The following is a 57,671-nucleotide window of genomic DNA, read 5'->3' as shown; positions in this document are numbered from 1 at the left end:
ACTGGCCGATGAGTGGTCGGCTCAAAAAGTAAAAAACATCTGGGGGCACGTACCCGAAGTCATCGAAATGCAAAGTGAGGGTGGCGCAGCAGGTGCCGTACACGGTGCTTTACAAACGGGAGCGTTGACTACCACCTTTACCGCTTCGCAGGGTTTGATGCTCATGTTGCCCAACATGTACAAAATTGCCGGGGAGTTGACCAGTGCGGTATTTCATGTTGCCGCCCGGTCTTTGGCCGCGCAGGCTTTGTCCATTTTTGGTGACCACAGCGACGTGATGGCGGCCCGGAGCACGGGTTTTTCTATGCTTTGTTCGGCTTCCGTACAGGAGGCGCACGACCTAGCTTTGATCGCGCAAGCAGCTACCTTAAAAGCCCGCTTGCCTTTCATCCATTTTTTTGATGGCTTTAGAACTTCCCACGAAGTCAATAAAATCAGCCTGATTGCCGATGAGGTCATTTTAAAAATGATTGATGAAAAAGACATCATCGCCCACCGCCAGCGTGGCCTGAGCCCAGAACGTCCAATGGTGCGGGGTACTGCTCAAAACCCCGATGTCTATTTCCAGGGACGTGAAACGGTCAACCCCTTTTATGCCCGCACGCCCGAAATTGTCCAAAACGCGATGGACCACTTCGCCGCTTTAACGGGTCGTCAGTATCGACTTTTTGAATATTTCGGGGCTGAAGATGCGGAGCGAGTGATCATCCTGATGGGTTCTGGCGCTCAAACCGCCATCGAAACGTGCAAACACTTGCAATCCGCTGGTGAAAAAATCGGGGTCGTTCAAATCCGTTTGTTCCGACCCTTTTCCATGCAACACTTGCTGGCCGCTTTACCCACATCGGTGAAAAAAATTGCGGTATTGGATCGTTGCAAAGAACCTGGCGCAGCGGGCGAACCCCTGTACCAAGACGTGATTACAGCGCTGGTAGAAGGGCAATCACAAGGGCTTTGGGCTCAGTTGCCCCTGGTTGTTGGGGGACGTTATGGCTTGTCCAGCAAAGAATTCACCCCAGGGATGGTCAAAGGGATTTTTGATGAATTGAAAAAAAGCCAGCCCAAAAACCACTTTACCATCGGGATCAACGATGACGTTTCGGGCAGCAGTTTGACCTACGAGGCATTGGACCTGGAGGATCAGGATTTGACCCAGGCCCTGTTTTTTGCCCTCGGTGCGGATGGCACGGTGGGTGCCAATAAAAACAGCATCAAAATCATTGGGGAAAATACCCAGCTACATGCTCAAGGGTATTTTGTGTACGATTCCAAAAAATCCGGTTCACAGACGGTTTCCCACCTGCGTTTTGGCAAAAATCCCATTCGGGCGCCTTACCTGATTCGGGAGGCTGATTTTATCGCCTGCCACAAGTTCAATTTTGTGCAAAAAGTGGACATGTTGCAGTACGCCAAACCCGGTGGCACCTTTTTGCTCAACAGTCCCTATGGACCAGACGAGATTTGGGAACAATTGCCTCATCCCGTGCAAGCGGCCATTTTGGACAAAAAACTTCGCTTTTATGTGATTGACGCCTCCAAAGTTGCTGAAGAAGTAGACATGGGCAACCGCATCAACACCATCATGCAGGTTTGTTTCTTCGCCTTGTCGGGGGTACTGCCGAGGGAAGACGCCATTGCCGAGATCAAACACGCGATCAAAAAGACTTATAGTAAAAAAGGTGAGGCGGTCGTTTATCAAAACTTCAAAGCAGTGGATTCAACCTTGCTCCATTTGTACGAAGTGACCGAGATGCCAGAAGCGGGTAGCCAAAGTGAATTTCCGGAAATTGTTTCGGCAGCGGCACCGCAATTTGTAAGGGAAGTTACGGCCATGATGATGGACGGTCGGGGAGACGAATTGCCCGTAAGCGCCATGCCGATCGATGGCACTTATCCCAGCGGCACTACCAAATGGGAAAAACGCAACATTTCCGACCTGATCCCGATCTGGGAGCCTGACCTGTGCATTCAGTGTGGCAACTGTAGTTTTGTTTGCCCCCACAGCGTCATTCGATCCAAGTTTTACCACGAACAAAACTTGCAAAAAGCGCCGGAAGGATTTGCATCTGCCCCCATCAACGCCCGCGGTTTCCCCGAAACACGCTACACCTTGCAGGTTTACCTGGAGGACTGCACCGGCTGTAATCTTTGCGTGGAGGCTTGCCCAGTAGTGGATACCCAGTCTCCCGAGCGCAAAGCCATCAACATGGCTCCCAAAGCTCCGGTTTTGGAGAAAGAACGTGAAAATATCCGCTTTTTTGAAACCATGCCTTACAACGATCGGGGCAAAATTGACTATTCGCTGGTGCGGGGTGTACAATTTTTGGAACCTTTGTTTGAGTTCTCGGGTGCTTGTGCGGGTTGTGGGGAAACGCCTTATTTGCGTACTGTTTCCCAATTGTTTGGCGACCGCCTGATTGTGGCCAATGCCACGGGCTGCTCTTCCATTTTTGGCGGGAACTTGCCTACGACACCCTGGACGAAAAATGCCGAGGGTCGTGGACCCGCCTGGTCGAACTCGCTCTTTGAAGACAATGCCGAATTTGGTCTGGGTATGCGTATTTCGGTGGATAAACATGTCGAAATGGCTAAGGACTTGCTCCAACGGATGCGGGGACAAATCGACCCAAGCCTGATTGAGGACATCCTGCAAGCCAGCCAAAAAACGGAATCCGAAATTGCGTTACAGCGCCATCGGGTAGATCATTTGAATGCCCTTTTGGCCAACTTGCAGCACCCGGATGCGGAGCATCTCCGCTCCATCAGCGAGTACTTTGTGCGCCGCAGTGTATGGCTGGTGGGTGGCGACGGTTGGGCTTACGACATTGGTTCCTCAGGCCTGGATCATGCCATGGCCAGTGGCAAAGACATCAACGTTCTGGTCATGGATACCGAAGTGTACTCCAATACCGGTGGCCAAATGTCCAAAGCGACTCCAACGGCGGCTACCGCAAAATTTGCCGCAGCCGGAAAACGGGTGGGTAAAAAGGATTTAGCCATGCAAGCCATTTCGTACGGCAACGTCTACGTGGCGCAAATTGCCATGGGCGCCAATCCGCAACAAACCTTACTGGCACTGCGCGAAGCCGAAGCCTACCCCGGCCCTTCCTTGATTCTGGCCTACAGCCACTGCATCGCGCATGGAATCGACATGGAAAAAGGAATGGACCAACAAAACCTGGCGGTAGCCTCCGGGTATTGGCCGCTGATTCGTTACAACCCGATGTTGCGCAAGGCGAAGAAAAATCCCTTTGTGCTGGATTCCCCCCGGCCAGTCATTCCATTGACCGAATATGCTTATCGGGAATTGCGTTACAAGGATTTGCTGCGTACGAACCCAGGCGAGGCGGAATATTTGATGCAATTGGCGCAGGAAATTGTGGACTTGCGTTGGCAAAATTATGAGAACATGGCCGGGTGGAAGGCGGAGGCGTTTCAGCCGATGGCGTAGGTGTGAGTATTCGGGTATAGATTAACACAGGGGCTTGAAAACCAAAGCGACATAGTAGCACAAAGGACACCAAGGTGGCACAAAGGGCACAAAGTTAGACGTTGACGACGCTTTGCTTTGTGCCTTTTGTGCATTACCGCTGGTCCAGGTCTCCAGACCTGTACCATTATATGCACGTCTTCAGACGTGCGTAATTAAAGGAAAATGAGTTTTTAACCGCTTAGGAATAAATGCGCTCCAACAAAAAGATCGTTACTTTCGTTAAACATCGTGCATACTTATGCGTCTGGAGACGCGCGAATATTGGTTCAAGTCTGGAGACTTGAACCAGCGGCCAGGAGACCATGCACCAGCGTTATGCCTTAGAAGTGAATGGGACAACAAAGACATCCAATGAAAACAACCTTTGATTTTCACCCATATTCAAACCTTGGTCCTATCCGTTTCGGGATGACCAAAGATGAAATCCTTCTGCTTTTTCCGGATGAAGACTATGAAGAATTTTATAGAGGAGATGAAGATTCTACCCCTACTGGTTCGATTGAAAGCCTGGGGATATTCATTTGTTATGATGAAGCCATGACTTGCGAAGCGTTGGAGTTTACACAGTCTGCTGAATTTATATTCGAAGGTGTGAGTCTATTTGAACAGACATATGCGAATATAAAAAACATAATAGATCGCTACGATGCTGAACTGGAAGAAGATGAATCTGGTTTCACATCATACAAACTAGGATTTGGTTGTTTTATTATTGATGAAACGGATCAAAACTTACCACCGGAAGGAATAATTGCATTTAGAAGGGGGTACTATGATCGTTAAAATTGAAGTGCAAAATATGGCACCAGCGTTGTGCGTTGAAAATTAATGAGTAACACTTGGCCAGCGGGGTAGAAATAAGCTCCCACCACATGAGTACTCAGTAGCATCTGAGTACATTGATGCGCAATATGAACCTGTTTACACAAAAAAGGAGCTTCAGCAAGAAATCTCAAAATCGGTTTGGTTTACTACGGGAAAGTATGACCGCGATGACCCATTCTATGAGTACTGTATACCAACGAAAAAATATCGAACTATCCTAAGTGTAGTATGGCCAGATTAAGAAAAAACTCAAGCTACTGGACATTTTTGTAGAAAAGCCTTTATCCAAAGCTTTCCCCCCCAAATTGCAACCTAAAACTTTTTCCGTATCTTTGTATAAATCCGAGCAACAATGAACGACAACTTAATCATCATGGGAGTCAACGCACCGCGTATCCATCAGGCAATCATTGCCAAGTTGATTTATGGCTTGACGGATTTATACCTCAATGCTCAAACCCAACTCTTTCCGTATCCCGAAACAATGATTGATGAAAGCCAAACCAGTCCTGCTCCCGATGTAATGCTGGTGCATACCCAAACGGATTTGACCAAAGCGATCATTGAAATTACCCACACCCAAGGGGTTAAAAAGGATGCCCAAAAACTTCAGGAATTGATGCAAGTATACGATATCCCCGAAGGTTTCATTTACGATTATAAGCTGGGGATTTGGTACAAATACGACCTTCACAAAGGAGAGCAAAAAGAAAACTCCTCCTGGTGCAATGCGGTTGAAGTTGATTTGGCTAAGCTGTTGTTTTAAGTTTTCATCAACCCGAGCATGCCCTTCAGCTAATAAAAACTATCGAACTGGTTATCAATCAAACAGAAAAACGCCATAAACTCATTCACCAGCGAAAAGCAGCCTCCATCAAATTTTGTTCCTGTTTAGCAATCCCGATTTGAGTGGCTACTTTTCGCCAGTTGCTGACCACACTTTTCACTTGTTCCAGAATAACTTTCATTTCAGGTAGCGTCAATTGGAAATATTGCCCAACACTGATTGCCAGTTCAAAATCCAGTGCATTGTTGTCCATATCAATGTTCAAGGCCAGTCCATCCTTGTCGGTGGAGGGGTTGAGGTCGTATGCTGGGCTAAGGCTCCAACCGTTTGAGGACAATAAAAACCCGTGATTCCGCAAGTGGTCATCGGCATTTGAAACAGCAATATGAAAAACAATGCGTCGCCACAACTGGTGCAGATCAGCAGTGATGTTTGCTCCAGAAAAACGGATGAACTCTGCCAAATCCAGGTAACTTGGGGTGTATGTTTTGAGTGTTTCTTCATTGTTTCCAGTCATGGTCATTGCTGAAGCAAAGTGGACGCGTTCACCTTGCATCCGGTCAAAACGTTTGGTCAAAAAAGTATTATGCTTGCCATTTACTTTCATCATTTTGGATTCTGCCATGACTATTCCCGCCCCCAAAGCGAGTTTGTAGAGCAGAAACTCCCAGGCTCCCTTATCAACCTCGTCGTGTTGTGAAGGAAATTTTGCAATCCAGGCGTGCCCTTGTTCATCGCGTACATTGGCCTTGGGACGGGCACCTCCCAAGGATGACCCCGGGGCAACCAGAATGGCCAGCCACTTTTTGATTTCTTTGTTTTCTGTATCCGACTCGATGATCTGGGCTGCCTGCTGCAATTCCCGGATTGAAGAAATGGGGGGAATGGGATATTGAGCCGCATCGCTCAAAAACGGACCATCAGGATCAGTTTTGAAGCGCAAGGCTCCCATGCGGCTTTCGTCCTGAACACCAAGTAAAAAATCAATGTCATAAAGCGTTGGGGCGGGTTTCCCAGCTTCTTTGGCCAATTGTGCAGCCCTGCGTTTCATCAGGGTACGCCCCCAACGGTCGGGCATCGAGTCGAGAAAAACGCCAAAGTTTTCTTTACCGTTGGGGAATTGTGGCCCGCTAAACCAGCCGATGTCGGGATCCAGCAGCAACTGTTCCTTTGATTGTACCCAGTCTCGGGCGTATTCGAAGCTAAATGCTTTCTTGCCTTTCGCCTGATGTGCCGAAAGAATACCTACCATTTTGGGTGTATTCATCCCCAACCAGTGGGCGTAAACCCAAATATCCGTCTTGTTTGTGCTCATTTCTCTTTGCCTAAAAGTTCCAAATCCTGGAGTTTCCTGCCCAATTCATCGTCTGCAGCCAATTTTAAAAAATCATCCTGTAGTCCCAGAACGCGCAGTACATTGAAATAAGCACCCATTGACACCCCTGGGTTCCCTTTTTCTATTTGATAAAGTGTGGCTCGGTTGATATCCGCTCTTTCGGCAACTTGTATAGTAGTCAGTTTACGTCTTTTCCGGGCTAATTTGATGTTTTGGCCCACTTGCTCGAAGATTTTTAAATGCTTCGGGAAGAGCATTTGTTTTTTGCTTTTCATAAGGTGTTGTTTATTATTAGCAAATTTATCATTTTTGCATAAAATAAACAACAGAATATTCAACCCTTAGTGATTGTTGATGCATAAATAAAGGATGAATTTTGAATCTAAGCCATCTAGGACGGCTACTTCCCAAATTCCTTAGTAAATAAACGTCTAAAACCTTGTATAACTCCTGAAATCATATTACATTTGCCGCGCTCAGGACCTACCGCTTGTTCGCCAAGGTAAGTAGGTCATGGTTTAACCTTGTAATTGTTAACCAACAATGGCTGTTAGAATTAGATTGCAGCGCATGGGCCGCAAAAAACGCCCATTCTACCAAATTGTGGTAGCCGATTCTCGCTCTCCTCGTGATGGACGTTTCATCGACAACCTGGGATCTTACAACCCAATGACCAAGCCTGCCACTATCGAAATCGATCGTGACCGCGCTTATGATTGGGTGAGCAAAGGTGCTCAGCCTACCGATACCGTTCGTGCGATCTTGCGCTTCAAAGGAGTCTATTACCGCAAGCACCTCATGCGTGGGGTTGCCAAAGGTTCAATGACCATTGAAGAAGCAACTGAGAAGTTCCAAGCTTGGGTTGATGCCAAGGAGTCGAAAACCGCTGCTCGTGTACAAAAAACTGCTGATGAGAAAGAAGCTTTCCGTTTGGCAGTATCTGGTGTAGCGAAGGCTAAACCCGTACCCGTAGTAGAAGAGCCAGTAGCTGAAGTAGAAGCAGAAGAAGAAGTGACTGAGGCCGTAGCTGAAGAAACTCCTGCTGAAGAAACCAGCGAAGCACCTGCTGAATAAGCAGCTCCATTCAGGGTTCGGATCCTAAGTTCGAACCCTGAATAAAACTTAAACAAACTCTTGAATCTTTCATTTGGAGATTCGCCCCAAAGGATTTATCTTTGTCCTAATACCGGACAAATTTTGTCCAACCCAACAAGGCTATACTTTAATCATTAATATATCGCGGACCTGGTAGTGCTTTAAGTTGCACTATCAGGTTTGCCTTTAAAAAGAGCAGGCATATGTACGAACTCGATCAGCAATACTTGGAAGAACTGGAAACCATCGCCTCCGAAATTCAAGAATCTGACGAACTGGCCCGGTACCTGGATAGCGAAGAGGAAGAAGACTTCACGCGCCTGAAAGAGTTATACGAACCACGCATCGCCCTTATTTACGAAGCGGTTGCCAAAGACAATCCATTGCAACTCATTTCCTTTGAGTTGGTCTTACTCGACCCGATCTTTGAGGGCTTGTTTTTACCCAAAATTCTGGGGTATTCCGTGTTACGGGGCGAGGTCAATGAGCAGGTCAAGTACGTGCGCCCACAGGAGCACTTCAAGGACATCCTGCTGGCCATTTGTGGCTCTACCAATTTTGAAATCATAAAAAAGCGGATTGGCCAAACCATCCAAATTGGTTTTGCGCTGAGTAGCGATATCTGGATCACCAACCTGATCAACAGCATCACCAACAAACGCATCCGCTATTACCTGCAAGGGCAAAAACTGGATCGTTACCGTCGGGACAGCGATCGTAAGGTGGGCCTGGATCGTTACCATAACCAATTTCGCAACGATCATTTCCATACCGCAGAATTTCCCAACACTGCCGCAGACCTTCCCGTGCTTTTCAACCCACTGAAGAACTTTTTGATTCACCGGGCTTCGGTCAAGGTGAACAATGCCAGTTTGTTGGAACCATTGGACAAGTTTGTGCTCAACGAATCATTGCAAGGCACTACCGAGCACATGCAGGTGATGGCCATTTACGCGATGTTCTACGAACTGAGCGATGCCAGCCGCAAACAACTGAGTAACATTTTTAATAAAGTTCGGGAAAAATCGACTGGATTCAGCGAGCGCTTCTTGCATTTTTTGATGGAATTGCACCATCACCCAGTACTTAAAATTTTGCCCGAGGCAGACAAAAAAATGTCAGCCCTCGTCGATAAAACCTACAACGACAAGTTGAGCGAATACTACCAAGTGCTCGACATCATTCACGATAAAGGCTACATCAACGAAGAAGCACACGAAGCGGTAAAAGTGTTTTACAACAAACATGAAGGCATGTCGACCATCAACGAATGTGTGCGGCAAACCGTTTTCCAATACTTCAATCGTTTCATCAGCAACCTGGAAGAGCGCAATTATCCCGATTTGTTCGACATTTCGAAACAATTCTCGATCTACATGCGCATTTTTGTAAACGAACAGTTCAACCAGGGTTTGAAAGACTTGTCGATGAACTTCGTTACCCGCTCACTGACTCGATTTGTCGACAAGCGGGGTAAGGACTACCAAGACATCAAGAAATTTGTCGCTTCTGTTTTCGTCGATTTCGGCTTCCTCAAGGAAAAAGAAGTAGTCGAAATGTTCAAAACACGGCGGAAGAAAAAGGCAGAATAGGCTATTAAATGGTTAAAGGAAAATATAGGCGGGCCGGATCTTAGGTTCGCCTTTTTCATTTTGGATTTCGAGATTTCGGATTTCGGTCACTGCTTATTTTCGGGAATTTTGATTAATCCCGATTTGGTTTTTAGTTTTGAAAACTAAGTAATGAATGAGTTATAAATGCTAAACGCAAAGCTCCAGCCGAGATCCGAAATCCCGAAATCCGAAAACCTCAATCAATGGGCCGCATCGTCATCATCTCCAACCGACTTCCCCTCACCATTCAGCAAAATGGCGCGGGCTTGAGTTATTCATCTAGCGCGGGAGGCCTGGCTACTGGACTCAACTCTTTGGATGACTCCCTTGAGCGGGTTTGGGTAGGCTGGCCAGGGGAAGAAATCGTCGATCTGGCAACCCAGAATCAGGTGCGCGAAGACCTGCTCAAAACCGGATTGGTGCCCGTTTTTTTGAGTAAAAAAGAAATTGAACTCTACTACGAGGGATTTAGCAACAAAACCATCTGGCCGCATTTTCACTATTTTACCCAGTACACCACCTATCAGGATGAGTATTGGGAGGCTTACAGTTTGGTCAATCAAAAATTTGCGGAAGCCCTCAAACCCATCATCCAACCCGAAGACCTCATTTGGGTTCACGACTATCAGTTGATGTTGCTACCCGCGATGATCCGTGAGTTTGCGCCCCAGAACTCGATTGGTTTTTTTCTCCACATCCCTTTTCCTTCTTACGAGATTTTCCGGGTGCTGCCCTGGCGCGAAGCTTTGTTGAAAGGCCTTTTGGGCGCCGATCAAATCGGTTTCCACACCTTTGGCTACATGCGCCACTTCCTCAGTGCCGCCTATCGTTTGGGCGGGCATGAGCACCTGTACGGCAAACTACGCGTAGGCAATCGCCTGATCAATGTGGACGTTTTTCCCATGGGGATTGATTATGAAAAATACGCTCACCCCGGCATTGATTTGTTTGCCAACGACGATTCGTTTAAAATCAAACAACTGGCCAGGAATCGGCGCATCATCATTTCCATCGACCGACTGGATTATACGAAGGGTATTCCGCAGCGCATCAAGGCTTTTGAACAGTTCATCGAGCGTTACCCAGAATACATTGGTAAGGTTTCGCTGGTGCTGATTGCAGTGCCTTCCCGTTCCAACGTGGACAATTACCGCAAGCTCAAGCAGAGCATCGATACCCTGGTCGGCAAACTCAACAGTGCTTACGGTACTTTTGACTGGATGCCGATCCAATACCTGTACCGCTCCTTGAATTTTAATGAGTTGAGCACCTTGTATCAGGTAGCGGACATCGCGATGATCACACCCCTGCGGGATGGCATGAACCTGGTTGCCAAAGAATACATCGCTGCCAAGGATGAACACAAACATGGAGTGCTCATCCTCAGCGAAATGGCCGGGGCTGCCAACGAATTGAGCTCGGCATTGCTGGTCAACCCCCACGACATCAACAAGATGGCGGAGGTGATCAAACAGGCCTTGGAAATGAACGAAAATGAGCAGGTGTGGCGCATGGAAACCATGCAACAACACATCAAACGCTACAATGTCAAACACTGGGCGAATACTTTTGTGCAGGAACAAAAACGACTCATGGAACAACAACAAGCTTTCAACAATATGGTACTCTTGCATGGCCCCCATCGCAATATCCTGCTGGAAAAATACCGTACTGCCCAGAATCGCCTGATCATCCTGGATTACGATGGCACCCTGATGTCCTTTCATCCTGACCCTCAGGCGGTTGCTCCCGATGCGGATTTGATGCGTTTGTTGAGTCAGTTGAGTAGCATTGTGGGCAACAAATTGATCATCAATAGTGGCCGTGACCACCAAACCCTCCAAACCTGGCTCGGGCCACTCGGCATCGATATGGCTGGCGAACACGGCGTGTGGATCAAACGCAACGGGCAGTGGAAAATCAACCCGGGCTTGTCCAATACCTGGAAAACGGACATCCGCCCCGTACTGGAGCACCTGGTGGAACGTACCCCCGGCTCATTTGTAGAAGAAAAAGATTATTCCCTGGCCTGGCATTACCGCCGCATCGACCGCGACCTGGGTGAAAAACGCGTACGCGAAATCCGCGATGGACTCTTGTACATCACCGCCAACCTCGACCTACAAGTACTGGAAGGCAACAAAGTAGTGGAAGTCAAACACGCCAGTGTGAGCAAAGGCAAAGCGACCCTAAGCTGGCTCAATGAACAGGACTGGGATTTTGTGCTAGCCATCGGCGATGACCGCACGGACGAGGATGTGTTTCGGGTATTGCCGGAAGATCATTCTTTCACGGTGAAAGTAGGGCTGGAGCAGAGTGCAGCCCGGTATACGCTGGCGAATGTGGAAGAGGTAAGGGGATTGTTGGCGGAGCTGGTGACGGCTGGGTTTTAGGTTTTCCGTTTGATTTTCAGCTTTATTGAATCAATTTTTTATATTTGGAAAAATAATCGCCCGGCTGTGCTTATGCTCCCCCTTGTCACCTTAAATCCTAATCATATGAGCGCAGCAGCAAAAACCATTTTTTATTTCTCTATTTATCTGGTAGGCCTGGGACTTACCCTCCTGATTGTCCCGAATATGCTCTTGAACCTATTCCAACTGCCTTCAACCAACGAAGTATGGATTCGGGTCATTGGCATGTTGGTACTTACTCTGGCTTATTATTATTGGGAGGCCGCCAAGTCTGATTTGGTCACTTTTTTCCGCATGACCGTTACTTCTCGTTTGACTGTGATTTTGTTTTTTGGAGCGTTTGTGCTCTTAAAAATGGCAGGGCCAACTTTGATTCTTTTTGGGGTTGTGGATTTGCTGGGCGCGTTGTGGACCCGTCAGGCTTTGCCCAAAAGGAAGTAGCCATTACTTGAATGAAGCTGTTGGTCATGCCGGATAATCAGGACATCACTAAAGCGGCATTTTTTTAGCACAAAGGATAAAAAAGAGGACACAAAGGACACAAAGCGAAGCGCCGTCAACGTCTAACTTTGTGTCCTTTGTGCTACCTCGATGGGTTCTTTGTGTTAATTTTATTTGTGTTGATTTTATATTGAAAATTCGGGATGACTCCTCTTTCACAAACGTTCAATTGTATTTCATTTTCCCCCCATACGCCTTCAAAACGACCCAATACCCATCTTTCCCCAATTTTCTGCATTTCAAAATGTATATTTGCCCGTGACCTCATTTGATTTTTTTGTTCGGCTGCAAATAGCCCATTTTCACCCTAATTTCGTTCCGAAAATGCTCATTTAGTGCTACTAAACTCCGCTTTTCGTGCCTCATTAGGGTAAAAATGGACTTATTTTCGCCAGCTCACAAAAAAATCAAATAAGGTCTCTCGATTTACCGCAACAAAACCGAATCACCTATGCAGCGTTGGCGTATACTCTTTTTGCTTTTGGTATTGACCCTTCCATTTACTTCCATCCGTGCCCAGGCACCCAAACGTTACACCTCCGGGGAAATTTACGAAGCCGTCAAGAAGCTGAATTTTTTAGGTTCAGCCTTGTACATTGCTGCGCACCCCGACGATGAAAATACCCTGTTTATCTCTTATCTTGCCAGTGAGCGCAAGGCCAACGTGGCTTATCTTTCGCTCACGCGTGGTGATGGCGGACAGAACCTGATTGGTCCCGAAATTCGGGAATTGTTGGGTTTGCTGCGTACCCAGGAACTGCTGGCGGCCCGGCGTATTGACGGAGGCAAGCAGATGTTCACTCGCGCCAATGATTTTGGGTTTTCCAAAAATCCTGCCGAAACTTTCCAAACCTGGGATCGCAACGATGTTTTGGGCGACGTCGTATGGGCCATCCGGCAATGGCAACCCGACGTGATCATCAATCGTTTTGACCACCGCACGGCAGGGACTACCCACGGCCACCACACGGCTTCTGCAGTCCTTTCGGTGGAAGCATTTGATTTGGCCAACAACCCTCAGGCTTATCCTGAGCAATTGGCTTACGTCAAGCCCTGGCAACCCCGTCGTACCTTTTTCAACATCTCCTGGTTTTTCTTTGGCAGTCGTGCCGCTTTTGATAAAGCTGATAAATCCAAATTGTTCAGTGTAGAAGCCGGAGGATATTTCCCCAATCTGGGCAAATCCAATACCGAAATTGCTGCCGAAAGCCGTAGTTCGCACCGTTGCCAGGGCTTTGGCTCCATGGGTACCCGGGGTACCAGTCAGGAGTACTTCGAATTCATCAAAGGCGACGAACCCAAAAGTAAAACCGACCTCTTTGAAGGCATCAATACCACCTGGACCCGCGTACCCGGTGGGGCACCCATCGGGGTCATCCTGGCGGCAGTGAAAGCCAAATTTCGCTTCGACAATCCAGTGGCGAGTGTACCCGAACTAGTCAAAGCGTATCAATTGATCGAAAAACTGCCCGACGGCTATTGGAAAAGGGTGAAATTGGTGGAAATCAAAGACGTGATCAAAGCCTGTTTGGGCCTTTACCACGAAACGGCGACTGCCGATTTTTCTGCCGCTCCTGGAGATGAAATGACCATCCGTACCGAGGTCATCAACCGCAGTCCAGCCATCGTGGTATTGGACAAAGTGAGCATCGATCCGATTGGGCTGGATACCGTATTCAACAAGCCACTGGCCAACAATCAGGGACTGATCTGGCCGCGTAAAGTGCGCCTGAACAAAGACATGGCCTATACCAGTGCCTATTGGCTGACTGAGCCCGGTACAACGGGTATGTACGCCGTGAAAGATCAACAAATGCGGGGCAAACCTGAAACGCAACGCGCTTTCAAGGCCCGTTACCACTATAAAATCGCAGGGGTTCCCATCGTCTACGAAACGGACATTGTGTACAAGGATGCAGATCCGGCCAAAGGAGAAATTTACCGGCCTTTCGAAATTATCCCCCCTGTGTTTACTAAAGTGAGTGAAAAAGTATTGGTATTTGCCGACAACGACGCCAAATCGGTAAGCGTGCAAGTAAAAGCAGGGAAAGGAAACATCAGCGGAACCCTCAAATTGGGTGTACCTGCTGGCTGGAAAGTGGAACCCGCTGAGGCCAGTTTCAGCATAGCCAAAAAAGGAGATGAAAAGAGCATCAAATTTATGGTCACACCTCCATCAAGCGCCAGCGAAGGCAAAATTTTCCCGGTAGCGACCATTGATGGGCAGAATTACAGCAAGGAAATGCTCGAAATCAAGTACGACCATATTCCGGCTCAAACCGTGTTGCTCAATGCCGAAGCCAAAGTAGCCCACATCGAGTTGAAAAAAGCGGGGCAATTATTGGGGTACGTAGCTGGGGCAGGAGACGACATTCCCGCCAGCTTGCAGCAGATCGGCTACAAAGTAGACATGCTGAGCGAAAAAGACCTCACTCCCGAAAACCTGGCCAAATACGACGCGGTCATCATGGGGATTCGTGCTTACAATACCATCGACGCTTTAGCCTATCGGCAAACCAATTTGATGGAGTACACCCGCAAAGGAGGTACATTGATTGTGCAATACAATACCAACTTTGAGTACAAAGTCGAAGCCAGTGAATTGGCGCCCTATAAATTGAGTGTGTCCCGTGATCGGGTAACCGATGAAAATGCCGAGGTTCGTTTCCTCAAACCTGAGCACAAAATCTTGAATCAACCCAACAAGATCACAGCCCAGGACTTCAGTGGCTGGGTACAAGAACGCGGCCTGTATTTCCCCAACGATTGGGACAAAACGAATTTTGACGCCATCCTCTCTTCCAATGACCCCGGAGAACCCGCCCGCGATGGCGGCTTGTTGGTGGCCAAATACGGATCGGGGTATTACATCTACACGGGTTATTCCTGGTTTCGGCAATTGCCTGCGGGCGTGCCTGGGGCGTTCCGGCTTTTTGCAAACATGATTTCAATTGGGAAATAAAGGAATGAAGCATGGTTAAATCCGATCCGGTCACTGAGCGGAGCCGAAGTGCCGGATCGGATTTAACCATGCTTCATTCCTTTAAACCTTGTAAATATGCTCGATAGACCACCCTTTTTTAAGTCCTGGAATCAAGTTTATTTCCTGGTCTTTCTGTTCAATGCAATACTGATTGCGCTGTTTTATTTGCTTACTCGATTATTTGCCTGACACCTATGAATTGGATCGATTGGCTGGTGATGCTGGCCACCCTCATTGGAATCGCAGCTTATGGAATCTGGAGAACCCGCCACATCCGTTCTTCGGAAACCCACATGCGCGGCAGCGATGACCTGAATTGGATGGTCATTGGCTTCAACATCATGGCAACCCAAGCCAGTGCGGTCACCTTCCTCTCCTTGCCCGGCCAGGCTTACGAAGATGGCATGCGCTTTGTGCAGTTTTATTTTGGTCTGCCCTTGGCCATGATTTTTTTGAGCATTTTTGTCATTCCGTACTACTATAAGCTCAAGATATACACCGCTTATGAATACCTGGAAAAACGTTTTGGCGTGAATACCCGGGTGTTTACGGCGCTTTTGTTTTTGATACAGCGAGGTTTTTCCACCGGCTTGTCCTTTTTTGCTCCTTCGATCGTGATGTCGCAATTGTTGGGCTGGTCGCTGAATTTTACCATCTTGTTTATTGCTGGGCTGATTTTAGCCTACACCTACGTGGGTGGCTACAAAGCGGTAAGTTACACCCAAACCCTCCAGTTTTCGGTGATTTGGCTGGGCCTGTTTATGGCGGCGGGGATCGTTTTTTTTCAGTTGCCTTCCGACGTACATTTCAGTGATGCGTTTAGCATTGCGGGTAAAATGGGCAAAGTCAACCTGGTAGATTTTGAGTTTGATTTATCCAATCGATATAATTTTTGGTCGGGGATCATCGGGGGGGCCTTTTTGGCCATTTCCTATTTTGGTACCGACCAGTCGCAGGTTGCGCGTTATTTGGGGGGTAAGTCCCTGTCCGAGGGGCGTTTGGGGTTGATGCTGAATGCGATGATCAAAGTGCCCATGCAATTCCTAATTCTGGGGGTTGGGGTATTGGTTTTTGTGTTCTACCTATTCAATCAAGCTCCATTGCACTTCAACGCCAACAACGTGAGCCGCTTGAGTGGCAGTGCGGCGGAGCAGTACCAGGTGTTGGAAACCCAGCAAAAAGTGGTTTTTGAACAACGCCGTACCGCCGTTGATCAAATGATGCAGGCCATGCGCAGTGGGGATGATCAGGGCACTGCTTTGGCGCAGGCGGAGGTCGAAACCTTACACCGCACCGAATTGCAACTGCGGGAAGACGCCAAGGCCCTGATTAAAGACCATGTGCCCAATGCGGCTACCAAAGATACCGACTACGTTTTTATCTCCTATGTTTTGAAATACATGCCCATCGGGGTGATTGGTTTGCTGTTGGCCATGATTTTGGCTGCCGCTTGTTCTTCGGGTGCTTCGGCGATCAATGCCCTGGCCACCACTACGGTGATCGACATTTACCAGCGCTTGTACAAACCCGAAGCCAGCGATCGGCATTATTTGCGGATGTCCAAATTTTTCGTAGCAGCCTGGTGTTTGATTTCCCTGGCTTTTGCCTTTTCCGCCCAATTGTTCGACAATTTGATCCAGGCGGTTAATATCATCGGTTCTATCTTTTACGGCGTCATCCTTGGAGTATTCCTGGCAGCTTTTTTCCAGCCTAAGGTAAAAGGCCAGGCGGTTTTCATTGCCGCTATTTTGACCCAAATCATCGTCATTGTGGTATATGTGCTCAGTGAGTACAAAATCGACTTGAACCTGTTCGGCTGGGTTATTCCTGTACGGGTGGCGTACTTGTGGTTGAATTTGATTGGCTGTTTGTTGGTGATGGGGATTGCGGGGTTGTTGCAGGGGATATTTCCCGAAAAAGACAAAGTCATTGTCGAATAAGGGGCGATAAAAAAATAAGTGTTCATTTTGCCAAAGGGTTAGATTAGTAAACGGTTCATTTTAAGTGCCTTATCTAACCCTTTGGCTCAAGAAAAATGAACATTTATTTTTGCCCCACTACTAAGCCATAGTGGAGGTAGAGGAATTTTACTTCTACCTCCGCATCACTTCCCGAATCATCCCCAAATTCAAGGGCTTCCCCAAAAAAATATCCGCTCCTGCCACAATCGCCTCACGGTGCAAATCCATGGCACTGAACAAAATAACGTACATCTCCGGATTGATGGATTTGAATTTTTCGACAAAATCCAGCCCTAAGCCATCCGGCAAATTATTGTCCAGCAAAAGGATGTCTGGTCGCAGGCGTTCAGCTACCTGCACGGCCTCTTCAAGTAAATTGGCACATTCCACGGTTTTAAATTCCCGCCGAAAACTGCGTTTCAAAAGCAGACATACATCTTCTTCGTCATCAACAATAAGTAAACTTCTATGGTCTTCCATGGGTATTTGTATCTAATAGACCTTGTGTGTTCTAGCAGTCTAATCACCTTACTAAGCAAAAGTCATTCCCGCGTTGATTTGATGAAAATACAACAAAACAGCCAAAATCTAGCCAATTTTTGTTCTTAATCTTCTCATTGTGGTTGATTTTCCACAGTTTTCTACATAACGCCCTAACATCGCCACACTTTACATCTGGCATGATATTCTTGGTAGATTAGTCGTAAGCAAGATAAAAAAGCAGGTCATTGCTAATGGCCTTGTCACCATCCTTGCACTTATCGTTCACATAAAATATCCATGTCATGTCTAACAAGAATCTGTTAACGTCCTTTATCACCGGTGCTGCAACTGGTGCAATTTTGGGAATTCTTTTTGCACCAGCTTCTGGTAAAGAAACCCGTAAAAAGATTGTGAAAGCAAAACAACAATCGGCAGAATACCTGGACGAGCTAGTTGAAGAAGGTAAAAAAAGTTGGTACAACACCAAAGGTAAGCTGGAATCGGGTGCTGGAGTTGCCGCCGATGAACTGAACGACTTCATCAGCCACATTCTGAGAACAGGAGAAAGCTGGTGGACAAAAACCAAAGATAAAACCTCAAACCTAGTAGACAAAGCCGAAAATACCCTGGAGGACATCGCTCAGGACGGCAAAAAGAGTGTAAAACAAGTGGTCAAAGAAGGCCGTTCCAGCACCAATGACGTACATCCCCATTTTTCTAAATAAAGTCTATTAGATAAGCGAGGATATTTCATCTTTTTGAGTGCGTTGTTGCCAGGGGCTTAGCCCCCGGCAATTTTTTTTAGTCCATAAAGCAGTCAACTAACCTTACAGCTAGCCAAACTGACGATCAGCGCATTGCCGATTCAGTGGGCGAAGCACCCAGCCGTGGCTACAGGGATTCGTTTGGCCATGCCCTGGTTGCTGGAGAAAATGAGCGATTTAAAGGATTCATTAGGGCAGGTCATTTCCTGGGATGGGGTCCAAGAAACGCTGGAGGATACGCTAGCGGGTGTACAGCGCGCCTTTAAACAAACGTAACGACGTCGAACCAGTATTTCCCCAAAATTTTGGTGACTTCTACCAAATTGCTGAAAGAAGAAGGTTTAGAAATAAAGGAACTGGCCCCCAAACTATAGGATTTGCGCACGTGTTCTGGCGATTTTGAAGTCGTCAGAATCACCACGGGAATGTGTTTAAACAGCGGGGATTGTTTAAGCTCATTCAACACTTGCCAACCATTTTTTTTAGGCATATTCAAATCCAATAAAATCAGATCGGGCAATTGCTCAGTGCTGGTTTCGGGCTGAATTTGTTTATCCAGGTAGCTGAAGATTTCATCGCCATCGGAAACGTAATTTAAGCGGCAGGGAGTTTCACTTTCCTCAAATGCCGTTTGTAGGAGATAACGATCGTCTGGATCGTCGTCGACGAGCAGGATGCAGAAGGTTTTTTTGGGCATGTGATTTGGTTTTTTGGGTTACAGCGGGAAAAAAAGAGAAAAAGTACTGCCGCGGTTTAGTTCACTTTTTACAGCAATATAGCCATTGTGGTTCAACATGATTTTTTTACAAATGGCCAAGCCAATTCCGGTTCCAGGTAGCTCTTTGTCCTTATTTAAACGATGGAAAAGCTCAAAGATTACGTGCATATGTTTTTTGTCGATGCCAATGCCATTGTCACTAAAATTGACCTTATAAAAAGTGTAATCGTGATCGGTATCATCCACCCCCGGGATTTCAAAACCTGCCACAATGGATGAACTAAGTTGGATGTGTAAAGGTACATCCGCTCGTGAAAACTTGAGGCTATTGCTCATCAGGTGGGTAAACAACAAATGCAACTGAATCGGATTTCCTTCAACGTTGGGAAGGTCGTCGGCTAGTTGAATTTGAGCAGATCGCTGGGCAATTTCTTCAGAATGTTCCTCATGTACTTTTTGGAGGATGTTAGGGATAGAAATTTCGCTAAAGGATTGTTGTTCTTCTGCTTTGCCAAGCGTTGTATAGGTCGTTAAATCCTGAATCAAGTCACTGATCTCAACAGCAGCAGCGCTGAGTTTTTGCACCAAAAACTGCACTTCAATTGGCAAATCGCCCTGGTGTTTTTGTTGAAGCCGATCGCTGAAAATAGTGAGCTTGCGCAGCGGTTCCTGAAGATGATGGACACTGACAAAATTAAAATCATCGAGTTGGGCATGGCTACGTTGCAACTCACTGAGGTTGCGCAAGAGTAGTTTTTCCGTTTTGAGCCGTCGAAATAATTCCTGCACCATTTTGAAAAAAGTACCTGCAAATAAAGCCAGGCTCAACCCAAAAGAAAGCACTAGTGCGATGGTGGACCGGAGCGCGAACTTGACTTTGTACAAATTCAAACTGGGCATTTCAGCCAATTCCTGGTTTTTCATATTGCCGATCAGAATCCGGACTGTATCCATCGTGGCCTTACCCCGGCGCATGTAAATGGTTTTTAAGTGAGGGTCAATATGGGGCGGAGCCAGAGCGGCATTGAGGGATTTGCGGGAATAATAAATGCGTTTTTGTACCAACACATGCAACTTATTTGCCCATTGCTGCTGAGCTTTGGTGTCTGGGAGCAAAGAGTCCAGGCGATGCAATTCCAGCGGCAAGGCCACCACCGCATGGTCGAAAGGAGCTAAAAACGATGAATCCCGGGTGATGATGTACCCTCTTTGGCCCACTTCAATGTCTTTGAGCAAAGAGAGCACGTTTTCGGTACTTTGTAAAATTTCATAATTGTGCTCTTGTACCCGGGTTGCCTTATTCCAGTTTTGAAAGGTACGATACCAATAAGCCCCAACTCCTGCGAGGAGCAAGATGGAAGCAAAAAATCCGACAAAAAGGTAAACCAGCGAAGGCTTCATTCAAATTAGGGAATAAGAGCAGCGAGCCATAACTTGTACATCGCCTCTAAAACTACGACAGGACGTGGAGAAATATTGGAAATGGTCCACTTTCTTTCTGAAAAAAGAAAATAGGTGTATATAAAAAACAGCGTTGAGCCGATGTTCAGGGACTGAGTAGTTTTATTTTTTTAAAAATCCCCAAAGTGTAGAATTAATGCCACAAAAAACCTCAACTTGGGGTGTACTTTAACCTTGGCATGCTTTTTTTTGTTAACCAAGTATGCTACGTCAAAACCAACACTTCAGCCAAAAGCAGTTGCTCAAACTGTCGCCGCAGCAAATCCAGTTGCTAAATTTTATCCAATTCAATGCTCTTGAATTGGAACAGAAAATTTATGATGAGTTGGAAGAAAATCCAGTGTTGGAAAGCAATACAACCAATTCAAGCCTCGATATGGATACGGAGCGCTCCGCAGAAATGGATACCCGGATCGATGACGAGCGTGGCGGATTCCTGGAAGGTTACCAGCAAGAGGACTTTATTCCCGATTACCGGACCCGAACCGAGGAAAAATCGAATGCTGAATTCCCTTTTTTGGGCAATTTGGTAGAACAAAGTGATTTCCGCGATGCACTGCGCCAACAATTGACGATGCTCTCCCTGTCCGAACGAGCACTACTCCTGACCCATTACCTGATCGACAATCTGGATGATGACGGCTACCTGCGGATTTCCCTGGAAGACATTATGGACAATCTGGCTTTTGCCCAACAGCTTTACGCAACGGAAGACGAATTGCTAGAGCAATTGGAAACGCTGCAATCGCTCGAACCCGTCGGGGTAGGAGCTCGGAATCTGCGTGAATGCATCTTGCTACAGATTGAAAACAAACCCAATCAAACCCCCTACATTCAAAGCGCCTGGAAAATTATCAATACCCATCTGGAAGATTTGGGCGCACACCACTACGATCAGATCAAAACGGCTTTACACATCAGCAGCGATGAACTGAAACACGCGATAGAACTGATCACCAAATTGAACCCTAAACCCGTTGGCGACAACGGCGCAATGTTGTATAAAAACCAAAACATCATTCCCGAATTTCTGGTGGAACAAAATGAAGCAGGACTTTTTAACGTCTCTTTGATGAAGGGCAGTCCTGAACTGCGCTTGAGCAGTGCAATGATGGACAAGTTGGAGCAATTGCGCAAGGCCAAACGCCAGGGTGCTGAAAAAGACAACCATGGTTACCTGAAATCAAAAATGGATGCGGCAGTATGGTTCATTGAAATGATTCGGATGCGGGAAAACTCCATGCTCCTATCCATGCAAGGCATCGTACAATTACAGCCTAAATATTTTCAAAGTGGAGACCCCAAACAGTTGCGGCCAATGGGCTTGAAAGACATCGCGGCCATAACTAGTTTTGATGTATCGACCATATCTCGTGTGACCAGCACCAAATATGCTCAAACCGATTTTGGCATTGTCCACCTCAAATCCCTGTTCAACCAGGGCATCGCCAACACCGACGGAGACCTGGTGACCAACAAAGAAATCATGGACGCCCTCTCCTCCATCGTTGCCGAAGAAGACAAAAACAACCCCATTTCTGATCAGGACATTGTAGCAAAACTGGCCGAAAAGGGATATGTTTTGGCCCGACGAACCGTGGCCAAATACCGCGAAATTTTACATTTACCCGCTGCAAAAATGCGCAAGGGGCAATAATAAAATAAGTGTTCATTTTGCTGTGGGATTAGATGAGTAAACGGTTTAACTTAAGTGTCTTATCTAATCCTATGGCTCAGAAAAAATGAGCATTTGTTTTTGCCCCACAACCCAGAAGAGTATGAGCCAAGCAAAAATTTTGACCATCGACGACGATTTGGATTTGTGTCTGCTTTTGCAGCGCTTCCTGACGCGCAAAGGTTACGAAGTAGCCACGGCCCACAGTGGAGCTGCGGGTATGGCGGCAGCCAAAGCCCAGGTATTCGATTTGGTAATTACCGATTTTCGCTTGGGTGATATGGAAGGCAGCCAAGTGCTGGCCCATTTTCGCGAACATCATCCTGATCTCCCCGTACTCGTGATGACGGGGTATTCCGATATCCGCACCGCCGTCAATGTGATGAAGCAAGGTGCGCTGGATTACATCACCAAACCCATTGTACCGGATGAAATTCTGCTGAGCATTGAACGGGCTTTGGCTTCGCCAAAAACTCCGGTGCAGCCTGAATCTAATGCCAACTCAGAGGCCAATATCGGAGTTAAAATATCTAAAAGCCGTGCCAACAGCAGCCCCGCCCCGCAGGGATACATCGTTGGGCAAAGCCCAATGGCACAAGCTCTGTACAAACAAATTGACCTGGTTGCCCCCACCAATTACAGTGTGATCATATATGGTGAAAGTGGCTCGGGCAAAGAATCGGCTGCCCGCATGATTCACGATCGCAGCCCACGCAAAAACCAACCCTTTGTTGCCATGGATTGTGGCGCCATTTCCAGGGATTTGGCCAACAGCGAATTGTTTGGGCATGAAAAAGGAGCCTTCACTGGTGCCGTACAAACCAAAATTGGGCATTTTGAAATGGCCAATGGCGGTACCTTGTTTTTGGACGAAGTAGCCAACCTGCCTTACGATGTGCAGGTTTCCCTCTTGCGGGTAGTGCAAGAACGGAAAGTGAAACGCATCGGCGGCGGCAAGGAAATCAGCCTGGACGTGCGCATCATCGTAGCCAGCAACGAGCGTTTGTTTGAAGCAAGTAAAAAAGGAAAATTTCGGGAGGATCTTTTCCATCGCTTCAATGAGTTCAGCATCGAGATGCCTTCTTTGCGCGAACGGCGGGAAGATGTCATTGTGTTTGCCCAACAGTTCTTGCAACAAACCTCCGCAGAACTCCAGCGCAACATCAGCGGATTCACCCCCGAAGTGGAACAACTTTTTTTGAACTACCCCTGGTATGGCAACATTCGAGAACTCAAAAATGTGATCAAACGCGCCACCTTGTTGACCGACGGCCCTTTGGTGGAATCCAAATGCCTGCCTTTTGAAATTACGCATTACGCCCGCCTGGGAATGGAGGATAAAATTGAAACAAACCCTTCAGCCCCAGAACAACAAACTGGATACCGTACAGATGAGGCACTTCCGGTCGAAACCCCGAATTTGAGTTCCTTACCCCTACCTGAAGCAACGCCGATTCCTGCCCATACCGACCTAAAATCCATTGCCCAGGGCGCTGAATACCAGATGATCATGCAGGTGCTGTACCAAACCCGCTTCAATAAAAGTAAAGCAGCTCAATTGTTGGGGGTTGATCGAAAGACCCTGTACAACAAGCTGAAAATGTACAACATCAAATAGTACAACATGAAAAATTCTACCCAGCCTGAAACAACAGTAGACGAGAGCGCAAGGATGCTCAAATTGTATCAACTTTTAGCCACTTCGTTGGCCGATAATGAAATTTTCCTCTTTGATCAAGATTTCAAAATCATCATGACCGAGGGAAGTCCACGTTTTGTACGCCTGCAAGCCGAGGAAAATTTTGTGGGCAAAAACCTTCACGAACTCATTGAAAGTGGCAAGTTTTCTTTTTTAAAAGATCCAGTCACTACCCTTTTTCAAAACAATAGTCGGTACGATTCCGAGCACGAAATTGAGGGGAGTTTTTACACGACGGCTATTTATGCTGCAGAACATGAACCAGCCGAGGATAAAAAATTTATAGGGGTTTTGCTCATCAAAGACATCACCGCCCTGACCCGCAAACAGCGCGAGCTCGAACTACTCAACAAACGCATCGACCGCTCGAACCAGGAGCTGGAAAACTTTGCCTACGTCGCTTCCCATGACCTGCACGCCCCCTTGCGCAAAATTCAATCCTTTGGCAAATTGTTGTCGGACCGTTACGCCGAAGCCCTCACTGGACAGGGCCAAGTGTACCTGGAGCGCATCCTGGACTCGACCAAACGGATGGAGCGCTTGCTTGATGATTTGTTGTCGTTTTCACGGTCTACCCGTAGCGATGGTGGGATGGTGCCCACGGATTTAGGGCAGGTTTTGCAGGATGTCTTAACGGACAATAACCTCCTTGATCAGCCCGAAATTACTTTGAATATTCCCACGGAACTTCCCGTGATCCGGGCGGTACCTTCCCAAATGCAGCAACTTTTTCAAAACCTGTTGGACAACGCCTGTAAGTTTAAACACCCGGATGTCCCCACCGTGATTGACGTTCGTTACCGCCGGGCCACTACTGCCGAACTGCCCGAGCTTGAGTTGTGGACGGAGGCCGAGTATTGCGTGCTGGAATTTGCCGACAATGGGATTGGTTTTGATCAGGAAAATGCAGAAAGGATTTTCAACATTTTTCAACGATTGCACGGTGTTTCTGAATACCAGGGATCCGGAATTGGCCTGGCCATTTGCAAAAAGGTAGTGGACAACCATCGAGGTGTCATCAAAGCTACTGGAGTACCAGGCGCAGGAGCAATATTTACCATCGTTTTACCTTTTGAATAAAAAAACTCAACATGGCTCAAACATTGGCGGTACTCATTGTAGATGACGATGAAGATGATTTTTTTCTTACCTCTGAATATTTGAATCGCATCACCGGACAGGATTTTACCATTTCTTGGGCTCCTTCCTACGACCAGGCTTTGCAGTTGTTTTCCACCCAACATTTCGACCTCTGTTTTTTTGATTACCTCCTGGGTTTTCGTACTGGCTTGGATCTGGTTGCGGTGGCCAGGGAATTGGACCTGCGGGCACCCATTATTTTGTTGACCGGAAAAGGGGATACCCAGGTTGATGTGCAAGCCATCCGTTCAGGAGTAGCTGATTATCTGGAAAAACACGAGCTGGATTCCAAAAAACTGGAGCGAAGCATTCGTTACACCCTCGAGCGCAGCAAAGCAGCAGAAGAGTTGATGCGGGCAGAAAAACTGGCCGCAACCGGGCGATTTATGCGCACCCTTGGCCACGAGATTCGCAATCCCTTGACCAATATCGACCTGGCTGTTGGCCAATTGTTACTGGAAAACAAAGACCCCGAATTGGCAGATTACCTGGAAATCATTGAGCGCAACAGCAAACGCATCGGTCTATTGGTTACTGAGTTGTTACAAACCAGCAACCCTGGCCAGCTCACTTTACAAGCTGTTACCATACACGAGGTGCTGGAGCAAACCCTTGAAATGGCTGCGGACCGCATTGCTTTAAAAAACATCAAATTAGTCAGAGCTTATCAACCGGAGCAGGAAATTATCCAGGTTGACCTTGAAAAATTGAAAATAGCACTACTCAACATCATCATCAACGGGGTTGAAATCATGGAAGCAGGCCAGGGTGAATTGACCATTCGAGTCCTGAATTTTCCCCAACAGGTTGGAATCGTGATCCGGGACAATGGCCCCGGAATTCCTCGGGAAGTTCAAAATCGCATTTTTGAACCCTATTTTTCCAACAAAGTCAATGGGGTAGGGCTGGGCCTGGCTGGTGCCCTCAGCATTGTACAATTGCACGGCGGCAACATCGAAGTACAATCCAGCGAAGGCCAGGGTGCCACCTTCACCGTTTGGTTGAAACGGTAATCGGCCTATCAATGCCCCGAAATTCCACACAATTCCCCACTTTGTCGCTGCTTTTCACCAATCAATTCGTGGTATAGCTTTTTTACCAGAGAAGGTATTAAACCACCTTCAAAATTGAAATGCCATGATACGTTGGTCAATCACCTTTCTCATCATCGCCATTATTGCAGCAGTGTTTGGATTTGGCGGTATTGCCGCTGGCGCGGCTACTTTTGCCAAAATCCTCTTCTTTATAGCCATTGCAGTGTTCATCATTACGCTGATCGCTGGGCGTGGACGAACGAATGTGTAAAACCACGGCCCCCTTTGAACACTGTTTAATCATCCATTCCTGAAATTGTTTACTATGAAAAAGAGAGCCATTATTTTTGTGTTGTTAATTGCCTTAGGCACCATGTGGGTATTTTCAAGTACCACCTCCTGCCAAAATCAGAATAAATCCGCTGAAGCTGCTCAGGAAGACCTGGACCGTGCTGGCGAAAACCTCAAAGACGCCGCTGAGGATGTTGGTCAGGCCATGCGCACTGAGCGCGACGAATTGGCTGAAAACATGCGCCAACAAGGCCGTGAACTAGACCAGGCTATTGCCGAACTGGATCAAAAAATCGAACAAGCCTCGGAAAAGGAAAAGGTGCGGTGGATAGAACGCCGCAATGCCCTGGAACAAGATCGTCAGGAATTGAATAAAGACCTGAATCGGATCGGTGACAACATCGGAGAAGGTTGGGCTGATTTCAAAAATAGCGTCGCCTACCGTATGGAGCGCATCGCCGACAATCTCAAAACCAAGGATTAATGGGTTTTAGGTTTACTAAACTTCAAAAGTTTAGTAAACCTAAAAAGAAATTTTAGTCAGCAGCACACAGTACAGTTTGAGAGGCCGCCTCGGAGCTGGGCGGCTTTTTTTTCTTAACTTTAAAGCACTCCTCATGATTGGATCGTCTGCCGAAACCTCGCCATTTTATCTGCGTGTGACTTGCTTTTTGCTTTCCATAGCTTTGTTGTTGTGCGGATTGTACTGGGCACAATCGATCCTGATCCCCTTGTTGTCGGCTACACTCCTGTCCTTTTTGGTTTTGCCGATTGTGTGGAAATTAGAACGTTGGCGGCTCCCTACCTGGTTTGCTGGGCTGGTGGGCGTATTGGCAGTGCTTGCAATGGGAACAGCTATGTTTGGCTTTTTATCCTGGCAAATTTTGTCGTTTACCAGCGATATGCCCATGATGCAAAGCGCCCTGGAAGAAAAAGGATCCTATATCTCAACATACATTGAACAGCATTTTAACGTGAGCCGCGAAACGCAGTCCAACTGGCTGCGCAAAAAAACGGACAGCATCATTGATGAAGGCGCAAATAGTGCCATGAACATATTTACAGCAACGGGTGCGGCGGTAGCCGGGCTGGCGCTAATCCCGTTTTTTATGTTTTTTATGTTGCTGTACCGAGAAAAATTCAAAAAGTCAATTGAGTTCCTTGCCCCCGAAAGCCATCAAAAAGTACTGGAAATTATTCGTAAAGTTTCGCATGTATCCCAACAGTATCTTCAAGGGATGTTGCTGATGATATTGATCCTCAGTGTATTGGGCTCGATTGGCTTTTTGCTCCTGGGCTTGAAATTCGCCATCTTGCTGGCCTTTATTGCAGCAGTGCTCAACGTTATTCCTTATGTGGGCGTCATGATTGGCAGCCTGATTCCCGTAGCCGTTGCCCTGGTGACCAAAGAATCGCCCATGTACGCGGTGGGTGCTTTCGGGGTGTGTATCCTTGTGCAATTTTTGGACAATAATTTCATTACCCCCAAAATTGTCGGCTCCAGCGTCAACCTTAATCCACTTAGTTCTTTGCTGGCCTTACTCATGGGCGGCTTGATTTGGGGGCTTCCAGGCATGGTTTTTGCCATTCCCACCGCAGGTATCTTTAAGGTCATTTGTGACAACGTGGAGCAATTGCGCTTGTACGGTTTTTTACTGGGAGAGGAAGCACCTGCGCAGATTCGGAAGTTGAAGTATGCGCGGGGGATGTTTGGGAATAAGGTGAAGGTATAAGCTAGCCGTAATCATAAAAAAATCCGCAGCCAAGCTTCAAAGCCCAACTGCGGATTTTTTTTATTCTTAAAAAACGAAATATCAGAGGTGATCGTTCACCACAATCTCCGCCGTCTTAATCCCCTTCTTCTTCGGCGTAGTCCCAAACACATAATCCCACAACGGTGAAGAAACACCAAACATGGCATCTTCCGGGCTGTAGTGGTGAATGGAGTGGTTGACCCACAAAGCTTTCAGGAAATTATTGGGCGCGCGGAAAATGTGCACCGAATAATGCACCAGCAAGTACATGGCATAACCCACCAGGAATCCCGCCAGGAATGAAAAGGAGTACTTGTCCAGGATCAATTCAAAGATCAACAGCAGGATGGTGGCAATGGTGATGCTCAAAAATGGAGGCATCGCCAAACGTTGTTTGTCCTTTGGATAATCGTGGTGTACCCCGTGCATTTTGTATTGCGCCTCTTTTTTGGCAGGAGTGTCCCCTTCCATGTGGTACACATAGCGGTGAACCAGGTATTCCACATGGGTAAAAACCAACAAACCTGCAAAGAACAAACCCGTTACAACCGGCCAACTCAGGTCCGTTTTTACGATAGTGTAATACAGTAAACAGGCTGAGTACACAAAAAATACCAATACAGGAATGGCGATATGTGTACGGGTAAAACGATCGACCCACTTGTTTTTGAACAGTGGAACCGAAACATCTTCATTCGACAAATACGCTTGTTTTTTCTCAGTCTTCATATGTTAGGTCGGAAATTTGTAAATCCGACGCAAAAATAAGCGCCGGAAATGGAATTGTCAAGGTAATAAAAGTCACCGCTCTAAAGGTTCCAGGGTTCCAAAGTTCCAGAGTTGGAACCCGAACCCTAGAACTTTGGAACCTGGAACCTTGGAACATTTTTACAGTCCCAATGTTTGCCGCGTCAAGCGAATGTATTTTTTGTACTTCAAACGATACGTCCGATAGTATTTGATGTAGCGGTCGCGCATGGCTTCGTAGCTGTAAAAATAAGAGCTGGAGCTGCTGGTTCCTTCCGTAGGTTCCGGATGTTCGTGGTGGATCAGCGGTGGCGTACTGCCCACTGAGCCTGCTGCTTCGGAAGGTACACATTCCATCCAGCCTTGTTCAACCATCCAGTCATCGTTGAATACCTTGCCCAAGTAACGCGAGCCGTGATCTGAGAACAGCGTCACCACCACATCGTTTTCGGTAAGGGTATCCGCAATTTCAAACACTGCCTGCATCGCCGAACCGCTGGAATATCCCACCATCAATCCTTCGTATTTAGCCAAATCCCGCACCTGGAATGCACTGTCTTTGTCAGTCACTTTGATAAAATCATCTATCAACTCAAAGTTCATGTTGTGGGGAATGATGTTTTTCCCCAAACCTTCTACCTTATAAGGTTTGATTTCGTTGGGGTCATATTCGTGGGTTTCCCAGAATTTTTTCAGAACGGAGCCATAAGCATCCACCCCAATGATTTTGATCTTGGGATTTTTTTCTTTCAAAAACTTAGCTGTTCCCGAAAGGGTACCACCGGTGCCCGCACAGCAGACGTAATGGGTGATTTTGCCCTGGGTTTGTGCCCAAATTTCTGGCCCAGTGGAGCGGTAATGCGCTTCAGCGTTGTCCAGGTTGAAGTTTTGAGCCAGATAAAAAGCGTTTGGCGTTTCGTGCGCGATGCGCTCGGCGACTGAATAATAGGAACGAGGGTCCGCAGGCTCTACATCTACCGGGCAGATGACGACATCCGCACCCATTGATTTGAGGAGGGAAATTTTTTCCTGCGAGGCTTTGCTCGTCAGGGTAAGGATGCAGCGGTAACCTTTGATGGCGCTTACCATTGCGATACTGAAACCCGTGTTGCCAGAAGTTGCTTCTATAATCGTACCACCCGGTTTGAGCTTGCCGCTGCGCTCCGCTTCTTCAATCATGAATAGGGCGATGCGATCTTTGGCACTTTGCCCCGGGTTGTAGGATTCAACTTTTGCGAATACCTTGGCTGTAATTCCCTGCGCAATACGATTCATGCGAATCAGTGGGGTATTGCCTATGGTCGCCAGAACGTTTTCGTAATGCATAAGCGCTCTTTTGTTTAAATAAATAGTTAAGGTTAAGGCACATTATCAGGCAAGTTCACGGGAAATCAAGAACAAAAATAGTAAAAAATATTTAGTTGAATATCATCCCAATGTTTTAGTGAGGTGATTCCACAAGTGTTGCTATATTTGGCCCTAGTGTAGACGCTGATTTTTGTCAGGGGTACATCACTCATTCAAACCCGGTATCGAATGGACATAGGAAACATCAATGTAAAGGCGCGCTTGATCCTCTACCACAAAGGTCAAATTTTGCTCTTGAAGCAAACCAAACCCAATGGAGGGAACTACACACTTGTCGGGGGAAATGTAGAACTGCGTGAATCGGCCCGACAATCGGTCATTCGCGAAAGCTTTGAAGAGGCCGGAATTTTACTCAAACCCGAAGACCTTCATTTGGTTCACGTATTGCATAAAATCAAGAAACAGCAGCAGCGCATCGTCATGTATTTCAAGGCCTATTACTGGGAAGGGGACCTCAAAGCCAAAGAAACCCACAAGTTCAAAGAAGCCGAATGGTTTTACCTCGATAAACTTCCCAACAACCTCACCCAAACCGTTCGACATGTACTGGACGAGTACCGCGAAGGAAATTTTTACTCGGAGGTCTTGACAAAATAAACAATCTTACCCAGGGTTCCCTATATTTGGTCAGGCTCTACACAACTGACCAAAAACATGCAAAAACTGTACCACTTCTCACTGCTGGGTTTACTCTTACTCAGCGTCAACCTTTGGGGGCAAAAAAAGAAAAATACGCCCCCAGTCACTGCTCCTGCACCAGTCATCACGAATACTTTTGATGCCAAAAACTTCGCTGGCCTGCGCTGGCGCAACATTGGCCCATTCCGGGGTGGTCGCTCCAACGCGGTAGCTGGGGTAATTGGCAACGACAACCTCTATTACTGTGGTTATACCGGTGGTGGCATCTGGAAAACCGAAGATGCTGGCCTGAACTGGTCCAATATTTCGGATGGCCAGTTCAAATCTAGCACCGTGGGCGACATCGCCGTAGCGGAATCAGACCCCAACGTGATTTACGCGGGCATGGGCGAGCACGCCGTTCGTGGCGTGATGACCACCTACGGCGATGGGGTATACAAATCCGTTGATGCAGGCAAAACCTGGAAAAACATGGGTTTGGAAAAAACCCGCCACATCTCGGATGTCATCATCCACCCCCAAAACCCCGATGTGGTGTACGTGGCTGCCCAAGGCGCCTTGCACGGCCCCAACGAAGAGCGGGGCATTTATAAATCCACAGATGGGGGCAAAACCTGGAAAAAAGTCCTCTACATCGATGAAAACTCCGGTGCCTCCAGCCTGAGTATGGATCATACCAACCCCCGCATTTTGTACGCAGCCACCTGGCAGCACCGCCGCACGCCCTGGAAAGTGGAAAGTGGTGGCCCGGGATCTGGCCTCTGGAAATCAACCGATGGGGGCGAAACCTGGAAAAAAATCAACGAGGGTTTGCCCAAAGACTTGGGTAAAATTGGGGTTTCCGTGTCACCCGTCAACCCCAACCGGGTTTTCGCCATTGTGGAAGCGGAAAAAACCAAGTCAGGGCTGTACCGCTCCGACAATGCTGGGGAATCCTGGACCTTGCTGAGCTCCGATCAAAACATCAACTCTCGTTCCTGGTATTATATGGAAGTGTTCGCTGATCCAGTCAATGCCGACGTCGTGTACGTGCTCAATGCACCCATGACCCGCTCGATTGATGGGGGCCGCACCTTTAGTACCATCCGCGTTGGACACGGGGACACCCACGATCTTTGGATCAACCCGCAAAACAACCAAAACCTGGTACTGGGCGACGACGGCGGGGCCGAAATTTCTTTCAATACCGGCCGAACCTGGTCCACCCAGGGCAATCAACCCACCGCGCAGTTTTACCGCGTCAATACCGACAACCTTTTCCCTTACCGAGTCTATGGCGGGCAGCAAGACAACACTTCGGTGGTCATTTCCAGCCGCAACAATGGGTCGGATATCGGCGTCACTGATTGGTTCATCGGCCCAGGTTGTGAAAGTGCTTTTGTTGCTTTTGATCAAAATAATCCACAAGTATTATTGGGAGGCTGCTATCAAGGCATCATTGAAGCCCTGGATACGCGCACCAACGAGAGCAAGGACGTCATGGCGTATTCCGCACTCAACCTGGCCAATCCTCCCAAAAAGATGAAGTACCGCTTCAACTGGAACGCCCCAATCATCAGCTCGCCACACGATCCCAAAGTGATCTACCATACTGGGAACGTGGTGCTGCGCACCCGCGATGGGGGTTTGAATTGGGAAAAAATCAGCCCCGACCTCACCCGCAACGATACCACCAAACAGGAAGTCGGCGGTGGCCCTTTCACCAATGAAGGGGCTGGTGGCGAAAACTACAACACCATTTATTACCTGATTGAATCCAGTTTGGAAAAAGGGGTGATTTATACCGGGTCGGACTGTGGCCTCGTACACGTCAGCCGAGATGATGGGCGAACCTGGACCAACATTACCCCAAAAGACCTGCCCGAGTGTATGATCCAATCCATCGAGGTTTCCCCCCACGATCCGGGTACTGCCTACATCTCCGGCACGCGTTACAAATTCAATGACTTCATTTCGTACACCTACAAAACCACTGACTATGGCAAAAGCTGGATAAAAATTGCCACGGGCATCGACGCGGATGATTTCATCAAAGTTATACGAGAAGATAAAGTGGTCAAGGGCCTACTTTATGGCGGAGCGGAACGTGGGTTTTACCTGTCGACCGATGGCGGGATGCAATGGAATCGTTTGCAGCTCAATTTCCCGGTGGTGCCCGTCACCGACTTGCAAATCCGCAACAACGACCTGGTCGCCTCTACCGCTGGTCGCGCCTTCTGGATTTTTGACGACCTGGGGGCTTTCCAACAGGCCAAGGGTGTGGTAGGCACGGCTCCAGTTCATTTGTTCAAACCTCAGGCTACCCGTCGCTTTGGTGGAGGATCGGCTTACCTCTCAGGCGAAGGCGCACCGGGTGTGGGCATGAACCCGGCGGAAGGCGTCATTTTTGATTATTACCTCAAGGAAAAAGCCGATACCAATTCACTGCGGGTTGAAATTCTGGATGCAAGTGGCAAAGTGATTCGCAAGTTGAGCAACAAGAAGGACGAAAACTACAAGCGTTACCCCGGAGGCCCAGGACCAGAACCGATTTTACCTGCAGACGCTGGTGTGAACCGCTTTGCCTGGGATTTCCGCACCGATGGCCTGGCCGATGTGTCGGGCGTGTTCATTTATGGGGATTACCGTGGGCATCGGGTCGCTCCTGGAATGTACAAAATCCGCCTGAGCCACCGTGGCCAGGTGTTGGAACAAAGCGTAGAGGTCTTGCCCGACCCCCGCATCAATGTCAACCCCGCCGACTGGCAGGCCCAGCAAAGCATGCTGCAAAAACTGGCTGAACAAATCAACACGATCCACCAGTCGGTACACCAATTGCGCAAAGTCCGCAAACAACTGGACGCTTACAACGAAGTGCTCAAAGACAACAAAGCGGCGGCTGATTTGCTAAAAAAAGGCCAGGATCTGGTCAAAAAAATCAACGATCTGGAAAGTGAACTGGTGGAACCGCGTACCAAAAACGGCCAGGATGTGATCAACTGGCCCAGCAAACTCAGCGCCGAACTCTTCACTGTACGGGGTAGGGTAGACGTACACGACCCGCGCATCACCCAGGGCAACCGTGATCGTTTTGCTGATTTGAGCGCAGAATGGGCCAAGCAGCAACTGGGTTTGCAGAATCTGAAGAAGGAGATTCAGGGGTACAATGAGGAGTTTAAGAAGCAGGGGATACCGGCTTTGGTGGAGTGATGAATCGGAATGACGAGTGACGAATACCTTCCAACGTTGGCGATTCGTCACTCGTCATTTAATAGCATCTTCACGATAATGCTAAATTATGGATTACGAAATTCAAAGACCAGTCTTATTATTCAATGATCAACGGTTGTGGGTTTTAGCAGATGAAATCAGCAATTTAACTTTAGATCAACTTAAATCAATACTTGAAGACTTTGAAAACATATTCAATGGGAAGTATTCTGCTTCTTCATTTGGATACCATGTTTCCATGGTTTCTTTCGATGATCAAATAGCTAAGTTGGAATACCATGATGAAATGATCATGGAGCTGAAAAGCAAAGAACTATATCAAGTTTTGGCAGATTGGTACGATAAACTTTCAAAATGGACGTTACTCATCAATTAGTTCTAAGTTATGTACAGTTAATGAAAAAAGTGTCGCCCTAAAATCTCATTACACGTAAAAAGCTTGTACTAAAATAGGTTTACATTATTCCTCTTGAGAAGGAGGTGTTTGCGTGTTTAAAATCTCCTGTACCTCCGTTTCAGCAATTCCCATCATCAGGGCGATTTGAGGAATGTCCATTTGGGCCAGTTGATGGAGGTTGTGGATGGTATGGGTGAGGAGGAGTTGGCGTTCCAGTTCAGCCTTCTTTTGAAATTCTAATTCAGCTTTTTGGCGTTCTTTAGCCAATACTTCAGCTGGGCTATACCCGAAAACATGTTCGTATAACTTTTCAGTAAAATTTTTGGTGCCTTGCGTAACAATCATTGTTGGTTCATTTGGAAACACTAATGAAAACTGGTTTACCTCAAATTCGTTCTCCAATTTCTTCGGTAAATTGATCAAGTCGCGTACAAAGATAAACAATTTGACAGTGCGTTCAAAGTGGATATTGGAGTGATTGCGCAGCAAATTGAAGAGTTTGACCTTCAATGCAAAGCGCAAGTGAGGATCATTTCTGCTGCGGTAAACATACTGGGCGGCCAGCATAGCTAAGGCGAAGGCATTGTCTATCGAATTGAGTAGTTGTTCTTCGGGCAAGGTTACCGCAATAATTGACTGGAAGCGATAAGCCAGTTCGGTGCCGAAAGAGGGTTTGAGGTATATGGTTTCTTCCTCAGGAGGAGGTGCTCCGGTGAACACTGCATATGCGGAAATATCTTCCAGTCCGTAGCGCAATTGGATGAGGGCGCGGTAGAGGAACATGCGAAGGGCAAATCCTTTTTCAGCTTGGTGCTGAAATTCGATGTGGACAAATATGAAATGTTGGTCCCCATTGAGGAGTTGGACTTTGACCAGTTTATCCGTATGCCGTCTTTTTCCTCGGAGTTTGAACTTGCCGCGCAGCGCGTTGATGAGTTCCTGTTCAAGGAAAACATAGCCTTGTGCCCAATCTATGGCTGCAAACAGCTCGGAATTGACAAAGGCGACAAAATCTGGGAAAAAGTCGCCAAGGAAGTCTTTGAACATGGCGTCATAATCGATGGCTTTGCGGCGCATAGTGTGGTTTTATGCTGCCAAAGTAGGGGGATGGAGGAAGGCAGTCAAGGCACTTTTGGCGGGATTTGACTAGGGCAAATTGGGGGGATTGATTGAGGAATGACCAGCTGGCACTTCGACTACGCTCAGTGACCAGCTGGTCATTCCTCACTCCAACAACCTCCGATGATAATTAACCTGCCCCAAATGATACGACAAATGTGCCACCAAATGCACCAAAAAGAACTGCGTCGACATTTTTCCAGCAAACACTTCCAGTGGGTATTCCGCCTCTAATTGTTCAGATGTGACCCTACTCAAGGCCTCATCCACTACTTTGCGGGTATTTTCCACCATTTGGATGAGTTCAGCTTGCGGGACGTTTTTTTGTGAAAACTCCAGGTCCCGATCGCGGATGTACCCCGTTTTGCCCAATTCCCCGCCGATGTAAGTGTTCAAATTGCCGATCAGGTGCAAGCAGAGGTTCCCTGCCGAGTTGCTGATGTTGCCATCGATGATCCAAATATTGGCCTCATTTTGGTATTGGCCAATTTCCTGCGTAAGGCGCTCAAGATCTCTTTTGAATAAAGTTTGTAAGGTTTCAAGTAACATGGTAAGGTATTTTGGAATGACGAATAATTCGAATGACGAATGACGAATGACGAATGGGGTGGTAGCTCCTGAGATTGTTTGGAAACGCAAGATTGGAGTTCCATTTGGTTGTAGTCTTCAACAAACCTTGATGGTGACGCTCCAGATTCGTCATTCGTCATTCGTCATTTTATAAACTTCTGGATTGTGCACTTCCATCCAAATCGCCGGATTCGCGACGGGTTTCCAGCCATACTGTGCATACAAACCATGTGCATCGCTGGTAGCCAGGATCCAGCGCCGCAACCCTTGCAATTCAGGATGCCCCATGATGGTTTCCATCAACCATTTGGACAAACCCTGGCCGCGATGCGCTTCCAGAATGTAAACATCGCCAAGGTAAGCAAAGATGGAAAAGTCGGAAATGATGCGGGCATAACCCACTTGTTCCTCCCCACAAAGGACGATAAAAGTGAGCGAGTGCTGTGCAGCCTTTTTTACCGTTTCGAAGGGAATTCCACGACTCCAATACGATTCTTTGGACAAATACTGGTGCACAGCATGCAGGTCCAAACTCGCTTTGTCCGTGGTAATGAGGTACTTGTCGCGTGTGATGTTGATGTTTTCCATGAGTTGAGCTGAATTGAAGCAAATATACAGTTCTGTGAAAACTATTTCCAAACTGTCTCCACCGCTACATTTCAAGTGCTGTAATAGTTTCATTTTGCAAGCATAATTTTGATCGCTTGTATGTTCAGACACACCATAATGATATTAACCTTGATGCTGGGTTTCTCCAGTATCGCCCTATCCCAGGGCACCCAAGCTCCGGCGGAGTTGGGGAAAGTTACGTGGGTGCGTGATTTTGAACAAGGTTTGGCTCGGGCCAAAAAAGAACAAAAACCGGTGTTTTTGCTCTTTCAGGAAGTTCCCGGATGTAGTACCTGTCAGCGTTATGGCGCGGAAGTACTCAGTCATCCCTTGATTGCTGAAGCGATCGAATCCCTTTTTGTACCTGTAGCGATTTACAACAACAAAGGTGGCAAAGATGCCGAAGTGCTCAAATTCTACAATGAACCCGCCTGGAACAATCCGGTTGTACGCATTGTGGATGCCAGTAAAAAGAACCTCGCCGAGCGCGTTTCAGGAAATTATTCGCCCTTGGCGGTGTTAAATTCAATGATGGTTGCGCTGGAAAAAAGCAATCTGGTGGTACCAACTTACCTGGCTTTGTTGCGGGAAGAATTCCAGAGCAAGACCCTGGGCACCAAAACAGTTACCTTATCGATGTACTGTTTTTGGACTGGCGAAAAAGAACTGGGGAAACTCCCGGGAGTAGTGGCTACCGAAGCTGGATTTATGGCTGGCCGCGAAGTGGTGACTGTGGAGTACAATCCCCGCTTGCTTTCTTTTGAAAACCTGATTGAATCGGGAAGTAAAGTGAAGTGTGCCGATGGCGTTTTCACCGCTGATGCACAAGAGCAAGTCAAAGTAGAAAAGGTCTTGGGAAAAGGCAAAGTGAAAGAACCTTCAACTTATCGCCCTGATCCCGAAAGTAAATATTACCTTTATCAAAGTCATTATCGATTTCTGCCGATGACGGAGTTGCAAGCGGCGCGTGCCAATAGCCTTTTGGCTGGAGGCAAGTCGCCAGAAGAGGTGTTGTCGCCTCGGCAGATTGAACTGGCGCGCCAAATCAAGGCCAATCCAAAAAAGAATTGGAAGCCCGTGATTGGCAAAAGCGTCACCGAGTCTTGGCCTTGGCCAACGACTTGACCTAGGTTGATTTAGAGTTAGAGTACCCAATATCATTGCCGACTACCTGACGTGGTCGGCCTTTTTTTTGCCCACCAACGTACACTTACACAATTCTTTTATACGTTTGACTGCTGATCTAGTCCCCTCTAGTAACACCCAAATTTTAATCAAATGAAAAAGATCCTATTCGTTTTGCTACTCGTCCTGACTGGATTGAGTACAGTTGCGGTACAAGCGCAGGTGAAAAGTGGAAGTGTTGGACTGGGTTTACAGGTAGGTGACCCAAGTGGTTTGACCCTGAAGTTTTACAATGGAGGTAAGGCTTCGGTTGACATTTTAGCCGCCTGGGACTTGAACGATTATTTGTTCGTCAATGTACATGCCTTGTACCACAAACCCCTGGGCGGTGCCCGCAATGTCAATTTCTTTTACGGCCCTGGGGCTTTCATCTCCTTTTATGAGCGCGGCCGCTACGAAGATTACATTGGTGCAGGCATCAGCGGCAACTTTGGTTTGAACGTGTTTTTTGACCAGTTCGAACTTTTCGCGCAGATCACTCCAAGGTTGCAGGTACTCGAATTCACTGATGGTGATTTGGGTGGCGGGGTTGGATTGCGGTTTTATTTTTGAGGTGACTCGGAGCTGATTACCAATCTGAAGTGCATCTATGGTGCCTAAGGTTTCTTAGGTGGTGAAAGAATATCCTGCTAGCAGGTTTTTTCCTTTTTCACCACCTAAGAAACCTTAGGCACCATAGATGCACCTCAGCAATGATAAAAATTATCAAAATTCGATATTACTCAATTTGTACCCTCTACCTCAGATTCCGCAAGGCCGCCTCAATCCTCGAATCCACCCCTTCCGTCCCCACGCCATATTGCAAATACTGGCGCGCATGCTCCGTGTCTCGCTTTTGCTGCGCAAAGTGTTCATACCCTAACTGATATGCAAAATCGGCTAACACAGGAGGTACTGCCCCTGAGCTGGGCTTGACATATTTCAAAAAGTCGTGAATCGACTGCGAATCTGGATCGTATACGGCAGCTTTGGCAAAAACATCCAGCATCGGTTTGAGCTGTAGGTCAATTTTATACCTTTCACCAGCCAATCCCGCCATGAAGCCCCAGGCCGCTTTGTACTGCGGTAGAATGCGGGTAGCCTCTTCCACCATCGGGATCATTTCATTCAACTTGGCTTTTTTGAGCTCATTGGTAGGCAATTGGGCGTATTCATTGCGGAAGATCGTTACTGCCCGAAACAATTTGGCGCGGGCACTTCCGGTTGAAATATTATAAGCCGCCAGATTGAGGGTGTTCTCATCTTTCCAATCGGGCAAGCGAGTGAAGGTTTTTACCGCATAACCTAACGAAAGCACCACAATCAGTCCCAGGCCCAGCGGATAACTTTGACCTACAGCGAGGCCCAATCTTTTGGGCAAAAATGCCACAATCAACCAGGCAGAAAACAAACTGAATCCCAGCGAGGGTAAAAACACAAATCGCTCATTCATAAAAGCCCCCACCGTAAAAGGCAAATTGGACACAATCGACAAGGTGATCAGGTAAAAGGCCGCGGCAAACGTAGGAACATTTTTTTTCCAAAGCCCCCAAATGGACACTCCAGCCAAGGCAACGTGTAAAGCCAGTCCCAGCAAAGCCCGCCAATCGTCAAAACCAACCACGGGTACATGGTAAGGATAATAATCGTGGGTAAGTGGATGGGGAAAAACCAGGAGTTTGAGGTACCAGCCCAAGGTCAGGAAAATGGTGGCATATTTATTCCCCGCAGAAAGATTGACAAAAGGATCGTTCATCGGATTGGGGTCGGCATCTGTTCCGCCCAACAATTGCCCAACGATGGCATAACGCAAAGCCACATATAGAACTCCAGTTAAGACCAAAGTCCCCGTATTGATGAGCAATTTTTGCTGGCTGGCTGAGCTGAAGTAATACAAGGCCAGTGGAATCACGGCAATAAAAGTCAAGGCATTTTCTTTGGACAACAAACCCAGGAAAAAAACCACCGCGGCGATGATGTTCCAGCGCATCGTCCCCTCTTGCGCATAACGCCAACTGGCGTACAAGGCACCCATTGCCCCCAAGGCCGCCATGATTTCGTCGCGACCTTTGACATTGGCCACTGCTTCACTGTGGATGGGATGTAGTACATACAATAAGGTAGCCAAACCCGCCAGGCTAAACCACCAACTGCCTTTTTCCTCCGGTGGAAAAATGCGGCGCAGCGTGCGGTAGGTTAACCAGCCTAATAAGGCGTAAAGCAGCAAATTGACAAAATGGCTCAGGGCGGTATTTTGCCCAAACAAACCCTTTTCCACGGCAAAAGTAACGATGGACAAGGGCCGATAACGCCCACCCACCAGCAGGTTTTTTTGTTCACCAAAAAAGCCAGCAAAGGATTCCGTACTCAGAATTTTACCAATCCCGGCAAAACCCTCCTGCACGTACTGGTTATTGACGTACATCATCTGATCGTCCAGCACATAACCATAGCGCAAGGAAGGAGCATATAGGAAAAACGCCAGTGCGGCAATGATCAACCCCGCTGTACCTGTGGAAGATTTTGCGGAGGCAGGAACGGATTGTTGTGCTTTCGGGTTTTGATTTACAGTGCGCTGCGGGGTCGAAGCGGGTGTTGAACTGGGCTTACGGGTAGAACTTTTTTTTCCTTTTGCCATGGTTTTATCCTTGATTTGGCCGCAAAAATAAGGAAAAAGGTTTAGAAAGGTTGGGGAAGGTTGAGAAGGTTTAGGCTACCGCAGCGGCATTTACAAGCTTGGCGTCTAAGTCACTGCGGCAGCCTAAACCTTCCTCAACCATCTCAACCTTCCACAACTTTTTTTTCCTAATCATGGGAAAACCTGCTAATCCTGCCTATTTTTGCAGCCGCTATAGCGAAATAAATCTTAAACCATGATTAACATTACTTTCCCAGATGGTAAGGTTCGGGAGTACGAACCAGGAACAACGGCGCTTGAAGTAGCCCGTTCCATCAGCGAGGGCTTGGCCCAGAAGGTTCTTTCGGCAAAAGTAAACGGCGAAGTGTGGGATGCCACCCGCCCGATCCCCACCGACGCGACCTTGACGCTGCTCACCTGGGATGATAAAGACGGAAAAACCACGTTTTGGCACTCCTCTGCACACTTGATGGCCGAGGCATTGGAAGTCCTGTTCCCCGGCATCAAATTTGGCACGGGCCCGGCTACCGAAGGTGGTTTTTACTACGATGTTGATCCCGGTGGCAAACAAATTTCGCTGGACGACCTGCCCAAGATCGAAGAAAAGATGCTCGAATTGGCGCGGCAAAAAAATGGCTACATCCGCAAAGACATTACTCGGGATGAAGCCTTGGCGTTTTTCCAGGAGAAAGGCGACGAATACAAAATTGAACTGATTGAAAAACGCGGCGCCGACGAAGCCCTTACGCTGTACCAGCAAGGCAACTTCGTGGACCTTTGCCGTGGGCCACATCTTCCGGATACCGGATTCATCAAGGCTGTAAAATTGACCAACGTAGCGGGTGCTTATTGGCAAGGTGATGATACGCGCCAGCAATTGCAGCGCATCTATGGGGTTACTTTCCCCAAACAAAAAGACCTGCAAGAGCACCTCGTGATGCTGGAAGAAGCCCGCAAACGCGATCACCGCAAGTTGGGGCAGGAACTAGAACTTTTTATGTTTTCCGAGCGCGTAGGGGCAGGTTTGCCCATTTGGCTACCGAAGGGCAACGCCCTACGCGACCGTTTGATGAACTTCCTGCGCGTGGAGCAGGAAAAGCGGGGCTACAAACTGGTCACTACTCCCCACATTGGCCGCAAGGAATTGTACGTCACTTCCGGGCACTACGCCAAGTATGGTAAGGATAGTTTCCAGCCCATCCATACGCCTAAGGATGGGGAGGAATTTTTGCTTAAACCGATGAACTGCCCTCACCACTGCGAAATTTACGCGCACCGCCCCCACTCTTACCGCGATCTGCCGATGCGTATCGCTGAGTTTGGCACGGTATACCGCTATGAGCAGACTGGGGAGCTGCATGGCCTGTCGCGGGTACGCGGGTTCACTCAGGATGACGCCCACATTTTTTGTACCGAAGATCAAGTAAAGGGTGAGTTCTTGAATGTATTGGACCTGACTCGGACGGTGTTGTACAAAATGGGCTTTAAAGAATTTACGGCTCAAATCTCCCTGCGCGACCCCAATACACCCGAAAAATACCTCGGAACGGACGAAAATTGGCGCAACGCAGAAAACGCCATCATTGAAGCAACCCGTGAGGTGGGCCTAAAAACCACCATGGAATTGGGCGAAGCTGCCTTCTATGGCCCTAAACTGGACTTCATGGTGCGCGACGCCATTGGCCGTCAGTGGCAATTGGGTACCATTCAGGTGGATTACAACCTACCCGAACGGTTTGAACTGGAATACGTAGGCGCCGACAACAAAACCCACCGCCCGGTGATGATTCACCGTGCTCCTTTTGGGTCGATGGAGCGCTTCATCAGTATTTTGATTGAAAACACGGCGGGTAAATTCCCCCTCTGGTTGATGCCCGAGCAATATGCCCTGCTGCCGATCAGCGATAAATTTGTAGACTACTGCAAAGAAATCGAAGAAAAACTGGCAGCCCACGACATCCGCGGCTACATCGATGACCGCAGCGAAACCATTGGCCGCAAAATCCGAGATACCGAATTAAAACGTATACCTTATATGCTCATCGTTGGGGAGAAGGAAATGGAGGCTGGTGCTGTAGCAGTACGCCGCCAAGGTGAAGGAGATAAGGGCAGTGTGAGTTTGGAAGCTTTTGTAGAGCTCTTCAAGGAAGCACTGGCGAAAGAGGAGGAGTAAAAAAAGTTGAGAAGGTTGAGGAAGGTTGAGGAAGGTTTGGCTACCGCAGCGACATTTACAAGTGTTGATGCTTGAGTCGCTGCGGTAGCCAAACCTTCCTCAACTTCTAAACCTTTTTATCATCTAAAAGTTAAAAAAATGCAAATACCCAAATTAGGTTTGCATAAGACTTGAACTCAACGTATTTTTAAAGTGTTAAAATTTTGTCCCAAAATACTATTGCATGAAGCACTTCTTACTCTTTTTAACCCTGGTACTTTTCATAATCCCGAAAGCGATAGGACAAACAAGCGCTAAGACTGGCAATTGGTATGCATCGGTAGAGGCAGACCGAGGTGTCATTATCGAGGTTTACCCAAACCCAACGACCAGTCACATTGGTTTAACTGACGTTCAAGGTGTGCAAAAAGTGATGGTTTTCAACCTGGCAGGCCGCCAGATGAAAAGTTTCGAAGACATTGCAGCCGACAAAAAAATGTACGTTGGTGACCTACCCAGAGGGATTTACCTGGTGCGGATCATGGGCGAGAAAAACAAAGTTCTCACCACCAAAAGGATCAGCAAACAATAAATTATTAGGGCGACAAAAAATAAGCGTTCATTTTGCCAAAGGATTAGATAAGAATACGGTTCATTTCAAGTATCTTATCTAATCCTTTGGCTCAAAAAAAAATGAACACTTATTTTGCCCCACTGATCAGGTAATCAGGAAAGAACCAAAGAGCAGGTTTAATCTTTTTGTTTTAAGCGAAAATGAAGCCAATTTAGGCTAAATGAGATGTGAAAAGCGGAGTTTAGCAGCGCTAAATGAGTATTTTCACGGCGAAATGTAGACTAAATTGGGTCATTTGTAGCAAAACAAAAAAGTTAAACCTACTCTGGAGCGGCTGGATGAAGTTGAAAAGACTTGATTCAGCCGTTTTGCATTTCAGCTTATGTCGGATACGCTATTGCAACGTCACACTACCCTCAGCGCAAATTTGCTGGCCTTTTGCCGCCACCTGCGCCAGAAAGGTTTTACCATTGGCCCAATGGAATCGAGCACGATGTTGGCAGCCCTGGAATTGGTTGAACCGTTTTCTGACCCGGCATTGTTTCAATTCACCCTTCGCGCCACGCTTGCGCGCACTCAACGCGAGCAAGAACTTTTTGATCAAATTTTTCCCCAATACTGGAAAGAACTGGAAAAAGCAGTCGATTCCAAAATCGCCGCGGACAAGCAGCCGCGCAAACCCGGTACCCGCCAGCAGCCACCCTCCCTGCAAGCCCTCAAAAGCTGGCTCAACGGCAAACCCGCTCAGGACAACATCGAATTGGCCGTATACAGCGCCGGAGAATCCCTGGGCCGCAAGGATTTTTCTATGTTCAGCGCCGAAGAATTGCAGGAAATCAACAAACTGATCCTCCAAATTGCCCGGCGCATGGCCCGCCAATACAGCCGCCGCAAGGAACGCGCCCGCTCCGCCAGCATGCTCGACCTGCGTACCACCATGCGCAAAAACCTGCGCCGGGGTGGGGAACTGATCGAACTGGCGCGTTTTCGCCCCAAACAACAAAAGAACCAACTCATCCTGCTTTGTGATGTGAGCAAGTCGATGGACTTGTACAGCCAGTTTTTAATCCAGTTTGTGTATGCCTTTCAGCAGCTCGGCCAGCGGGTGGAGACTTTTGTTTTTTCCACCAGCCTGCAACGCATCACCAAGGTACTGCGCCAAAGCAATTACCGTCAGGTGCTGAACGAACTGAGTGAAACTGTCCCCGGCTGGTCGGGAGGGACCCGCATTGGAGCTTCCTTTGAGCAGTTTTATCAGCAATACAGCCGTTTGTTGCATGGCCACAGTACCGTGCTCATTCTCAGCGACGGTTGTGACACGGGCGATATTGAGGTGCTGGAAGAAAGTATGCGCAAAATTGGCAAAAAGGCCGAGCGGGTGATTTGGTTGAATCCATTGGCGGGTCGGCCTGGTTATGCGCCGGAGGTACGGGGCATGCAGGTGTCGCTGCCGTTTGTGGATGTGTTTGCGCCGCTGCACAATGTGGAGAGTTTGCGGGCTTTGGGGAGGGTGTTGTGATCAAATTTTAACTTTCAAATTTTAACTATACCGATCTAAGGTGAATCTGAAGTGTCTATGGTTTCTTAGGTGGTGAAAATGTGCTTTCTTTTTCACCACCTAAGAAACCACAGGCACTTTAGACTCACCCCAGTCTTTTCTAATCTACAAACAAACAATATTAGCCAAATTACATGAACAAGCTCAGCCTGTCCCTCTGCTGCCTCCTCTGTTTTTCGACGCTTTGGGCGCAAAAACCAATTCTGACCAGCGACCAATCTGAATGGTGGAAACGCAACAACCTGCGCCTCATCCAGATGAACCTCCCCGCCTACGAAGCCGCCAATCTGCACGCCGACAGCATTGTCAAAGATTTGCGTGCCTTTTCCGCCAATACCCTTATCATCAATGCCGGGGGCATCATGGCTTTTTACGAAAGCAAGCTGGATTTTCACTACCTCAATCCCTACATGAAGCCAGGCGACCTGGGCAGAATTGTCCAACGTTGCCACGAGCAGGGAATCCGAGTGATTGTACGTTTTGACTTCAGCCGTGCCGATCAAAGCATTTTTCAAAAACATCCCGACTGGTTTTACCTTTCGCCCACTGGCAAAAGAATTGTCAATACCGATAAATACGTGGTGAGCATCAATGCACCCTACGTGCAGGAAAAAGCCTTTGACATCATTGCCGAAGTCCTTGACAACTTTGATGTGGACGGCATTTTCCTCAACATGCCGGGCTACCAAACCCGCAATTCCTACGAAAACACCTACGAAGGCATTGATCAAAATGAATACGACAAGGCTGCTTTTAAAAAATGGAGCAATGGCCTGGACTTGCCCCTGAAAGAAGATAAAAACGACCCGGTTTTTAGAAAATACGAGGAGTTTAAAAAAGAAAGCATCAGCATTTGGTCAAAAAGGCTGCACGAATTGGTTAAGGGCCGCAAAAAGAAAGTAGCGATTTGCACCTACCTCGAAGATTACGTCGACATCATCCGCCATGAAAGCCAAACCCATGGCTTGCCCTATTGGCCATATACAGGCAGCGACAATACCAACCACATCGAACAAACCTTCCCCGACAAAATTGTGAGCAATGCCAGCATCCAGCAAATCTCTTTCCGCAGCCGTTTTAATGCTGTGGAACCCGAAGAAGTAGCCATCCGCCTGTGGGAAAACCTGGCCAACGGCTCGGGAACCGACGTGAGCCTGATGGGTGACCTGCGGGAGTACGAGGACCAGCGGAATTTTGTGGTGATGAAAAAAATCTATGCCTTTCAGCAAAGATGGGAACCCTATTTTGGCAAATACGAGTCGGTGGCCAAAGTTGCCGTTGTTGCCCCAGGTTATTGGCCGGGAGGTTTGCCGATGGAGGAATACCGGGGCATTCAATTGATGATGAAGGAAGCGCATATTCCTTTCGACATCATCCAGGACAATCACCTGGCCAAGCTTAAAGCAAAACTGGGCAAGTACAAAGTTTTGATCTTGCCAGATATTCAATATTTATCCGCACCCGATTTGGCGGCCTTGCAGGAGCTTTCGCAGGGCGGGGTATCGCTTTTTGCCAGCAACCGCAGCCTCTTTGATGCTCCCTCGGCTTTAAAAACCCAGTTTGGAGCGATCATCGTAAAAGACCTCAACGATGGGGATGGCCATTATTTACAACCCAATGACCCTAAAATCTTCACCCATTTCGTCGGACAAAGCATGGTGCATTTTAAATACAATCTGGGTTTGTACCAATTTGACCAAAACGATAAGGCGCTATTGCCCATTTTGGACAAAGGCCGCCCCGGCCCACCCGAGATGATCGGCGGCCATGATCCCCTCAATTATTTTGCCGCCAATTTGCACCCAAATGGTAGCAGCAGCAATGCCCTGATGCCCATCAACATTGGCCGCATTTATTACCAAACGGGCTATGAGCAGCACAAATACCTGGTTCTGGATATTTTGAAGCAGCTGTATCCAGCCTTTGACCAACAAATCATTACAAATGCCCATCCCCGGGTGGAAATGATCCTGAATGAATACATGCCGAACACAGGGGAGGTGACTATCACTACTCCTTTTCGCTCGGCTGGGCACATCTTGCACTTGATCAACCTCACGGGGTTTAGTGGCAATACCTATTTTGAACCACTACCGATTCATGATACCGAGATCAAGATCAAATTGGATTATCGGCCGCGGAAAGTGTGGAGATTGGGAGACGAGAAGCCCTTGCCTTTTGTCTATCAGCAAGGTTATCTGAGTTTCAAATTGAGCCGTTTGACGGATTACGCGGGGATTGTGGTGGAGCGATGAATACTTGATTGTAGCGTTGCTCGTGCGTCAGAGACGCGAAAATAGGGGTACAAGTTTGGAGACTTGTACCAGCGAAAAGAAAAAAACTGCCCTCAACGCCACAAAACGTTGAAGGCAGTACTAAAATAACGCATCCTCATCATTTGACACTCAACAGCGTCAAAGTCTGTTTTTTATCGCCATGCTGGAATACGCCCGTTTGGGCTTGATCCAGTTTTGTAGTTAAATCACTGGGTACAACTACCGGGATAGTTTGGAAATAAATCCAATCGCCTGAGCCTTTTTCCAGCATTGCCGTGCCTTCCATCATCAGGGGGAGTTCAAAACTCGTGCTAGCAGCCACCGCTTCTTTTTTTACCACCTTTACCAATTTAATGGCAATGGATGAGCCATCCTGCGGTGGATTGTCGATGGTGGTTTTGCTTACCTCCAAGGTGTAAACGTAGCCCCACTCGTACTCCAGTCCCTGGATTTCGTCGTAGCCATATTCCCAATCTGCCTGACCTTGCGTCTTGACCAAATAACACATTTGGATGGATTCGCCTTGGCAAGGCACCTTGTAGTGTTGAATGGTCATGGTTTCGGTTTTTTCAGGCATTTTACTGCGTGTTTTTGCGGTATTTTCAGCACACTGAAAAAATGTTGTCGCCATCACCATTAATACCAGGCATTGAACCATTCGAGTCATCATTTGCGCATGTATTGAAAGGATGGATCAGGACGACCAACGTAGCAAGTTTTGGTAAACTTATATTTTTTGATCAAACACAGCGCCATTTGAGCTTCTGCCATCGAGCTTCCGAAGTCAAAGAGGATGCTGTTGCCATCCGTAATCTTGATCCGACCACTGATGGTTTGGATCTTCAAGTTGGCTGGGTTGAAACCGATGCAATCTTCACCCGCCAGCATGCCTGCATTGGATGCTGCGCCATTGACCAAGCTGTACTGGAATGAAGGACCTGGGCGGCCTACATAACAATTGCGGTTGAAACCCAGGTGTTTGAGTAGTTGGACAATACGGTCGGCTTCGGTTTTGTTTGGTGCCGCAAACATGGAACTATTTCCACTTGTGACTTTCCAAAGACTACCGCTTTGAACGACCGCAAGACTGCCAGGATTGAAAGTCAAACAATCTTCCGCCCCACAATTGGTCGATTTGCATGGACCTGGCGCGTACAGATTATTTAAGGCTGCAACATCCTTGGTACTTAACCCATTGCGCTGGCCAATCGTGGTGGCATTTGTGCCCGGAGGTTTGCGGATCGAAATGGTAGGCTGGCCGTTTTTGGAGAAGCCATTGGTCCCATAATGCATGATCGATCCGTAGTCATAGGTACCAATATCGGTACCATCGGCTACGTGTTTGTTGAAGTTGTGTTCTTTGCCCGCCGTGATGTTCCCCCAGAGGACCGTGATGAAATTGTCGCGATCGGCGCGGGAATGTTCGTGCCAAAGCCCGGCAGCATGGCAAATTTCGTGGGCAATGCTACCCTGGGAACAGCTCCCAATCACGATGTCCTGCATCCCACCTTGCCGCCCAACGTAAGAAGCGCAGCCCGATCCTGATACGAAACGAATGTAATCGCCCTGATTGGTACGGGGGACCAAACAGATGTTGGTCGTGCTGTTGACGTGATTGATGGCCCAGTTGATGGCCGCTGTTTGGGGGTGTCCCGGGGTGATGTAATATGGGATCACTGAATTTGGCCAGCGGTACTGAGCCCCATTAATGGCCACGGCGTTGTCGCCTTCAAAGGCAACCAGTGGGCCGAGGATGATGTCTCCTTCGATAACCACAAGGTTGTTGAAGACATCTACTTTGAGGCTTTGGGCAATCCGGGCAAAGGGAAGTTTGATCGATAATTGGCGGTGGATAGGTGCAATGTTCGTCGCATACTGTTCTTGTGCAGAGAGGGTAGTGGTGTTGCTCAAACCTAACAGTAACATCAGGCAGTAGGAAAGAACAGGTAGTACTTTGTAAATCGGTTTTTGGGTCAATGAAACCAGTACATGGTTCCAAAGTCCGGCTAAAGGTGTGTTCATGCCGAAGAGGTTTTAGCATCGTAGCAATATTGCCACTCACAATTAAGTGTTTATGCAAAACTCCTTCGTTCCAGGTTCTAATGCTTTTTAAACTAACCTTTACAGTTCACCATTGAACTCCCGATAGATAACAGCCAATAACACTTGACCTACGGCCCGGAGTGTATAGCGGTCTATCTTGTCTATCGTGTCGCTATCGGTGTGCCAATGGGATACAAAACCAGTTTTGCTAGCCGCGGGTTTGTTGATGATGTCGATCATTTTGATGCCCGCAATGTAGTTGACGTACACGTGATCATCGGTAATGCCACCGGTTGGTTCTTCTACAAAGTATTGACCATAACCCATTTCTTTGGCTAAGCCCCATACTTTTTGCAATACATCCCCAGCTCGTTCGTAGGACACATCGTCAAACCCAAAACGGGCGGCGGGTGCGCCTACCATATCGAGCAGGATTCCGTATTCTGGGCGGGTTCCATTTTTATAATGAAGGTTTCTGGCCCAATGTTGGGAACCCAGGCACCAGGTGTCAGGTTTGGCGTTGTCACCACCATCACCATAATCTTCGGCGTCAAAAAAGACGATGTCTACCCCGATATCCACCGGATTGGCTTGTAATTGACGGGCTATTTCGAGTAAAATACCTACACCGCTGCCACCGTCATCGGCACCCATTACGGGTTTGGTTTTGTCGCCAGTAAAATCAGGTGAATCGGCAAAAGGGCGGGAATCCCAGTGCGCCGCCAGCAGAATCCGCCGACTGAGTTCGGGGCGGTATTGGCCAATGATGTTGGTGCTGTTTAACTTTTTGCCATCAAAAGTAGTTGGCGTGAAATTTTGCTCAATAACTTCCAAGCCATATCCTTTAAGTTTAGCCGAGAGCCAGTTTTTACAAGATTGATGAGCAGCCGTATTGGGCACGCGGGGGCCAAATTCGGTTTGTTTGCGCACATATTGAAAAGCAGAATCGCGGTTAAAAGCAGGTACTTTTACCGTCACGGCGGGTTTGTCATCCACGACTTCGGGCTGACCTTTTCCATTTTTACATGAAGTGAAACTTAGGGTCAGGATACAGACGAACCCACCCAAAAGGCCCAGTTTATTTCTCATGTTTCTCGTATTTCTCATGTTTTTCTTCTTTACCTTCTTTACCGGCTACAACGATCACAATTTCCCCTTTGATTTTTTCGGGGTGTTGTTGAAAAAACGCAACAAGTGCCGCCAAAGTACCCCGATGGGCTTCTTCAAATAGTTTGCTCAACTCGCGTACCACGCAGGCGCTGCGTTCAGGGCCACAAAACTCCAACAATTGCTCCAGCGCTTTTACCAAGCGGTGGGGCGATTCGTACAGCGCAAAGGTTTGGGGTAAAGACGCCAGATATTGCGCTCGGGTTTGTCGGCCTTTTTTATGAGGCAAAAAACCTTCAAAATGAAAACGGTCACAGGGCAATCCTGACAAAACCAACGCAGGTATCAGCGCTGTTGCACCCGGCAAACACTCCACCCGAATCTCCTGCCGCACACACTCCCGCACCAGCAAAAAACCTGGATCAGAAATACCAGGGGTACCTGCATCCGAGATCAAGGCCAGTTTTTTACCGGCTAATAATTCACGCAAGACCCCATTCACCCCCGCATGCTCATTGTGCGCATGATGGGCCCAGAGGGGTGTTTCGATGCCGTGATGATCGAGCAACTTGCGCGAAGTACGGGTATCTTCCGCTAAGATGATGTCCACCTCCTTGAGTACCCGGATGGCACGCAAAGTGATGTCTTCAAGGTTGCCGATGGGCGTTGGAACAAGGTAGAGCATGGCTAAAGGTTGCAAACATAAGTCATCCCGAATTTTTCAGAAAAACATAAAGCGACACAATTTTTAAGCACAAAGGACACAAAGGCGAGACGTTGACAAAGCGACGCGCTGAGTTCCCTCATTGTGGGCAGAAAACCCTGTCAACGTCATATCTTTGTGTCCTTTGTGCTGCCTTTGTGCTCATTTTTTTGTTTGTGATACTTCAGGATGACTCATGTTTATTCGGTTGCGGTTAATTCGAAAGCAAAGCTCTCCATAATCAGGTTGGCCAGCAATTTGCGGCAGGCGGTATCCACAATTTCACGGGCTTCCTCCTCCGTCTCAGCCTCCAGGGTAAGGGTGATGTGTTTGCCAATACGCACATCCGCTACACTGTGAATATCCAGGCTTTTTAAGTTGTGTGACACTGCTTTACCTTGGGGGTCTAGCAATTCTTTATGGGGCATAATGTCAATTTCTGCAACAAATTTCATGGCAATGATTTACGCTTAAAAAAATGGATGAAAATTGAAAAAAGGATGTACAGCAACACGACTATCGCTAAGCCAGCAATTTGCCAAAACAGCAAAACGGCCACTGCAATCGCCGCAAAGATAATTCTTATCTCATTCCCTGTCCATTGTAAGGATTTGAATTTGAAACTAAACATGGGAATTTCTAGCACCATTAGTGCTGAAAAGAGTACTGTAATTACATAATACCAGACTGGATGCACAAAATGTAAAAAAGAACCCGGTGAAAGGTAGGCCCCCAGCAAGCCCACCATGAACAAAGTGCAACCCGGAGTGGGTAAACCCAAAAAACCATCGCTTTGCCGCTCATCCAGGTTGAATTTGCCCAAACGTAGGGCTGCAAAAAGCGTGAGGATAAAAGCAGGAAGTGCCCGAATTTCCAGGTCATTTGGCCATTGTCCCTGCCAGGCTGCTGCAATCAGGCCGTACAAAATAATCCCGGGCACCAGCCCAAAAGAAACCATGTCGGCCAGTGAATCCAGTTGTTTGCCCAATTCAGAATGCACTTTTAGCAGGCGTGCGACCATTCCGTCTAATAAATCGGCTAATGCACCCAGTGCGACCAACCCGATAGCCCATTCCAAACGTCCGTACAACAGACAAAGGCTCGCACATGCGCCACAAAAAAGATTCAATAAAGTGATGGCATTGGGCAAGTGGCGACGCATTTGTATTTTTTTTGTCATTCAATGCACAAAAATATCATCCTCTTTCCAAATGGAATGATATAAATCGGGCTTAATGGCGTTATTTGTAGTAACTCCGCAATTTTTTTAAATTGAGAGCTTGTTTAAAGACAAGTTTTGAGAGGCCAAACCAAATTCGGCTATGAGAAAAATATTTATGCTGTTGTTGTGCACCATTGCACTGTGTGAACTTCATGCCCAAGCTCCGGTAAACGATAATTGTGCCAGCCCTTTTGTGCTGGATACCGTCAGCGGATGGTGTTCGCGTGCGGCGCAATTCACGACGATTGGTGCTACGCCTACGGCGGGTTTAGCCGTACCTCGTTGTACTCCTTCCTCTACCACTCCCAATGACGTTTGGTTTGCATTTGATGCCATTGGAACGGATTTGAGTATCAGTGTTTCGGGCGCGACCCGGATCAATGCTGGTGGAACGCTACGTGCACCTCAATTTACGGTATATACTGGTAACTGCGGCAATTTGACCGAAATCAATGCCTGTATTTCTGATGCCAACAACCGCAACAGTGTACAAATTCTTACTTCCAGGGTTATTGTAGGGCAGCGCTATTTCGTCCGGGTTAGTTCACGGACCAACAGCAATGGCACCTTTCAATTGTGCATCAATAGTTTCAATGCCACTCAGGTGCCCAGCAGTGATTGTCCAACGGGGAATATTCTTTGTGATAAAAGAGCTGTAACCGTTCCTTTTGTACAAGGTGAAGGCCAGGATACCAGAGAAATTGATGGAGTGTGTGGTCGTTTGGGTTGTGATCCCACGGAATCGCAATCCAACTGGTTCAAATGGACTTGTGACGCCCCTGGTACCTTAGCCTTTACCATCAATCCTTTAAACCCGGATGACGACATCGATTTTGTGGTTTTTGAACTTCCCGGCGGTGTAAACGACTGTTCGGGTAAACGAGCCATTCGTTGTATGTCGGCGGGAGAAAATGTTGGCCAGCCTGTAAACACCTGGATCAATTGCACCGGCCCTACGGGCTTAAGAACTGGCGAAAATGGTACAATTGAATATTGCGGATGTGACGTGGGCTACAACAATTTCATTTCTCCTATCGACATGCAGAGGGGGCGGGCTTATGCATTGGTCGTAAATAATTTCAGCCAATCAGGCGCAGGCTACACCATTAGTTTTACGGGCACTGGTACTTTTGTGGGTCCCAAGGCCGACTTCAATGTGGATTCCAGCCCCGCTTGTATTGGCCAGGAAGTCAGCTTCACGGATGCTTCCAGTTTTAATGGAGGACTGACCAAATGGGATTGGTTTTTTGGACCAACCTCAGATCAAAGTGCAGTCGTCAGTGGCAAAGGACCATTCAAAGTCTCATTCAACCGCCCCGGCAGAAAAAACATTGTGCTCAATATAACCAGCACCGATGGCTGTCAGGTGACCCAGGTAAAAGAAATTCAGGTGGAATGTTGCAAAGATCATTTTGCCTTAAATAGTGCAAAACTTGATGAAAATTGCCCCAATTCCAGTACGGGTTCTATTGATGTAGGCGTAACCAACAACTATGGACCCTACACTTATATGTGGAACAACGGTTCCCGGGCTGAAGACCTGCGAAACCTCCCCCAGGGCACTTACTCCATCAACATTACCGACCAAGCTACTTGTGATACAACCTTGACCTTCACCGTTAATGGTCCTGCTCCTTTCGCGCTGAGTGCTCAGGACAAGGAGGCAACCTGTAATGGTGGGCGCGACGGTGAACTCAGCGTTCAACTCACCGGGGGCACTGGGCCCTATCAATATAGCTGGAACAACGGGCCGCTGATCTCCGATCCATTCCTGCGCAATGTACCTGCTGGTGATTACACCCTGCGTTGGCGTGATCGGAATGGTTGTGAAAAAGATACTTTGCTCAAAGTAAGGGAAATTACCCTGCGGTTGGACCCTGCAATTGATGCCATTACCCGACCGACCTGTTTTGGATCGGCCAATGGCTCGATTGTGGTACGATTGGGCAATGGCCAAGGCCCTTATCAATTCAACTGGAACGATGGACTGGGTTTTCGAGGGGCCAATTCACTGCTCAACATTCGAGCGGGAACCTACCAGGTGGATGTACAGGATCAAAACTTATGTAAGGGGGAGTTTAATTTTGCTGTAGAAGATTTTCCACGTCTAGTCCTCCAAATGAACAGTAGCGACCCGAGTTGTTTTGGGGCCAGAGATGGAGCTGTTGATATTCTGGGCAGTGGAGGTACTGGAGCTTATACCTACTTATGGGACAATGGCGCAATTGCCCCTTTTCGCTCCGATTTGCCTGCTGGTACTTATCGAGTAACTTTGACCGACTCCAATGGCTGTAATCGCGATACGCTGGCTACGTTAGTCGACCCACCTTTGTTGCTCATTGGTGATGTACAACCTGTAGATGTCATCTGTTTTGGCGATGCAACAGGCATCATCAGCTTACTCGGAGAGGGGGGGCGACCGCCTTATAAATACGGCATCAACGGTGGCAATTTCCAAAGCGATAACCGCTTCATTGGCCTGAGGGCCGGTACTTACACCATCGCAGTTGAAGATGGTGGTGGTTGCACAGCTTCGCAGGAAGTGAGCATCAGCGAACCTCCACAATTGCAGGTAGATGCGGGCTTGGACACCTCAATTTCGTTGGGGCAAAAAATTACCCTTTTGGCCGTTCCGAACAACCCATCGGTCAATTTCCAATGGTCACCTGCCGATTTGGTCACCTGCTCTACTTGCCAAACTACCCTGGCGGGCCCCTTGCGCACGGTGCGTTTCCAGATTGAAATAACCGATGCTGCGGGTTGTAAGGCGACGGACCAGTTGCTGGTCACGGTGGTTAAAAACCGTCCAATTTATATTCCGAATGGCTTTACGCCTGATCTGGATGGTAAAAATGACTTTTTCACCCTCTACGGTGGGCCAGCAGCCCGCCGAATTCGACGCTTACAAATTTACGACCGTTGGGGGGAACAAATGTTTGACACCAAAGATATTCCGCTTGGCCAAGAACCCCTGGGTTGGAATGGTACTTACCGCAATCAATTGATGCCTTCGGGTGTGTACGTGTACGTCGCAGAAGTGGAGTTCATTGACGATGAGGTGTTGGTGTTTAAGGGTGATTTGACTTTGGTGCGGTAGGGGGAAATCTGGTACGTATTGGAATTCAATGAAATATTGTAAAGAAGTGGATCCTACAACCTCGGATCCACCTCCTCACTCTCCAGTGCCAAAACCCCAAACACACATTCATGCGTTTTTCGCAAGGGTTCCTTTGCCACAAAACGCTCCAGGGCTTCCATACCCAGAGTAAACTCCCGAATGGCCAGCGAACGTTTGTGTCCCAGTCCCCGGCTTTTCAGTTTCTGAATTTGCTCCGGGTGGTCGTATTCCGGCCCGTAGATGATGCGCAAGTATTCCCGACCCCGGCACTTGATGGCGGGTTGAACAAAGCCATCGTCGAGGCGGGTCAGAAATTGGCGGGGTTTGATGACCATCCCTTCCTGTCCACGCGCAGTGAGTTCCGTCCACCAATCAATGGCAGCAGTGACCGAGGCTTCATCATCCAAATTAACCAGGCGGTAGGGCGTAGCCAACAACAACTCGGGATCGGCGGCGCAAAAGCTGGCGATTTCCTGCATGTGCCACAAGTTGTCCTGCTCAGAATGCACCCGCCCTTCGGTCGCCAAAATGTGGAAAGGTGCCAATACCAAACCCTTCAATCCATCTACTGGACTACAATAGTTGCGGTAAGCCTGGGTGTACTTTTCGATGGCTTGGCCCCGATCGGTATACCGTGTTTGTAAATCTTCGAGCGGCAAATTCCGCGTATTCCCCAGCGCAAAAGCGGATTGTAGCACCTGCATCGAAACGCTCCCTGCTGCGTGCAAACTGGCGTATTGAGTTTTGATCAATTCCTGGGCTTTGGCCGACCAGGGCATCAACTCACAGTCCAGGCAAACCCAATCGGTTTCCTGTTTTTCCCAGAAACCACTTTGGGTAAGTGCGGCGTTGACTCGCGCGATAAAAGCGGCTTCCAAATTTTTGTCATCAAAAAAAGCACGCCCCGTACGGGTATAAACCACGCCCAGGGAAGCTTGTACCAATCCAAAGCGACGAGTAGAAACTTCCGGGCTTTGGCACACAATCACCACCGCCCGTGAGCCCATGTGTTTTTCTTCACAAATCAACTCTTTTACCCCCAGTTTCTGGTAATAGGCAAAACCTTCCAGCGGGTGCTCCAGCAAATCGGGCAGGGCACTCGTTTCGGTAGGCGACATAGTTGGAGGCAGGTAGATCAGCCACTTGGGGTTGATGGCAAAACGGGACATCACTTCCAGGGCAGCAATGGAATTTTCCTCTTTGATCAAAATTTTCTTGCCGTAACGTGTTTCGATGAAGCGGCGACCACTGACGTCGGCCATGTCCAGCATGTCGTCGTTCGCGTGTTGGGCACTGACGCTCATGATGGCATTGCTGCGCTGGATCGGGCGGCTCGGTTTGTAATATTCCTGCAAAGCGGGCACCGTCTCCAATTTTCTTTCAGGGTAACGCAATGCTGTCAAACGCCCACCGAAAACACAACCCGTATCAATGTCGATGGTATTGTTCAGCCATTCGGCGTCGGGTACCGGGGTGTGGCCGAATACAACCATGGCTTTGCCCTGGTATTCCGCCGCCCAGTTGTAGCGTACAGGCAGACCAAACTCGTCGGTTTCGCCCGTCGTTTCGCCATAGAGGCAAAAAGAGCGTACTGCTCCACTGGCCCGTCCTTGCATGTCTTCGCGCAGGCCCGCGTGAGCGACCACCAATTTTCCATCATCAAAAACCAGGTGACTGACTAGGCTATCCAAAAAGCTGCGTAGTTCCTGTACAAATTCGATGGGTTCATCGGCCAATTGTTCCAGGGTTTCGGCCAGGCCATGCTTCACTTGTACGTCTTTGCCCTTTAGTTTGCGCAGCAATTTGTCGTCGTGGTTGCCGGGTACACACCAGGCTTGCTGGTTTTTGACCATACTCATCACCAGGCGCAGTACTTCGGGCGATTTGGGCCCACGATCCACGAGGTCACCAACAAAAATGGCTTGTCGGCCAGCGGGCGGGATTACTTTGAAGCCGTAGTCCAATCCAGGATCTTGCCGCTCGATCTGATAATCCATTTTTTTCAGCAACAACAACAACTCATCAAAACAGCCGTGTACGTCGCCAATGATGTCGAAAGGCCCTTTAACCTGGCTGAAATCACTCCAGCTTGGCGTGCGGCGTATGGATGCAGACTCAATTTCCTCCAGGCTGTCCAGAATGTAAGTATAACGAAAGCCATCTTTGCGCAAAAAGCTCAAGGACCGTTGCAGATCCCGGCGCTGATTGCGGATGACGTGTAGGCCAAAATCGCGGTCATTGCGCTCCGCATGGCGTTCGAAGAGCACCCGCTCTGGCAAGCTGAGCACAATGGCTACGGCCATGACGTGGTATTGACGCGCCACTGCCAGTAGGGACTTACGGGCTTCGGGTTGTACGTTGGTGGCATCCACCACGGTGAGTTTGCCTTGTTTGAGGCGTTTGGCCACAATGAGGTGCAAGAGCTCAAAG

At 47.9% G+C, this 57,671-nt stretch carries 46 protein-coding genes (2 of these 46 only partly in view); 28 read left to right on the top strand and 18 right to left on the bottom strand.

Translation table 11 applies throughout. From position 1 onward, the window contains the following. The 3 genes from nifJ to ACEW9O_RS23580 all read left to right on the top strand — a co-directional run. On the top strand, nt 1-3,451 hold the 3' portion of the coding sequence (gene nifJ / locus ACEW9O_RS23590) for a pyruvate:ferredoxin (flavodoxin) oxidoreductase (RefSeq protein ID WP_373552676.1). 119 nt of this gene lie to the left of the window's left edge; only the last 3,451 of its 3,570 coding nucleotides appear in the window; its start codon lies beyond the left edge, outside the window; the stop codon is at nt 3,449-3,451. Nucleotides 3,452-3,844: 393 nt separating this feature from the next. Beyond that, entirely contained in the window at nt 3,845-4,276 is a 432-nt protein-coding gene (locus ACEW9O_RS23585) for a hypothetical protein (RefSeq protein ID WP_373552675.1), read from the top strand. 394 nt (nt 4,277-4,670) lie between these two features. Next, nucleotides 4,671-5,084, top strand: a complete 414-nt coding sequence (locus ACEW9O_RS23580; RefSeq protein WP_373552674.1) for a hypothetical protein — start codon at nt 4,671-4,673, stop codon at nt 5,082-5,084. 85 nt (nt 5,085-5,169) lie between these two features. Here the strand turns inward: ACEW9O_RS23580 and ACEW9O_RS23575 are convergent, their stop codons facing one another. Together ACEW9O_RS23575 and ACEW9O_RS23570 are read right to left on the bottom strand one after the other, a co-directional pair. Continuing rightward, entirely contained in the window at nt 5,170-6,420 is a 1,251-nt protein-coding gene (locus ACEW9O_RS23575; RefSeq protein WP_373552673.1) for a type II toxin-antitoxin system HipA family toxin, read from the bottom strand. Then, nucleotides 6,417-6,716, bottom strand: a complete 300-nt coding sequence (locus ACEW9O_RS23570) for a helix-turn-helix domain-containing protein (RefSeq protein ID WP_373552672.1) — start codon at nt 6,714-6,716, stop codon at nt 6,417-6,419. Before ACEW9O_RS23570 ends, ACEW9O_RS23575 begins: the two co-directional genes overlap by 4 nt. A 268-nt stretch (nt 6,717-6,984) precedes the next feature. On the opposite strand from ACEW9O_RS23570, the gene rpsP reads away from it, so the two are divergent. The 6 genes from rpsP to ACEW9O_RS23540 all read left to right on the top strand — a co-directional run bounded on the left by rpsP (nt 6,985) and on the right by ACEW9O_RS23540 (nt 16,987). Continuing rightward, the gene (gene rpsP, locus ACEW9O_RS23565; RefSeq protein WP_373552671.1) at nt 6,985-7,515 is read left to right on the top strand and encodes a 30S ribosomal protein S16; all 531 of its coding nucleotides are present in this window, start codon (nt 6,985-6,987) and stop codon (nt 7,513-7,515) included. A gap of 224 nt (nt 7,516-7,739) precedes the next feature. Further along, nucleotides 7,740-9,128: a hypothetical protein gene (locus ACEW9O_RS23560; protein ID WP_373552670.1), complete on the top strand. Its 1,389-nt coding sequence runs from the start codon at nt 7,740-7,742 to the stop codon at nt 9,126-9,128. A 224-nt stretch (nt 9,129-9,352) separates the two neighbouring features. Continuing rightward, complete coding sequence (locus ACEW9O_RS23555) at nt 9,353-11,542, top strand: bifunctional alpha,alpha-trehalose-phosphate synthase (UDP-forming)/trehalose-phosphatase (RefSeq protein ID WP_373552669.1); 2,190 nt, start codon at nt 9,353-9,355, stop codon at nt 11,540-11,542. 105 nt (nt 11,543-11,647) lie between these two features. Next, a complete protein-coding gene (locus ACEW9O_RS23550; protein WP_373552668.1) occupies nt 11,648-12,004 on the top strand; it encodes a hypothetical protein in 357 nt (118 codons plus the stop codon). Between the two features lie 511 nt (nt 12,005-12,515). Then, entirely contained in the window at nt 12,516-15,026 is a 2,511-nt protein-coding gene (locus tag ACEW9O_RS23545) for a PIG-L family deacetylase (protein ID WP_373552667.1), read from the top strand. Between the two features lie 215 nt (nt 15,027-15,241). Further along, nucleotides 15,242-16,987 carry a sodium:solute symporter gene (locus tag ACEW9O_RS23540; RefSeq protein WP_373552666.1) on the top strand — a complete coding sequence of 582 codons (1,746 nt, stop codon included), beginning with the start codon at nt 15,242-15,244 and terminating at the stop codon, nt 16,985-16,987. Between the two features lie 153 nt (nt 16,988-17,140). On the opposite strand, the gene ACEW9O_RS23535 is transcribed toward ACEW9O_RS23540, so the two are convergent. Continuing rightward, nucleotides 17,141-17,488, bottom strand: coding sequence for a response regulator (locus ACEW9O_RS23535; protein WP_373552665.1), 348 nt, complete (start codon nt 17,486-17,488; stop codon nt 17,141-17,143). Between the two features lie 305 nt (nt 17,489-17,793). Here ACEW9O_RS23535 and ACEW9O_RS23530 point away from each other — a divergent pair, with 305 nt between their 5' ends. Together ACEW9O_RS23530 and ACEW9O_RS23525 are read left to right on the top strand one after the other, a co-directional pair. Then, on the top strand, nt 17,794-18,216 hold the full coding sequence (locus tag ACEW9O_RS23530; protein WP_373552664.1) for a YtxH domain-containing protein: 423 nt from the start codon (nt 17,794-17,796) through the stop codon (nt 18,214-18,216). A gap of 162 nt (nt 18,217-18,378) precedes the next feature. Beyond that, complete coding sequence (locus ACEW9O_RS23525) at nt 18,379-18,531, top strand: hypothetical protein (protein WP_373552663.1); 153 nt, start codon at nt 18,379-18,381, stop codon at nt 18,529-18,531. On the opposite strand, the gene ACEW9O_RS23520 is transcribed toward ACEW9O_RS23525, so the two are convergent. Both ACEW9O_RS23520 and ACEW9O_RS23515 read right to left on the bottom strand, forming a co-directional pair. Beyond that, complete coding sequence (locus tag ACEW9O_RS23520) at nt 18,518-18,952, bottom strand: response regulator (protein WP_373552662.1); 435 nt, start codon at nt 18,950-18,952, stop codon at nt 18,518-18,520. The two genes, ACEW9O_RS23525 and ACEW9O_RS23520, sit on opposite strands and share 14 nt — an antisense overlap. 18 nt (nt 18,953-18,970) lie before the next feature. Then, complete coding sequence (locus tag ACEW9O_RS23515; RefSeq protein WP_373552661.1) at nt 18,971-20,374, bottom strand: CHASE3 domain-containing protein; 1,404 nt, start codon at nt 20,372-20,374, stop codon at nt 18,971-18,973. A 262-nt stretch (nt 20,375-20,636) separates the two neighbouring features. Here ACEW9O_RS23515 and rpoN point away from each other — a divergent pair, with 262 nt between their 5' ends. The 7 genes from rpoN (at nt 20,637) to ACEW9O_RS23480 (ending at nt 28,006) form a co-directional block, all read left to right on the top strand. Beyond that, nucleotides 20,637-22,091 carry an RNA polymerase factor sigma-54 gene (rpoN, locus tag ACEW9O_RS23510; protein WP_373552660.1) on the top strand — a complete coding sequence of 485 codons (1,455 nt, stop codon included), beginning with the start codon at nt 20,637-20,639 and terminating at the stop codon, nt 22,089-22,091. Between the two features lie 121 nt (nt 22,092-22,212). Then, nucleotides 22,213-23,727, top strand: coding sequence for a sigma-54-dependent transcriptional regulator (locus ACEW9O_RS23505; protein ID WP_373552659.1), 1,515 nt, complete (start codon nt 22,213-22,215; stop codon nt 23,725-23,727). A gap of 6 nt (nt 23,728-23,733) precedes the next feature. After that, nucleotides 23,734-24,888, top strand: a complete 1,155-nt coding sequence (locus ACEW9O_RS23500; protein WP_373552658.1) for an ATP-binding protein — start codon at nt 23,734-23,736, stop codon at nt 24,886-24,888. 11 nt (nt 24,889-24,899) lie between these two features. Continuing rightward, nucleotides 24,900-25,961, top strand: coding sequence for an ATP-binding protein (locus ACEW9O_RS23495; protein ID WP_373552657.1), 1,062 nt, complete (start codon nt 24,900-24,902; stop codon nt 25,959-25,961). Nucleotides 25,962-26,085: 124 nt separating this feature from the next. Further along, entirely contained in the window at nt 26,086-26,253 is a 168-nt protein-coding gene (locus ACEW9O_RS23490; protein WP_373552656.1) for a DUF1328 domain-containing protein, read from the top strand. 54 nt (nt 26,254-26,307) lie between these two features. After that, entirely contained in the window at nt 26,308-26,757 is a 450-nt protein-coding gene (locus ACEW9O_RS23485; protein WP_373552655.1) for a hypothetical protein, read from the top strand. Nucleotides 26,758-26,890: 133 nt separating this feature from the next. Further along, nucleotides 26,891-28,006, top strand: coding sequence for an AI-2E family transporter (locus ACEW9O_RS23480; RefSeq protein WP_373552654.1), 1,116 nt, complete (start codon nt 26,891-26,893; stop codon nt 28,004-28,006). Nucleotides 28,007-28,087: 81 nt separating this feature from the next. Here the strand turns inward: ACEW9O_RS23480 and ACEW9O_RS23475 are convergent, their stop codons facing one another. Beyond that, nucleotides 28,088-28,756, bottom strand: coding sequence for a sterol desaturase family protein (locus tag ACEW9O_RS23475; RefSeq protein WP_373552653.1), 669 nt, complete (start codon nt 28,754-28,756; stop codon nt 28,088-28,090). Nucleotides 28,757-28,915: 159 nt separating this feature from the next. After that, a complete protein-coding gene (locus ACEW9O_RS23470; RefSeq protein ID WP_373552652.1) occupies nt 28,916-30,100 on the bottom strand; it encodes a PLP-dependent cysteine synthase family protein in 1,185 nt (394 codons plus the stop codon). 210 nt (nt 30,101-30,310) lie between these two features. Here ACEW9O_RS23470 and ACEW9O_RS23465 point away from each other — a divergent pair, with 210 nt between their 5' ends. The 3 genes from ACEW9O_RS23465 (at nt 30,311) to ACEW9O_RS23455 (ending at nt 34,367) form a co-directional block, all read left to right on the top strand. After that, the gene (locus tag ACEW9O_RS23465) at nt 30,311-30,739 is read left to right on the top strand and encodes an NUDIX domain-containing protein (protein WP_373552651.1); all 429 of its coding nucleotides are present in this window, start codon (nt 30,311-30,313) and stop codon (nt 30,737-30,739) included. A 57-nt stretch (nt 30,740-30,796) separates the two neighbouring features. Continuing rightward, nucleotides 30,797-33,970, top strand: coding sequence for a glycosyl hydrolase (locus ACEW9O_RS23460; RefSeq protein ID WP_373552650.1), 3,174 nt, complete (start codon nt 30,797-30,799; stop codon nt 33,968-33,970). Between the two features lie 88 nt (nt 33,971-34,058). Continuing rightward, nucleotides 34,059-34,367, top strand: a complete 309-nt coding sequence (locus ACEW9O_RS23455) for a hypothetical protein (RefSeq protein WP_373552649.1) — start codon at nt 34,059-34,061, stop codon at nt 34,365-34,367. An 84-nt stretch (nt 34,368-34,451) separates the two neighbouring features. Here the strand turns inward: ACEW9O_RS23455 and ACEW9O_RS23450 are convergent, their stop codons facing one another. From ACEW9O_RS23450 to ACEW9O_RS23440, 3 genes are all read right to left on the bottom strand, one after another. Beyond that, the gene (locus ACEW9O_RS23450; protein WP_373552648.1) at nt 34,452-35,465 is read right to left on the bottom strand and encodes a hypothetical protein; all 1,014 of its coding nucleotides are present in this window, start codon (nt 35,463-35,465) and stop codon (nt 34,452-34,454) included. Nucleotides 35,466-35,612: 147 nt separating this feature from the next. Beyond that, nucleotides 35,613-36,056: a DinB family protein gene (locus ACEW9O_RS23445; RefSeq protein WP_373552647.1), complete on the bottom strand. Its 444-nt coding sequence runs from the start codon at nt 36,054-36,056 to the stop codon at nt 35,613-35,615. Between the two features lie 150 nt (nt 36,057-36,206). Continuing rightward, nucleotides 36,207-36,758, bottom strand: a complete 552-nt coding sequence (locus ACEW9O_RS23440; protein WP_373552646.1) for a GNAT family N-acetyltransferase — start codon at nt 36,756-36,758, stop codon at nt 36,207-36,209. 45 nt (nt 36,759-36,803) lie between these two features. On the opposite strand from ACEW9O_RS23440, the gene ACEW9O_RS23435 reads away from it, so the two are divergent. Continuing rightward, complete coding sequence (locus ACEW9O_RS23435; protein ID WP_373552645.1) at nt 36,804-37,811, top strand: VPGUxxT family thioredoxin-like (seleno)protein, type 2; 1,008 nt, start codon at nt 36,804-36,806, stop codon at nt 37,809-37,811. A 153-nt stretch (nt 37,812-37,964) separates the two neighbouring features. Then, nucleotides 37,965-38,423: a hypothetical protein gene (locus ACEW9O_RS23430; RefSeq protein ID WP_373552644.1), complete on the top strand. Its 459-nt coding sequence runs from the start codon at nt 37,965-37,967 to the stop codon at nt 38,421-38,423. A 184-nt stretch (nt 38,424-38,607) separates the two neighbouring features. Here ACEW9O_RS23430 and ACEW9O_RS23425 read toward each other — a convergent pair whose 3' ends face one another. After that, nucleotides 38,608-40,488 (bottom strand): glycosyltransferase family 39 protein, encoded by a 1,881-nt coding sequence (locus ACEW9O_RS23425; protein ID WP_373552643.1) that lies wholly within the window; start codon nt 40,486-40,488, stop codon nt 38,608-38,610. A gap of 235 nt (nt 40,489-40,723) precedes the next feature. Between ACEW9O_RS23425 and thrS the strand changes: the two genes are divergently transcribed. From thrS to ACEW9O_RS23405, 4 genes are all read left to right on the top strand, one after another. Beyond that, nucleotides 40,724-42,661, top strand: a complete 1,938-nt coding sequence (gene thrS, locus ACEW9O_RS23420; protein ID WP_373552642.1) for a threonine--tRNA ligase — start codon at nt 40,724-40,726, stop codon at nt 42,659-42,661. Between the two features lie 223 nt (nt 42,662-42,884). Then, complete coding sequence (locus ACEW9O_RS23415; RefSeq protein ID WP_373552641.1) at nt 42,885-43,232, top strand: T9SS type A sorting domain-containing protein; 348 nt, start codon at nt 42,885-42,887, stop codon at nt 43,230-43,232. 364 nt (nt 43,233-43,596) lie between these two features. Further along, on the top strand, nt 43,597-44,733 hold the full coding sequence (locus ACEW9O_RS23410) for a VWA domain-containing protein (RefSeq protein WP_373552640.1): 1,137 nt from the start codon (nt 43,597-43,599) through the stop codon (nt 44,731-44,733). Nucleotides 44,734-44,906: 173 nt separating this feature from the next. Continuing rightward, on the top strand, nt 44,907-47,027 hold the full coding sequence (locus ACEW9O_RS23405) for an alpha-amylase family protein (RefSeq protein WP_373552639.1): 2,121 nt from the start codon (nt 44,907-44,909) through the stop codon (nt 47,025-47,027). A gap of 139 nt (nt 47,028-47,166) precedes the next feature. Here ACEW9O_RS23405 and ACEW9O_RS23400 read toward each other — a convergent pair whose 3' ends face one another. The 6 genes from ACEW9O_RS23400 to ACEW9O_RS23375 all read right to left on the bottom strand — a co-directional run bounded on the left by ACEW9O_RS23400 (nt 47,167) and on the right by ACEW9O_RS23375 (nt 52,063). After that, nucleotides 47,167-47,625 (bottom strand): DUF4377 domain-containing protein, encoded by a 459-nt coding sequence (locus ACEW9O_RS23400; protein ID WP_373552638.1) that lies wholly within the window; start codon nt 47,623-47,625, stop codon nt 47,167-47,169. Between the two features lie 89 nt (nt 47,626-47,714). Beyond that, complete coding sequence (locus ACEW9O_RS23395) at nt 47,715-49,070, bottom strand: M12 family metallopeptidase (RefSeq protein WP_373552637.1); 1,356 nt, start codon at nt 49,068-49,070, stop codon at nt 47,715-47,717. A gap of 99 nt (nt 49,071-49,169) precedes the next feature. Beyond that, the gene (locus ACEW9O_RS23390; protein WP_373552636.1) at nt 49,170-50,180 is read right to left on the bottom strand and encodes a M28 family peptidase; all 1,011 of its coding nucleotides are present in this window, start codon (nt 50,178-50,180) and stop codon (nt 49,170-49,172) included. Beyond that, nucleotides 50,170-50,883, bottom strand: coding sequence for a 16S rRNA (cytidine(1402)-2'-O)-methyltransferase (gene rsmI, locus ACEW9O_RS23385; RefSeq protein WP_373552635.1), 714 nt, complete (start codon nt 50,881-50,883; stop codon nt 50,170-50,172). Before rsmI ends, ACEW9O_RS23390 begins: the two co-directional genes overlap by 11 nt. A 218-nt stretch (nt 50,884-51,101) precedes the next feature. After that, on the bottom strand, nt 51,102-51,356 hold the full coding sequence (gene purS, locus ACEW9O_RS23380) for a phosphoribosylformylglycinamidine synthase subunit PurS (RefSeq protein ID WP_373552634.1): 255 nt from the start codon (nt 51,354-51,356) through the stop codon (nt 51,102-51,104). Next, complete coding sequence (locus ACEW9O_RS23375) at nt 51,353-52,063, bottom strand: phosphatidylcholine/phosphatidylserine synthase (protein WP_373552633.1); 711 nt, start codon at nt 52,061-52,063, stop codon at nt 51,353-51,355. Before ACEW9O_RS23375 ends, purS begins: the two co-directional genes overlap by 4 nt. Nucleotides 52,064-52,223: 160 nt before the next feature. Here ACEW9O_RS23375 and ACEW9O_RS23370 point away from each other — a divergent pair, with 160 nt between their 5' ends. Continuing rightward, a complete protein-coding gene (locus ACEW9O_RS23370; RefSeq protein WP_373552632.1) occupies nt 52,224-55,220 on the top strand; it encodes a gliding motility-associated C-terminal domain-containing protein in 2,997 nt (998 codons plus the stop codon). A gap of 53 nt (nt 55,221-55,273) precedes the next feature. Here the strand turns inward: ACEW9O_RS23370 and ACEW9O_RS23365 are convergent, their stop codons facing one another. Continuing rightward, nucleotides 55,274-57,671: the 3' portion of a polynucleotide kinase-phosphatase gene (locus tag ACEW9O_RS23365; RefSeq protein WP_373552631.1), read on the bottom strand. 212 nt of this gene lie beyond the right edge of the window; only the last 2,398 of its 2,610 coding nucleotides appear in the window; its start codon lies off the right edge, out of view — the gene reads right to left on this strand; the stop codon is at nt 55,274-55,276.

Source organism: Haliscomenobacter sp. (genome assembly GCF_041740695.1).
Classification (GTDB): Bacteria; Bacteroidota; Bacteroidia; order Chitinophagales; family Saprospiraceae; genus Haliscomenobacter.
This window is presented reverse-complemented; position numbering and strand designations above follow the sequence as displayed.

What these genes read in the sequence shown, in the direction of transcription:
- ACEW9O_RS23585 (WP_373552675.1), top strand. Translation starts at nt 3,845, where the DNA reads ATGAAAACAACCTTTGATTTTCACCCATATTCAAACCTTGGTCCTATC.
- ACEW9O_RS23580 (WP_373552674.1), top strand. Translation starts at nt 4,671, where the DNA reads ATGAACGACAACTTAATCATCATGGGAGTCAACGCACCGCGTATCCAT.
- ACEW9O_RS23575 (WP_373552673.1), bottom strand. Translation starts at nt 6,420, where the DNA reads ATGAGCACAAACAAGACGGATATTTGGGTTTACGCCCACTGGTTGGGG.
- ACEW9O_RS23570 (WP_373552672.1), bottom strand. Translation starts at nt 6,716, where the DNA reads ATGAAAAGCAAAAAACAAATGCTCTTCCCGAAGCATTTAAAAATCTTC.
- rpsP (WP_373552671.1), top strand. Translation starts at nt 6,985, where the DNA reads ATGGCTGTTAGAATTAGATTGCAGCGCATGGGCCGCAAAAAACGCCCA.
- ACEW9O_RS23560 (WP_373552670.1), top strand. Translation starts at nt 7,740, where the DNA reads ATGTACGAACTCGATCAGCAATACTTGGAAGAACTGGAAACCATCGCC.
- ACEW9O_RS23555 (WP_373552669.1), top strand. Translation starts at nt 9,353, where the DNA reads ATGGGCCGCATCGTCATCATCTCCAACCGACTTCCCCTCACCATTCAG.
- ACEW9O_RS23550 (WP_373552668.1), top strand. Translation starts at nt 11,648, where the DNA reads ATGAGCGCAGCAGCAAAAACCATTTTTTATTTCTCTATTTATCTGGTA.
- ACEW9O_RS23545 (WP_373552667.1), top strand. Translation starts at nt 12,516, where the DNA reads ATGCAGCGTTGGCGTATACTCTTTTTGCTTTTGGTATTGACCCTTCCA.
- ACEW9O_RS23540 (WP_373552666.1), top strand. Translation starts at nt 15,242, where the DNA reads ATGAATTGGATCGATTGGCTGGTGATGCTGGCCACCCTCATTGGAATC.
- ACEW9O_RS23535 (WP_373552665.1), bottom strand. Translation starts at nt 17,488, where the DNA reads ATGGAAGACCATAGAAGTTTACTTATTGTTGATGACGAAGAAGATGTA.
- ACEW9O_RS23530 (WP_373552664.1), top strand. Translation starts at nt 17,794, where the DNA reads ATGTCTAACAAGAATCTGTTAACGTCCTTTATCACCGGTGCTGCAACT.
- ACEW9O_RS23520 (WP_373552662.1), bottom strand. Translation starts at nt 18,952, where the DNA reads ATGCCCAAAAAAACCTTCTGCATCCTGCTCGTCGACGACGATCCAGAC.
- ACEW9O_RS23515 (WP_373552661.1), bottom strand. Translation starts at nt 20,374, where the DNA reads ATGAAGCCTTCGCTGGTTTACCTTTTTGTCGGATTTTTTGCTTCCATC.
- rpoN (WP_373552660.1), top strand. Translation starts at nt 20,637, where the DNA reads ATGCTACGTCAAAACCAACACTTCAGCCAAAAGCAGTTGCTCAAACTG.
- ACEW9O_RS23505 (WP_373552659.1), top strand. Translation starts at nt 22,213, where the DNA reads ATGAGCCAAGCAAAAATTTTGACCATCGACGACGATTTGGATTTGTGT.
- ACEW9O_RS23500 (WP_373552658.1), top strand. Translation starts at nt 23,734, where the DNA reads ATGAAAAATTCTACCCAGCCTGAAACAACAGTAGACGAGAGCGCAAGG.
- ACEW9O_RS23495 (WP_373552657.1), top strand. Translation starts at nt 24,900, where the DNA reads ATGGCTCAAACATTGGCGGTACTCATTGTAGATGACGATGAAGATGAT.
- ACEW9O_RS23490 (WP_373552656.1), top strand. Translation starts at nt 26,086, where the DNA reads ATGATACGTTGGTCAATCACCTTTCTCATCATCGCCATTATTGCAGCA.
- ACEW9O_RS23485 (WP_373552655.1), top strand. Translation starts at nt 26,308, where the DNA reads ATGAAAAAGAGAGCCATTATTTTTGTGTTGTTAATTGCCTTAGGCACC.
- ACEW9O_RS23480 (WP_373552654.1), top strand. Translation starts at nt 26,891, where the DNA reads ATGATTGGATCGTCTGCCGAAACCTCGCCATTTTATCTGCGTGTGACT.
- ACEW9O_RS23475 (WP_373552653.1), bottom strand. Translation starts at nt 28,756, where the DNA reads ATGAAGACTGAGAAAAAACAAGCGTATTTGTCGAATGAAGATGTTTCG.
- ACEW9O_RS23470 (WP_373552652.1), bottom strand. Translation starts at nt 30,100, where the DNA reads ATGCATTACGAAAACGTTCTGGCGACCATAGGCAATACCCCACTGATT.
- ACEW9O_RS23465 (WP_373552651.1), top strand. Translation starts at nt 30,311, where the DNA reads ATGGACATAGGAAACATCAATGTAAAGGCGCGCTTGATCCTCTACCAC.
- ACEW9O_RS23460 (WP_373552650.1), top strand. Translation starts at nt 30,797, where the DNA reads ATGCAAAAACTGTACCACTTCTCACTGCTGGGTTTACTCTTACTCAGC.
- ACEW9O_RS23455 (WP_373552649.1), top strand. Translation starts at nt 34,059, where the DNA reads ATGGATTACGAAATTCAAAGACCAGTCTTATTATTCAATGATCAACGG.
- ACEW9O_RS23450 (WP_373552648.1), bottom strand. Translation starts at nt 35,465, where the DNA reads ATGCGCCGCAAAGCCATCGATTATGACGCCATGTTCAAAGACTTCCTT.
- ACEW9O_RS23445 (WP_373552647.1), bottom strand. Translation starts at nt 36,056, where the DNA reads ATGTTACTTGAAACCTTACAAACTTTATTCAAAAGAGATCTTGAGCGC.
- ACEW9O_RS23440 (WP_373552646.1), bottom strand. Translation starts at nt 36,758, where the DNA reads ATGAAACTATTACAGCACTTGAAATGTAGCGGTGGAGACAGTTTGGAA.
- ACEW9O_RS23435 (WP_373552645.1), top strand. Translation starts at nt 36,804, where the DNA reads ATGATATTAACCTTGATGCTGGGTTTCTCCAGTATCGCCCTATCCCAG.
- ACEW9O_RS23430 (WP_373552644.1), top strand. Translation starts at nt 37,965, where the DNA reads ATGAAAAAGATCCTATTCGTTTTGCTACTCGTCCTGACTGGATTGAGT.
- ACEW9O_RS23425 (WP_373552643.1), bottom strand. Translation starts at nt 40,488, where the DNA reads ATGGCAAAAGGAAAAAAAAGTTCTACCCGTAAGCCCAGTTCAACACCC.
- thrS (WP_373552642.1), top strand. Translation starts at nt 40,724, where the DNA reads ATGATTAACATTACTTTCCCAGATGGTAAGGTTCGGGAGTACGAACCA.
- ACEW9O_RS23415 (WP_373552641.1), top strand. Translation starts at nt 42,885, where the DNA reads ATGAAGCACTTCTTACTCTTTTTAACCCTGGTACTTTTCATAATCCCG.
- ACEW9O_RS23410 (WP_373552640.1), top strand. Translation starts at nt 43,597, where the DNA reads ATGTCGGATACGCTATTGCAACGTCACACTACCCTCAGCGCAAATTTG.
- ACEW9O_RS23405 (WP_373552639.1), top strand. Translation starts at nt 44,907, where the DNA reads ATGAACAAGCTCAGCCTGTCCCTCTGCTGCCTCCTCTGTTTTTCGACG.
- ACEW9O_RS23400 (WP_373552638.1), bottom strand. Translation starts at nt 47,625, where the DNA reads ATGCCTGAAAAAACCGAAACCATGACCATTCAACACTACAAGGTGCCT.
- ACEW9O_RS23395 (WP_373552637.1), bottom strand. Translation starts at nt 49,070, where the DNA reads ATGAACACACCTTTAGCCGGACTTTGGAACCATGTACTGGTTTCATTG.
- ACEW9O_RS23390 (WP_373552636.1), bottom strand. Translation starts at nt 50,180, where the DNA reads ATGAGAAATAAACTGGGCCTTTTGGGTGGGTTCGTCTGTATCCTGACC.
- rsmI (WP_373552635.1), bottom strand. Translation starts at nt 50,883, where the DNA reads ATGCTCTACCTTGTTCCAACGCCCATCGGCAACCTTGAAGACATCACT.
- purS (WP_373552634.1), bottom strand. Translation starts at nt 51,356, where the DNA reads ATGAAATTTGTTGCAGAAATTGACATTATGCCCCATAAAGAATTGCTA.
- ACEW9O_RS23375 (WP_373552633.1), bottom strand. Translation starts at nt 52,063, where the DNA reads ATGCGTCGCCACTTGCCCAATGCCATCACTTTATTGAATCTTTTTTGT.
- ACEW9O_RS23370 (WP_373552632.1), top strand. Translation starts at nt 52,224, where the DNA reads ATGAGAAAAATATTTATGCTGTTGTTGTGCACCATTGCACTGTGTGAA.